The sequence below is a fragment of the Geodermatophilus sp. SYSU D00742 genome (assembly GCF_054049935.1).
On the sequence record NZ_JBJGYJ010000008.1, the window covers coordinates 55,715 to 112,465 of the forward strand.

At 74.9% G+C, this 56,751-nt stretch carries 52 protein-coding genes (2 of these 52 only partly in view); 34 read left to right on the forward strand and 18 right to left on the reverse strand.

Annotation, left to right across the window (positions count from 1 at the left end; translation table 11 throughout):
- The 6 genes from ACI78V_RS07850 to ACI78V_RS07875 form a co-directional block, all read left to right on the forward strand.
- Positions 1 to 1,136, forward strand: the 3' portion of a protein-coding gene (locus ACI78V_RS07850; protein ID WP_456850276.1) for an ROK family protein. The gene continues 31 nt to the left of window position 1, outside the view; 1,136 of the gene's 1,167 nt are visible here — the last part of the coding sequence; the start codon falls outside the window, past its left edge; it ends in the stop codon at positions 1,134 to 1,136.
- A gap of 275 nt (positions 1,137 to 1,411) precedes the next feature.
- Positions 1,412 to 2,968, forward strand: coding sequence for a sugar ABC transporter ATP-binding protein (locus ACI78V_RS07855; protein ID WP_456850277.1), 1,557 nt, complete (start codon positions 1,412 to 1,414; stop codon positions 2,966 to 2,968).
- Entirely contained in the window at positions 2,965 to 4,152 is a 1,188-nt protein-coding gene (locus ACI78V_RS07860) for an ABC transporter permease (protein ID WP_456850278.1), read from the forward strand. Before ACI78V_RS07855 ends, ACI78V_RS07860 begins: the two co-directional genes overlap by 4 nt.
- A 115-nt stretch (positions 4,153 to 4,267) precedes the next feature.
- Complete coding sequence (locus ACI78V_RS07865) at positions 4,268 to 5,320, forward strand: substrate-binding domain-containing protein (RefSeq protein ID WP_456850279.1); 1,053 nt, start codon at positions 4,268 to 4,270, stop codon at positions 5,318 to 5,320.
- Between the two features lie 67 nt (positions 5,321 to 5,387).
- Positions 5,388 to 6,557, forward strand: a complete 1,170-nt coding sequence (locus ACI78V_RS07870) for a Gfo/Idh/MocA family protein (protein ID WP_456850280.1) — start codon at positions 5,388 to 5,390, stop codon at positions 6,555 to 6,557.
- Between the two features lie 25 nt (positions 6,558 to 6,582).
- Positions 6,583 to 7,590 (forward strand): sugar phosphate isomerase/epimerase family protein, encoded by a 1,008-nt coding sequence (locus tag ACI78V_RS07875; protein ID WP_456850281.1) that lies wholly within the window; start codon positions 6,583 to 6,585, stop codon positions 7,588 to 7,590.
- 153 nt (positions 7,591 to 7,743) lie between these two features.
- Here the strand turns inward: ACI78V_RS07875 and ACI78V_RS07880 are convergent, their stop codons facing one another.
- Positions 7,744 to 8,217 carry a cupredoxin domain-containing protein gene (locus tag ACI78V_RS07880; RefSeq protein WP_456850282.1) on the reverse strand — a complete coding sequence of 158 codons (474 nt, stop codon included), beginning with the start codon at positions 8,215 to 8,217 and terminating at the stop codon, positions 7,744 to 7,746.
- A 107-nt stretch (positions 8,218 to 8,324) separates the two neighbouring features.
- Positions 8,325 to 8,951: a hypothetical protein gene (locus ACI78V_RS07885; RefSeq protein WP_456850370.1), complete on the reverse strand. Its 627-nt coding sequence runs from the start codon at positions 8,949 to 8,951 to the stop codon at positions 8,325 to 8,327.
- On the opposite strand from ACI78V_RS07885, the gene ACI78V_RS07890 reads away from it, so the two are divergent.
- Positions 8,860 to 9,405 (forward strand): helix-turn-helix domain-containing protein, encoded by a 546-nt coding sequence (locus tag ACI78V_RS07890; protein ID WP_456850283.1) that lies wholly within the window; start codon positions 8,860 to 8,862, stop codon positions 9,403 to 9,405. The genes ACI78V_RS07885 and ACI78V_RS07890 overlap by 92 nt on opposite strands.
- A gap of 38 nt (positions 9,406 to 9,443) precedes the next feature.
- Here ACI78V_RS07890 and ACI78V_RS07895 read toward each other — a convergent pair whose 3' ends face one another.
- From ACI78V_RS07895 to ACI78V_RS07905, 3 genes are all read right to left on the reverse strand, one after another.
- Positions 9,444 to 9,944, reverse strand: a complete 501-nt coding sequence (locus ACI78V_RS07895) for a hypothetical protein (RefSeq protein WP_456850284.1) — start codon at positions 9,942 to 9,944, stop codon at positions 9,444 to 9,446.
- Positions 9,945 to 10,056: 112 nt separating this feature from the next.
- Positions 10,057 to 11,697: a DEAD/DEAH box helicase gene (locus ACI78V_RS07900; RefSeq protein WP_456850285.1), complete on the reverse strand. Its 1,641-nt coding sequence runs from the start codon at positions 11,695 to 11,697 to the stop codon at positions 10,057 to 10,059.
- 224 nt (positions 11,698 to 11,921) lie between these two features.
- Positions 11,922 to 12,935, reverse strand: coding sequence for a GlxA family transcriptional regulator (locus ACI78V_RS07905; RefSeq protein WP_456850286.1), 1,014 nt, complete (start codon positions 12,933 to 12,935; stop codon positions 11,922 to 11,924).
- Between the two features lie 72 nt (positions 12,936 to 13,007).
- On the opposite strand from ACI78V_RS07905, the gene ACI78V_RS07910 reads away from it, so the two are divergent.
- Complete coding sequence (locus ACI78V_RS07910; protein WP_456850287.1) at positions 13,008 to 14,345, forward strand: MFS transporter; 1,338 nt, start codon at positions 13,008 to 13,010, stop codon at positions 14,343 to 14,345.
- A gap of 109 nt (positions 14,346 to 14,454) precedes the next feature.
- Here the strand turns inward: ACI78V_RS07910 and ACI78V_RS07915 are convergent, their stop codons facing one another.
- From ACI78V_RS07915 to ACI78V_RS07935, 5 genes are all read right to left on the reverse strand, one after another.
- Complete coding sequence (locus ACI78V_RS07915) at positions 14,455 to 15,300, reverse strand: DUF2182 domain-containing protein (protein WP_456850288.1); 846 nt, start codon at positions 15,298 to 15,300, stop codon at positions 14,455 to 14,457.
- A 9-nt stretch (positions 15,301 to 15,309) separates the two neighbouring features.
- Positions 15,310 to 15,951 carry a DUF1326 domain-containing protein gene (locus ACI78V_RS07920; protein ID WP_456850289.1) on the reverse strand — a complete coding sequence of 214 codons (642 nt, stop codon included), beginning with the start codon at positions 15,949 to 15,951 and terminating at the stop codon, positions 15,310 to 15,312.
- Positions 15,952 to 16,123: 172 nt separating this feature from the next.
- On the reverse strand, positions 16,124 to 17,770 hold the full coding sequence (locus ACI78V_RS07925) for a GMC family oxidoreductase (RefSeq protein ID WP_456850290.1): 1,647 nt from the start codon (positions 17,768 to 17,770) through the stop codon (positions 16,124 to 16,126).
- The gene (locus ACI78V_RS07930) at positions 17,767 to 19,278 is read right to left on the reverse strand and encodes an aldehyde dehydrogenase family protein (protein ID WP_456850291.1); all 1,512 of its coding nucleotides are present in this window, start codon (positions 19,276 to 19,278) and stop codon (positions 17,767 to 17,769) included. The genes ACI78V_RS07925 and ACI78V_RS07930 overlap by 4 nt, the downstream gene beginning before the upstream one ends.
- Before the next feature lie 30 nt (positions 19,279 to 19,308).
- On the reverse strand, positions 19,309 to 20,919 hold the full coding sequence (locus ACI78V_RS07935) for an AMP-binding protein (protein ID WP_456850292.1): 1,611 nt from the start codon (positions 20,917 to 20,919) through the stop codon (positions 19,309 to 19,311).
- A gap of 195 nt (positions 20,920 to 21,114) precedes the next feature.
- On the opposite strand from ACI78V_RS07935, the gene ACI78V_RS07940 reads away from it, so the two are divergent.
- The 11 genes from ACI78V_RS07940 to ACI78V_RS07990 all read left to right on the forward strand — a co-directional run bounded on the left by ACI78V_RS07940 (position 21,115) and on the right by ACI78V_RS07990 (position 31,609).
- Positions 21,115 to 22,029, forward strand: a complete 915-nt coding sequence (locus ACI78V_RS07940; protein ID WP_456850293.1) for a PaaX family transcriptional regulator — start codon at positions 21,115 to 21,117, stop codon at positions 22,027 to 22,029.
- Positions 22,030 to 22,184: 155 nt separating this feature from the next.
- On the forward strand, positions 22,185 to 23,096 hold the full coding sequence (locus ACI78V_RS07945) for an SDR family NAD(P)-dependent oxidoreductase (protein ID WP_456850294.1): 912 nt from the start codon (positions 22,185 to 22,187) through the stop codon (positions 23,094 to 23,096).
- A gap of 5 nt (positions 23,097 to 23,101) precedes the next feature.
- Positions 23,102 to 23,989 (forward strand): amidohydrolase family protein, encoded by an 888-nt coding sequence (locus ACI78V_RS07950; RefSeq protein ID WP_456850295.1) that lies wholly within the window; start codon positions 23,102 to 23,104, stop codon positions 23,987 to 23,989.
- A complete protein-coding gene (locus ACI78V_RS07955) occupies positions 23,986 to 25,602 on the forward strand; it encodes an AMP-binding protein (protein WP_456850296.1) in 1,617 nt (538 codons plus the stop codon). The genes ACI78V_RS07950 and ACI78V_RS07955 overlap by 4 nt, the downstream gene beginning before the upstream one ends.
- A 41-nt stretch (positions 25,603 to 25,643) precedes the next feature.
- A complete protein-coding gene (locus ACI78V_RS07960) occupies positions 25,644 to 26,108 on the forward strand; it encodes a MaoC family dehydratase (protein WP_456850297.1) in 465 nt (154 codons plus the stop codon).
- Positions 26,108 to 26,782 carry an RraA family protein gene (locus ACI78V_RS07965; RefSeq protein ID WP_456850298.1) on the forward strand — a complete coding sequence of 225 codons (675 nt, stop codon included), beginning with the start codon at positions 26,108 to 26,110 and terminating at the stop codon, positions 26,780 to 26,782. Before ACI78V_RS07960 ends, ACI78V_RS07965 begins: the two co-directional genes overlap by 1 nt.
- Positions 26,783 to 26,807: 25 nt before the next feature.
- Complete coding sequence (locus tag ACI78V_RS07970; RefSeq protein WP_456850299.1) at positions 26,808 to 27,470, forward strand: RraA family protein; 663 nt, start codon at positions 26,808 to 26,810, stop codon at positions 27,468 to 27,470.
- On the forward strand, positions 27,467 to 28,105 hold the full coding sequence (locus ACI78V_RS07975; RefSeq protein WP_456850300.1) for an RraA family protein: 639 nt from the start codon (positions 27,467 to 27,469) through the stop codon (positions 28,103 to 28,105). Before ACI78V_RS07970 ends, ACI78V_RS07975 begins: the two co-directional genes overlap by 4 nt.
- The gene (locus ACI78V_RS07980; protein WP_456850301.1) at positions 28,102 to 28,494 is read left to right on the forward strand and encodes a RidA family protein; all 393 of its coding nucleotides are present in this window, start codon (positions 28,102 to 28,104) and stop codon (positions 28,492 to 28,494) included. Before ACI78V_RS07975 ends, ACI78V_RS07980 begins: the two co-directional genes overlap by 4 nt.
- The gene (locus tag ACI78V_RS07985; RefSeq protein ID WP_456850302.1) at positions 28,491 to 29,504 is read left to right on the forward strand and encodes an amidohydrolase family protein; all 1,014 of its coding nucleotides are present in this window, start codon (positions 28,491 to 28,493) and stop codon (positions 29,502 to 29,504) included. Before ACI78V_RS07980 ends, ACI78V_RS07985 begins: the two co-directional genes overlap by 4 nt.
- Positions 29,501 to 31,609 carry an acyl-CoA dehydrogenase family protein gene (locus ACI78V_RS07990; protein ID WP_456850303.1) on the forward strand — a complete coding sequence of 703 codons (2,109 nt, stop codon included), beginning with the start codon at positions 29,501 to 29,503 and terminating at the stop codon, positions 31,607 to 31,609. Before ACI78V_RS07985 ends, ACI78V_RS07990 begins: the two co-directional genes overlap by 4 nt.
- Positions 31,610 to 31,884: 275 nt before the next feature.
- Here the strand turns inward: ACI78V_RS07990 and ACI78V_RS07995 are convergent, their stop codons facing one another.
- The 4 genes from ACI78V_RS07995 to ACI78V_RS08010 all read right to left on the reverse strand — a co-directional run bounded on the left by ACI78V_RS07995 (position 31,885) and on the right by ACI78V_RS08010 (position 36,522).
- Positions 31,885 to 33,585 (reverse strand): FAD-dependent monooxygenase, encoded by a 1,701-nt coding sequence (locus ACI78V_RS07995; protein WP_456850369.1) that lies wholly within the window; start codon positions 33,583 to 33,585, stop codon positions 31,885 to 31,887.
- Positions 33,477 to 34,451, reverse strand: coding sequence for an ABC transporter substrate-binding protein (locus ACI78V_RS08000; RefSeq protein ID WP_456850304.1), 975 nt, complete (start codon positions 34,449 to 34,451; stop codon positions 33,477 to 33,479). The genes ACI78V_RS07995 and ACI78V_RS08000 overlap by 109 nt, the downstream gene beginning before the upstream one ends.
- A gap of 173 nt (positions 34,452 to 34,624) precedes the next feature.
- On the reverse strand, positions 34,625 to 35,332 hold the full coding sequence (locus tag ACI78V_RS08005) for an SDR family NAD(P)-dependent oxidoreductase (protein ID WP_456850305.1): 708 nt from the start codon (positions 35,330 to 35,332) through the stop codon (positions 34,625 to 34,627).
- Positions 35,329 to 36,522, reverse strand: coding sequence for a cytochrome P450 (locus ACI78V_RS08010; RefSeq protein ID WP_456850306.1), 1,194 nt, complete (start codon positions 36,520 to 36,522; stop codon positions 35,329 to 35,331). The genes ACI78V_RS08005 and ACI78V_RS08010 overlap by 4 nt, the downstream gene beginning before the upstream one ends.
- A gap of 374 nt (positions 36,523 to 36,896) precedes the next feature.
- Here ACI78V_RS08010 and ACI78V_RS08015 point away from each other — a divergent pair, with 374 nt between their 5' ends.
- From ACI78V_RS08015 to ACI78V_RS08045, 7 genes are all read left to right on the forward strand, one after another.
- The gene (locus ACI78V_RS08015; protein ID WP_456850307.1) at positions 36,897 to 37,574 is read left to right on the forward strand and encodes a nuclear transport factor 2 family protein; all 678 of its coding nucleotides are present in this window, start codon (positions 36,897 to 36,899) and stop codon (positions 37,572 to 37,574) included.
- 102 nt (positions 37,575 to 37,676) lie between these two features.
- Entirely contained in the window at positions 37,677 to 38,663 is a 987-nt protein-coding gene (locus ACI78V_RS08020; RefSeq protein ID WP_456850308.1) for a DODA-type extradiol aromatic ring-opening family dioxygenase, read from the forward strand.
- A 4-nt stretch (positions 38,664 to 38,667) separates the two neighbouring features.
- A complete protein-coding gene (locus ACI78V_RS08025; RefSeq protein ID WP_456850309.1) occupies positions 38,668 to 39,522 on the forward strand; it encodes an ABC transporter ATP-binding protein in 855 nt (284 codons plus the stop codon).
- Positions 39,515 to 40,231 (forward strand): ABC transporter ATP-binding protein, encoded by a 717-nt coding sequence (locus ACI78V_RS08030; RefSeq protein ID WP_456850310.1) that lies wholly within the window; start codon positions 39,515 to 39,517, stop codon positions 40,229 to 40,231. Before ACI78V_RS08025 ends, ACI78V_RS08030 begins: the two co-directional genes overlap by 8 nt.
- Before the next feature lie 12 nt (positions 40,232 to 40,243).
- Complete coding sequence (locus ACI78V_RS08035; protein WP_456850311.1) at positions 40,244 to 41,170, forward strand: branched-chain amino acid ABC transporter permease; 927 nt, start codon at positions 40,244 to 40,246, stop codon at positions 41,168 to 41,170.
- A gap of 73 nt (positions 41,171 to 41,243) precedes the next feature.
- Positions 41,244 to 42,503, forward strand: a complete 1,260-nt coding sequence (locus tag ACI78V_RS08040) for an ABC transporter permease subunit (protein WP_456850312.1) — start codon at positions 41,244 to 41,246, stop codon at positions 42,501 to 42,503.
- A complete protein-coding gene (locus tag ACI78V_RS08045) occupies positions 42,500 to 43,837 on the forward strand; it encodes an ABC transporter substrate-binding protein (RefSeq protein WP_456850313.1) in 1,338 nt (445 codons plus the stop codon). The genes ACI78V_RS08040 and ACI78V_RS08045 overlap by 4 nt, the downstream gene beginning before the upstream one ends.
- Positions 43,838 to 43,902: 65 nt before the next feature.
- Here the strand turns inward: ACI78V_RS08045 and ppk2 are convergent, their stop codons facing one another.
- Positions 43,903 to 44,835: a polyphosphate kinase 2 gene (gene ppk2, locus ACI78V_RS08050; RefSeq protein WP_456850314.1), complete on the reverse strand. Its 933-nt coding sequence runs from the start codon at positions 44,833 to 44,835 to the stop codon at positions 43,903 to 43,905.
- Positions 44,836 to 44,968: 133 nt separating this feature from the next.
- Between ppk2 and ACI78V_RS08055 the strand changes: the two genes are divergently transcribed.
- Positions 44,969 to 48,007, forward strand: coding sequence for a sacsin N-terminal ATP-binding-like domain-containing protein (locus ACI78V_RS08055; protein WP_456850315.1), 3,039 nt, complete (start codon positions 44,969 to 44,971; stop codon positions 48,005 to 48,007).
- Between the two features lie 142 nt (positions 48,008 to 48,149).
- Here the strand turns inward: ACI78V_RS08055 and ACI78V_RS08060 are convergent, their stop codons facing one another.
- Together ACI78V_RS08060 and ACI78V_RS08065 are read right to left on the reverse strand one after the other, a co-directional pair.
- Positions 48,150 to 48,518, reverse strand: a complete 369-nt coding sequence (locus ACI78V_RS08060) for a hypothetical protein (protein ID WP_456850316.1) — start codon at positions 48,516 to 48,518, stop codon at positions 48,150 to 48,152.
- A gap of 211 nt (positions 48,519 to 48,729) precedes the next feature.
- The gene (locus ACI78V_RS08065; RefSeq protein WP_456850317.1) at positions 48,730 to 49,020 is read right to left on the reverse strand and encodes a hypothetical protein; all 291 of its coding nucleotides are present in this window, start codon (positions 49,018 to 49,020) and stop codon (positions 48,730 to 48,732) included.
- A 211-nt stretch (positions 49,021 to 49,231) separates the two neighbouring features.
- Here ACI78V_RS08065 and ACI78V_RS08070 point away from each other — a divergent pair, with 211 nt between their 5' ends.
- The 6 genes from ACI78V_RS08070 to ACI78V_RS08095 all read left to right on the forward strand — a co-directional run bounded on the left by ACI78V_RS08070 (position 49,232) and on the right by ACI78V_RS08095 (position 54,901).
- Positions 49,232 to 49,600 carry an STAS domain-containing protein gene (locus ACI78V_RS08070; RefSeq protein ID WP_456850318.1) on the forward strand — a complete coding sequence of 123 codons (369 nt, stop codon included), beginning with the start codon at positions 49,232 to 49,234 and terminating at the stop codon, positions 49,598 to 49,600.
- Positions 49,601 to 49,890: 290 nt separating this feature from the next.
- Entirely contained in the window at positions 49,891 to 50,679 is a 789-nt protein-coding gene (locus tag ACI78V_RS08075; RefSeq protein ID WP_456850319.1) for an ABC transporter ATP-binding protein, read from the forward strand.
- Positions 50,667 to 51,536, forward strand: a complete 870-nt coding sequence (locus ACI78V_RS08080) for an ABC transporter ATP-binding protein (RefSeq protein ID WP_456850320.1) — start codon at positions 50,667 to 50,669, stop codon at positions 51,534 to 51,536. The genes ACI78V_RS08075 and ACI78V_RS08080 overlap by 13 nt, the downstream gene beginning before the upstream one ends.
- Positions 51,533 to 52,423 carry a branched-chain amino acid ABC transporter permease gene (locus tag ACI78V_RS08085; protein ID WP_456850321.1) on the forward strand — a complete coding sequence of 297 codons (891 nt, stop codon included), beginning with the start codon at positions 51,533 to 51,535 and terminating at the stop codon, positions 52,421 to 52,423. Before ACI78V_RS08080 ends, ACI78V_RS08085 begins: the two co-directional genes overlap by 4 nt.
- A complete protein-coding gene (locus ACI78V_RS08090; RefSeq protein WP_456850322.1) occupies positions 52,416 to 53,663 on the forward strand; it encodes a branched-chain amino acid ABC transporter permease in 1,248 nt (415 codons plus the stop codon). The genes ACI78V_RS08085 and ACI78V_RS08090 overlap by 8 nt, the downstream gene beginning before the upstream one ends.
- A complete protein-coding gene (locus ACI78V_RS08095) occupies positions 53,660 to 54,901 on the forward strand; it encodes an ABC transporter substrate-binding protein (protein ID WP_456850323.1) in 1,242 nt (413 codons plus the stop codon). Before ACI78V_RS08090 ends, ACI78V_RS08095 begins: the two co-directional genes overlap by 4 nt.
- A 72-nt stretch (positions 54,902 to 54,973) precedes the next feature.
- Here the strand turns inward: ACI78V_RS08095 and ACI78V_RS08100 are convergent, their stop codons facing one another.
- Positions 54,974 to 56,128, reverse strand: a complete 1,155-nt coding sequence (locus ACI78V_RS08100; protein WP_456850324.1) for an MFS transporter — start codon at positions 56,126 to 56,128, stop codon at positions 54,974 to 54,976.
- A gap of 199 nt (positions 56,129 to 56,327) precedes the next feature.
- On the opposite strand from ACI78V_RS08100, the gene ACI78V_RS08105 reads away from it, so the two are divergent.
- On the forward strand, positions 56,328 to 56,751 hold the beginning of the coding sequence (locus ACI78V_RS08105; protein WP_456850325.1) for an acetyl-CoA C-acetyltransferase. Its footprint extends 788 nt past the window's final position; only the first 424 of its 1,212 coding nucleotides appear in the window; the start codon lies at positions 56,328 to 56,330; its stop codon lies off the right edge, out of view.

Consider the following 56,751-nt stretch of genomic DNA (forward strand, 5'->3'; position numbering starts at 1 on the left):
TGCTGCGTCACGTGCGGACGGGCCGTGCGCGCAGCCGGGCGGACCTCGTGGCCCTCACCGGCGCGTCGCGCAACACGGTGAGCGCGCGGGTGGACCAGCTGATCGCGGCCAACCTCCTGGCGGAGGGGGGTCCGGGGTGGAGCACCGGCGGGCGGCCCCCCACGCTGCTGCACTTCAACAGCCGGGCGGGGTGCGTGCTGGCCGTGGACCTGGGGGTGACCAGCGTCGACGTCGCGGTCACCGACCTGTCCGCACAGATCCTGGCCACCGCCGGCCACCCGATCGACATCGCCGAGGGGCCGGTCCCCGTGCTGGCCGAGGTCGACCGGCTCAGCCAGAAGGTCCTCGCCGAGGCCGGCCTGACCCCGGCCGACGTGTGCGCCGTGGGCGTCGGGGTGCCCGGGCCCGTCGAGTTCTCCAGTGGGCGCCCGTTCCACCCGCCGATCATGCCGGGCTGGCACGACCACCCGATCCCGGACGCCTTCCGCCGGTACGAGTGCCCGGTCTTCGTCGACAACGACGTCAACGTCATGGCTCTGGGCGAGATGGGCGTCGGCGGGTCGGTCCAGGACGCACTCGTCGTCAAGGTCGGCACGGGCATCGGCTGCGGCGTCATCGTCGACGGGCGCGTGTACCGCGGGGCGCAGGGCAGCGCCGGGGACATCGGGCACATCTACGTCGCCCAGCCCGACGGTCGCACCGTGGTGTGCCGGTGTGGCAACGAGAACTGCCTCGAGGCGATCGCCGGGGGTGGCGCACTGCTCCGCGACGCCCTCGCGGCCGGGCTCCCGGTGCGCAGCACACGCGAGGTCGTCGAACGGGCGGCGCAGGGTGACGGCCCGGCGCTGGAGCTGGTCCGCAACGCCGGCCGGACGATCGGCACGGTGCTCGCCGCGCTGGTCAACTTCTTCAACCCGCACCGGATCGTCATGACCGGTGGTGTCGCGCAGGCCGGCGCCCCGCTGCTGGCCGGGATCCGCGAGGCGGTGTACCGCCGGTCGATGCCGCTGGCCGCGCGGAACCTGGAGATCACGGTCAGCGACGCCCCCGACCTCTCGGGCCGCCTGGGCGCGGCGCTGATGGCGATCGAGGGCTTCCTCGACGAGGACGCCGTCCACCAGGTCCTCGCCCCGTAGGACCGCCGGCACCCCGTCGCGCCGGGGAGCCGCAGGGGGGCCGCGTCGGGGGCGCATGCCCGGCGCCCGGTCGTGCGGCGGTCACCCGATCGGCGCAGCCGTCCGAGCAGACCCGTGTTGCGGTTCGGTAACTCCGCGTCGCGTGCTTGACCGGAGGTGACCCGCCTCATAAGTTCTCGCCTGACCCGACTAATGGTCAATGGTGAGCAAAAGTCCGGAGGTGGCGTGGTGGCCCTCGTGCGCGCCGTGGCCCGTACCGCCGTGGGAGGTCCGTGGTGACCACCCCGCTGCTGGAGATGCACGGCATCGTCAAGACCTTCCCGGGCGTCCGCGCCCTCGACGGCGTCGACCTCGACGTCCGGGCGGGTGAGGTGCACTGCCTGCTCGGCCAGAACGGCGCCGGGAAGTCGACCCTCATCAAGGTCCTCGCCGGCGCCCACCAGCCCGACGCCGGGCACATCACATGGCAGGGCGAGCCGGTCTCCCTGAGCACGCCCCAGGCCGCGATGTCGCTGGGCATCGCGACCATCTACCAGGAGCTGGACCTGGTGGCCGGCCTGACCGTCGCCGACAACATCTTCCTGGGCCGGGAGTTCTCGCGGCTGGGCATCACCCGGCCCGCGGAGGGCAACCGGCGGGCCACCGCGCTGCTCACCCGGCTCGGGCACCCGGAGATCCGGCCCACCGCCGAGGTCGGGTCGCTGTCGGCCGCGTCGCAGCAGATGGTCAGCATGGCCCGGGCGCTGTCCCAGGACGCGAAGCTGATCGTCATGGACGAGCCCTCGGCGGTCCTGGACAACGAGGAGGTCGAGCGGCTGTTCACGGTCATCCGCGACCTCACCGCCCACGACGTCGCGGTCGTCTACATCTCCCACCGGCTGGAGGAGATCCGCGCGATCGGTGACCGGATCACGGTGCTGAAGGACGGCCGCACGGTGGCCACCGGCCTGCCGGCACGGGACACCCCGACCCGCGACGTCATCACGCTCATGACCGGCCGGACCATCGAGTACGTCTTCCCGGAGCGACGCACCCGGCCCCACCTCGACGAGGCCCCCGTCCTCGAGGTGGAGGGGCTGGGTCTCGCCGGCAGCTTCGCCGACGTCTCCTTCGCCGTCCGGCCGGGGGAGGTCGTCGGGCTCGCCGGCCTCGTCGGCTCCGGGCGCTCGGAGATCCTCGAGACCGTCTTCGGCGCCCGGCACGCGACCGCCGGCACCGTCCGCGTCCACGGCCGCCGGCTGCGGCCGGGGGACGTCGGCGGCGCGGTGGCCGCGGGCGTGGGCCTGGCCCCGGAGGAGCGCAAGAGCCAGGCGCTGCTGCTCGGCGAGTCGGTCTACCGGAACATCAGCATCTCGAGCCTGGCCCGCTTCGCCCGGGGCGGTTTCCTCGCCGGCGCCGCGGAGAAGGCGGCCGCGCGGGAGCAGGTCCAGGCGCTGGACGTGCGCCCCGCCGACGTCGACCGCGAGGTCCGCACGCTGTCCGGCGGGAACCAGCAGAAGGTCGTCCTGGCCCGCTGGCTGCTGCGCGACTGCCGGGTGCTGCTGCTCGACGAGCCCACCCGCGGCGTCGACGTCGGGGCCCGGTCGGAGATCTACGCGCTGGTCCGCGAGCTGGCCGACCGCGGGGTCGCCGTCGTGGTGGTGTCCAGCGAGATCCCCGAGGTCCTGGGCCTGGCCGACCGCGTGCTGGTGATCGCCGACGGCGCGGTCGTCACCGAGCAGCCCGCCGACGCACTCGACGAGCACCGGGTGCTCGACCTGATCATGGAGGGCACGGGCCACACCGGCCTGCCCGTGCCCGGTGGAGCACAGTCCGAAGGGGACGTGGCATGAGCGGAAGCACGACTGCGACGACCGGTGGGGTGGACAGCACGGCCCCCGGGCCCGCCGGCGCGGCACCGGGGGGCCCGGCCGGGAAGGGCCCGGGCTTCATGGCCGGACCGGTCGGCCGCAACCTCGGCCTGGTGGTCGCCCTGGCGGTCCTCTGCATCGTCGGGGTGGTCACCGCCGGCGACCGCTTCGCCGACGTCGACAACCTGCTGACCATCCTGCGGCTGGCCGCCGTCATCGGCGTGGTCAGCATCGGGATGACGTTCGTGATCATCGGCGGCGGCATCGACCTGTCGGTCGGCGCGCTGGCGGCGCTGTCCTCGGTCTGGGCCACCACCCTGGCCACCCAGCAGATGGCCGAGGACACCCACTGGATCGTCATGGTGTTCACGGCGATCGTCGTCGGCACCGTCGCCGGGCTGGTCAACGGCGTGGTCATCGCCTACGGCAAGCTCGCCGCCTTCATCGCCACCCTGGCCATGCTGGCCGCGGCCCGCGGCCTGGCCGAGATCATCTCCAACCGGCGGACGCAGATCATCCAGGACCGCGACTTCCTGGCGTTCTTCTCCGGTGACGTCCTCGGCATCCCGACCCTGGTGATCATCTTCGCGCTCGTCGCCGTGGCCGGCTGGGTGCTGCTCAACCGGACGACGTTCGGCCGGCGCACCTTCGCCGTCGGCGGCAACGCCGAGGCAGCCCGGCTGGCCGGCATCCGCGTGCAGCGGCACACCGTCAAGCTCTACGTCCTGTCCGGCATCACCTGCGGCATCGCCGCCGTCATGATCATGGCGCGGACGACGACCGGCAGCTCCACCCACGGCACGCTCTGGGAGCTGGACGCGATCGCCGCCGTCGTCATCGGCGGAACGCTCCTGATCGGGGGCCGCGGCACCATCGTCGGCACCGTCCTCGGCGTCCTGATCTTCACGACGCTGGGCAACGTCTTCACCCTCAACAACCTGTCCAGCTCGGCGCAGGCGGTGGCCCGCGGCGTGATCATCGTCGCCGCCGTCCTGCTCCAGCAGCGCCTGGCCACCGGCGGCTTCAGCTTCCGCCGGCCGACGGCGGGCAGATCGCCGGGCGCACCCGTCGCCGCCGGCTCCCCGGCCGGCGCCGTGTCGGGCGCGACCACCGCGGACGGCGGCCCGGGCGGAGCGCGCCCCGGGGATCCCGGCACGCGCCCGTGAGACCCCCGGCGCGCGCCGCCCACGGCGTCGCGCGCCGGCCCCGCACCACCAGCACCACAGCCCCAGAGACCACCTGGCCGTCCTGAGCCAGGGAGGCGATACCCGAGGAGAGAGCATGTCTGCAGCGAGGCTGCGCCCGTACCGTCGCCTGTCCCACGCCGCCGTCGCCCTGGTCGGCGCCGGTGCCCTGGCGGCCGGCTGCACCAGCAACACCCCGGAGGAGAGCTCCGGCGGCGGGGGCAACAACGTCGCCAGCTCGAACGACGAGACCGGCGACACCGTCACCATCGGCTTCTCCGCACCGGCCGCCGACCACGGCTGGATGGCCGGCATCACCGAGGCCGCCCGCGCGGCGGCCGAGCAGTACGAGGACGTCGAGCTCACCGTCGCCGAGGGCACCAACGACGTCGGCACGCAGATCAGCCAGGTCGAGACGTTCATCAACCAGGGTGTCGACGCCATCGTGCTGCTGCCCTTCGACGGCGCCGCGCTGACCCCGGTCGCGCTGCAGGCGATGGAGGCCGGCATCCCGGTCATCAACGTCGACCGCGAGTTCAACAGCCCGTTCGCCGCCCGCGCCACGATCCTCGGTGACAACTACGGCATGGGCGTCTCGGCCGGCACGTACGTCTGCGAGCAGGTGGGGGACAACCCCAACGCCGTGGTCGCCGAGATCGCCGGCATCGACTCCCTGCCGCTGACCCAGGACCGCAGCCAGGGCTTCGCCGACGCGCTCAGCGAGTGCGGTCTGTCCGTCGCCAACCGCGTCGCGGCCGACTTCACCGTCGAGGGCGGTGAGGAGGCGGCGGCCAACCTGCTCCAGGCCGCCCCGCAGATCGACGCCCTGTGGAACCACGACGACGACCAGGGCGTCGGCGTCCTGGCCGCGATCCAGAACGCCGGCCGCGACGAGTTCGTCATGGTCGGCGGTGCGGGCTCGGCCAACGCCATGCGTGAGATCCAGTCCGGCGAGTCCGTGCTGCAGGCGACCGTCATCTACCCGCACACCCAGGCCGCCGACGGCATCCGTCTGGCCCGGCTGATCGCGCAGGACAAGTCGTTCTCCGACCTGGTCTCCCCGGAGGTCCCGCGCCAGATCGTGCTGAACGCCCCGGTCGTGACGGCGGAGAACGTCGACCAGTACATCGACCGCGCCTTCGAGTCCTGACCGACGTGGGGTCGCCGGGTGGGCACCGTGCCCACCCGGCGACCCCGCTCACCCGAGGAGCCCCCGGATGACCCCCACCCTCGGCGTCGGCCTCATCGGCTACGCCTTCATGGGCGCCGCGCACTCGCAGGCCTGGCGCACCGCCCCCCACTTCTTCGACCTGCCGCTCCACCCGGAGCTGGCCGTGCTGGCCGGCCGGGACCCCGCCCGCGTCGCCGCGGCCGCCGAGCGGCTCGGCTGGGCCGCCACCGAGACCGACTGGCGCCGGGTGCTGGAGCGGGAGGACGTCGACCTCGTCGACGTCTGCACCCCCGGCGACACCCACGCCGAGATCGCGATCGCCGCCCTCGAGGCCGGCAAGCACGTCCTGTGCGAGAAGCCGCTGGCCAACACCGTCGCCGAGGCCGAGGCGATGGCCGAGGCCGCCGCCCGCGCCGCCGAGCGCGGGGTGCGGTCGATGGTCGGCTTCACCTACCGGCGGGTGCCGGCGATCGGGCTGGCCCGGCAGCTGGTGGCCGAGGGCCGGCTCGGGCAGATCCGCCACGTCCGCGCGCAGTACCTGCAGGACTGGATCGCCGACCCCGCCGCGCCGATGTCCTGGCGACTGGAGAAGGACAAGGCCGGCTCGGGAGCGCTGGGCGACATCGGCGCGCACGTCGTCGACCTCACGCAGTACATCACCGGTGAGCGCGTCACCGGCGTGAGCGCCCTGCTGGAGACCTTCGTCAAGGAGCGGCCGCTGCCGGCGGCCGCCGGCTCGCTCTCCGGTGTCGCCGGGGAGGGCATGGGCACGGTCACCGTCGACGACGCGGCGCTGTTCCTCGGCCGGTTCAGCGGCGGGGCGCTGGCCAGCTTCGAGGCCACCCGGTTCGCCCTCGGCCGCAAGAACGCGATCCGGATCGAGGTCAACGGGTCGGCCGGCAGCCTGGCCTTCGACTTCGAGGACATGAACGTCCTGGAGTTCTTCGACGGCACCGAGCCCGCCGAGGTCGCCGGCTTCCGCCGCATCCTCGTCACCGAGCCCGGCCACCCCTACGTCGGCGCCTGGTGGCCTGCCGGGCACGGGCTGGGCTACGAGCACGGCTTCACCCACCAGGTCGTCGACCTGGTCGCCGCCATCGCCAAGGGGGAGGACCCCACCCCCTCGTTCGCCGACGGCCTCCAGGTCCAGCGGGTCCTCGACGCGGTCGAGCGCAGTGCCGCCGCGGGCTCCGCCTGGACCGGGATCCCCCAGTGACCACCGACCCGCGAGGAGAGACCTGATGCCCCGCCCCGTCACCCTGTTCACCGGCCAGTGGGCCGACCTGCCGTTCGAGGAGGTGTGCCGGCTGGCCTCCGAGTGGGGCTACGACGGCCTGGAGATCGCCTGCTGGGGCGACCACCTCGACGTCGAGCGCGCCGCGAACGACGACTCCTACGTCGCCGACCGCAAGGCGCTGCTGGAGAAGTACGGGCTGCAGGTCTTCGCGATCTCCAACCACCTCAACGGTCAGGCGGTCTGCGACGACCCCATCGACGAGCGGCACCGCGGCATGGTGCACCCGCGCGTGTGGGGCGACGGCGACCCCGAGGGGGTCCGCCGGCGGGCCGCGGAGGAGATGAAGGCCACCGCCCGCGCCGCCGCCAAGCTCGGGGTCGAGACGGTCGTCGGCTTCACCGGGTCGAAGATCTGGAAGACCGTGGCGATGTTCCCGCCGGTGCCCGAGTCGATGATCGAGGACGGCTACGCCGACTTCGCCGCCCGCTGGAACCCGATCCTCGACGTCTTCGACGAGGTCGGCGTCCGGTTCGCGCACGAGGTGCACCCGTCGGAGATCGCCTACGACTACTGGACGACGGTCCGCGCCCTGGAGGCGATCGGCCACCGGGAGGCCTTCGGGCTCAACTGGGACCCGAGCCACTTCGTCTGGCAGGACCTCGACCCGGTCGGCTTCATCTGGGACTTCAAGGACCGGATCTACCACGTCGACTGCAAGGACGCGAAGCGCCAGGTGGGCAACGGCCGCAACGGCCGGCTCAGCTCGCACCTGCCCTGGGCCGACCCGCGGCGCGGCTGGGACTTCGTCTCCACCGGGCACGGGGACGTCCCGTGGGAGGCCTGCTTCCGGATGCTCAACACCATCGGCTACGACGGGCCGATCTCGGTGGAGTGGGAGGACGCCGGCATGGACCGGCTGGTCGGCGCCCCGGAGGCGTTGGCGTTCGTGCGCCGGCTGGCCTTCGACCCGCCCGCGGCCGCGTTCGACGCCGCGTTCTCCAGCGGGAACTGAGGAAGGACCTGCTGCCCCCACCGCCGGCAGGCCCGCGGTGGGAACTGCAGGACGGTCCGGGGGCCGGACGGCGAGCGGGGGGTCCCGCCGTCCGCCCCCCGGACCTCACCTCCGGCCCGGCCGACGGGGGGCGGCCGGGCCGGAGGCTGTCTGTCAGGCGGTGACCGTCACCGCCGTCTCCATGCCGTTGGCCCGGTGCTGGCCGACGCTGCAGTAGAAGACGTAGTCGCCCTCCTCGAGGGTCACCTCGAGGGTCGCGGTGCCGCCCGGCTGGAGGACCTCGGTGCCCGCGACGTCCTCGCCGTCCCGCTCGACGATGAAGTCGTGCGGCATGGCGCCGGTGTTGGTCACCTCGAAGGTGTAGGTGCCGGCGGAGTAGGAGTCCTCCGACAGCTCGAAGTCGAGGTCGACCGCGTTCACCGTCACCGTCTCGGAGCCGGACTCGGCCGGCGCCGAGGACCCCGGCGAGCCGGGGGCCGCGGCGGTGGAACTGGTCTCGGCGGCGCTGCTGGTCGTGCTCTCGGCCGCGCTGTCGGTGCCGCCGTCGTCCCCTCCGCAGGCGCTGAGTCCCAGGCCGAGGGCGAGCACGAGGGCGGCGGGGCGGCGGGGGCCGGTGGTGTGGGGCACGGGGAGTCTCCTCGGGGCCGGCGGTGGCCCCCGCTCGGGGGGCGGGAGTCGTCGTGGCGCAGATACTGCAACGTTGTAGGACCCGCGGGAACCCCCTCACTGGGGGTTCACAGATCTCCCGAAGGCGGCCGTGACCCCACGGTGCGACCGCACCAGTCCACGACGGTGCGCAGGACGTCGGCGTCGACCGGGTGGCGCAGCTCCGCCCGGTAGGACCGCAGCGAGGCGGGACCCGGCTGTCGCCGCAGCGTGTGGGTGAGGTCCGGCACGCGGTGCACCTCCACCGGGCCGGGCACCGTCGCCGCCACGACGTCGAGGTCGGCGGCCGGCACCTGGAGGTCCTTCTCCCCGGTGATCGCGAGGACCGGCAGGTGCAGCCGGGCGAGGTCGGCGCGCGGGTCGTGGGCGAGGAACTCCCGGTGCCAGCGCGCGTTGATGCGGGCGCCGCCGAGCCGGGCGACGTCGGTCGTCGTCGCCCGGATGCGCGCGTGGTTGGCGGCGACCCTCGCCTCCAGGTCGGTGCGGAACAGCCGCAGCAGCGCCCGCACCGGAGCCGGCAGCGTCGGGGCGATCTGCCGGGCCTGCCAGCGCAGCAGCTCGTCGCCGGGGGTGGCGCTCCCCGACAGCAGGACCACCCCGGCGATGCCGTGCCCCGCCCGCCCACCGCGAGCGGCCAGCGCGGCGGCGAGCAGGCTGCGCGTCGTCCAGGCCTTCCTCGGCGACCGCACGCTCACCACGACCGACCTGCGGGCGGTGCTGCCCGACGTCCCGCCCGCGACGCTCTACCGGCACGTCGGCGTGCTCGCCGACGCCGGCGTCCTGACGGTGGTGGGGGAGCGGAAGGTGCGCGGTGCGGCCGAGCGCAGCTACCGCCTGGTGACGGAGGCGGCCTCGGTGGACGCCGAGGCGGCCGCGGAGATGGGTCCCGAGGAGCACCGCCGCGCGTTCGCGACCTTCGTGGCGGCGCTGCTGGCCGACTTCGACCGGTACGTCGACGGGGCGGGCAGCGAGCGGCTCGACCTCGCCCGGGACGGCGTCGGCTACCGGCAGGTGGCGCTGTGGCTCAGTGACGAGGAGTTCGCCGGACTGGTCACCGACCTGCGCGCGGTCCTCACCGCGCGGGCGGCGCTGGAGCCCGGTGGCGACCGGCGGCGGCGGATCGTCAGCCAGGTGTTCCTGCCCGGCTGAACGGCGGGGGCGGCCGGTGCCGGCCGCCCCCGCCGGGGTCACTCGGCCCGGCGGGCGGCGCGGGTGGCCTTCCGGTTGGCCCTGGCCAGCGTCTTGGCGGCCTTGCGCACCCGGCGCGGCTCCCGGTCGATGGTGCCGCGGGTGAGCAGGCCGACGCCGATGCCGAGCAGCCAGACGTCCTTGGCGACGGCCAGGCCCTCCTGGGTGGGGGCGAGGCTGCCGGGTTTCCGCATGCCCGGGGTGTTCAGGTACAGCCCCAGTAGCCCGCCGGAGAACGCGGTGAGCGCGGCGCCGGCCACCGCCGTCGGCACGAACGGGGCCAGCAGCAGGCCACCGATCGCCATCTCGCCGTAGGCCAGGGCCTTGGCGAACTGCTGCGGCGGGACGTCCTTGAGGAACGGGTAGGTGCCGGCCGCGAACCCGTGCAGGCCGGCCGCGGTGCCCTCGTCGGCGCCTCGCTTGCCCAAGCCGCTGTTGAGGATGAAGGCGCCGGCCGAGATGCGGGGGCCGATCTCGGACAGGGTGATGGGCAGACGCATGGTGTACCTCGCTGATCAGGGCGGACAGGGTTCGACCACACTCTGGACGACCCCTGCTGTGCCCACCACCGCGGGGGCCAATCGTGCCCGGCCGGCCCCCCCGGGGGTCGGGTCAGCGCCCGCCGCGGCGGGTGCGGCCGCTGAAGCCCGCGGCCGAGTGCGTCCCGGCGCGCGCGGCGAGCTCGGCGCGGGTGCGCGCCGGGCCGGCCGGACGACCGGAGCCGCCGCGGGTCCCGCTGGACCCGGTGCCCGACGCCGCGGTGCGCCCACCGGCGGCCGCGGCGGCGGTGCGCCCACCGGTGGGGGCGCCGGTGGTGCCGCCGCCACCCCGGCGACGCCGGCCGCCGCCCTGCCCCTGGGGCTGCGGCGCCGGCGCGGGGGCCGGCTCGACGTAGGGCGCCGCCGGGCCGGTCAGCGCGGTGATCTCGCGGGCGCCCGGCGTGACCACCGACACCTCGGGGGTGATGCCGGCCTGGCGGGCCAGGGTGCGCACCTCCCCGGCCTGGTCGGGCGTGGCGATGGTGACCACGGTGCCACCCGCCCCGGCGCGCGCCGTGCGGCCGGACCGGTGCAGGTAGGCCTTGTGCTCGGCCGGCGGGTCGACGTGCACGACCAGCGAGACGTCGTCGACGTGGATGCCGCGGGCGGCGATGTCGGTTGCGCACAGCACCCGCGTCGCCCCGCTGCTGAAGGCCTCGAGGTTGCGCTCGCGGGCGTTCTGGCTGAGGTTGCCGTGCAGGTCGACCGCGGGCACGCCCGCGGCGGTCAGCTGCTTGGCCAGCTTCTTGGCCTGGTGCTTGGTGCGGGTGAACAGCACGCTGCGGCCCAGACCGGAGGCCAGCTCCTTGACGACCTGCGCCTTGTCGCCGGCGTCCACCCGGAACACGTGGTGGGTCATGGTGGCCACCGGCGCGACGGCGGGGTCCACCGAGTGCGTCGTCGGGCTCGACAGGTAGCGCTTGACCAGGACGTCGACGCCGTTGTCCAGGGTGGCGGAGAACAGCAGTCGCTGGCCGGCCTTCGGGGTGCGGTCGAGCAGCCGCTTGACGCCGGGGAGGAAGCCGAGGTCGGCCATGTGGTCGGCCTCGTCGAGGATGGTGACCTCCACGGCGCCGAGGTCGGCGTGGCCCTGGCCGATCAGGTCCTCGAGCCGGCCGGGGCAGGCGATGAGCACGTCGATGCCGCCGGCGAGCGCCTGGACCTGCGGGTTCTGGCCGACGCCGCCGAAGACCGTCGTCGTCCTCATGCCCAGGGCGCGGGCGAGCGGCTCGACGACGGCGGCGACCTGGTTGGCCAGCTCGCGGGTCGGCACCAGGACGAGCGCGCGGGGCCGCCTGGGCTGCCGGCGGGTCGTGGAGGCGGCCAGGCGGGCGACCAGCGGGAGGCTGAAGGCGAGGGTCTTGCCGGATCCGGTGCGGCCCCGGCCGAGGACGTCGCGCCCGGCGAGGGTGTCCGGCAGCGTGGCCACCTGGATCGGGAAGGGCGCGGTGATGCCACTGGCGGTGAGCACCTCGACCAGCGGGGCGGGCACGCCGAGGGCGGCGAACGTGGTGTCGGTGGGGACCACGGTGGCGTCGTCCCCGGCGGGGACGACGGCGGCGGGCACCGGGTCCGGCTGCGGGTGGGTCCGCGGGCCGGCGTCCTGGGCGCCGGCCGGCTGCGTGCCGGCGGGGCGGCCGCGACCGCGGCTGCCGCGGCGGCGGGAGCGCGGGGCGCCGTCGGCGGTGGGCGTGGACTGGTCGTGCGAGGTCATTCGGGCTTCCTGACGCTCGGTGTGGCTGCCCGTGCGGCCCGGCGACCGCGAGCACGGGCGCACCTGCGCGGGCAGGGCGGGCTCACGTCGTCAGCGGGACGTCGGACAGCCGGGCGCGCCTGGGTGGCGCAGCCTCGGCCCGACGTCGAGTCCTGCAGCTCCGGATGAGCGGAGGGCGGCGCCGGTACGTCGTACTCAACCAGACGCGGACGGTGTCTGTGCCCTCACCCCTGGGAGTGTCCGGTCACACCGCTGCCGCGGTAGGCCCGCCGGTACGTGCCGGGGGCGACCCCGATGCTGGCCCGCAGGTGCTGGCGCAGCGAGGCGGGGGTGCCGAACCCGGCGTCGACGGCGACGCGGTCGATCGGGGCGTCGGTGGACTCGAGCAGCTGGCGGGCCAGCGCCAGCCGCTGCCCGGCCAGCCAGCGCAGCGGCGAGAGTCCGGTCTCCTCGCGGAACCGGCGGGTGAACGTGCGCACGCTCATCCGGGCGTGCCCGGCGAGGTCGGCCAGGGTGAGCGGGGTGGCCAGCCGGTCGGCGGCCCAGGCGCGGGTCGCGGCGGTGCCGCTCTCGCCGGTCTCGGGCAGGGGGCGCTCGACGAACTGCGACTGGCCGCCCTCCCGCCACGGGGCGACGACGTTGCGCCGGGCCGCCCGGTTGGCCACCTCGCTGCCGTGGTCGCGGCGGACCAGGTGCAGCAGCAGGTCGATGCCGGCCGCGTTGCCGGCCGAGGTGAGCACGTCGCCGTCGTCGACGAAGAGCACCCCGGGGTCCAGGTGCACCGCGGGGAACAGCCGCCGGAAGGCCGCGGCGTGCATCCAGTGCGTGGTGGCCGGCCGGTCGTCGAGCAGGCCGGCGGCGGCCAGCACGAAGGCGCCGGTGCAGATCGACACCAGCCGGGCGTGCCCGGCGGCCGCCTGCAGCGCCTCCGCGAGCTCCGGCGGGAGCGTGCCGTCGCGCATCGCCGGCCCGCCGTACACCCCGGGGACGACGACGGTGGCGGCCTCGGCCAGCAGGGAGACGTCGTGCTGCGGCAGCACGTCGAACCCGGCCGAGGTGCGCACGGGGCCGCCGTCGAGGGTGGCCACGCGCACGCGGTAGAGCCGCCGGTCGTCGGCGTCGACGGCGGACTCCAGCAGCCGGTGGGGGAGGCCGAGCTCGAACGCGATGGTGTTCGGCAGGGCGAGGACGGCGACCTCGTGCCGCGGGGCGTGGGCCGGACCGGGACCCTGCGTCATGGCCGGATCGTTGCACATGTTGGCCTCCGGGCCACTGTCGGGCGCCGGCGGCCGTCGGTCATGCTCCTCGTCGTGACGACGACCGACCGTCCCCGTGCCGTGACCGGCCGCCGCATCCACCCCGCGTGGTGGGTCGCCGCCGTCACCTTCCTGGCGCTCGTCGGCGCCGCCGCGTTCCGGGCGGTGCCCGGGGTGCTGATCGACCCGCTGCGGGCGGAGTTCGGCTGGTCGGTGTCGACCATCTCGGCCGCCGTGGCGGTGAACATGGCGCTGTACGGGCTCACCGCGCCGTTCGCCGCGGCGCTGATGGAGCGGTTCGGGATCCGCCGGGTCGTCGTCGCCGCCCTGCTGCTGACGGCCACCGGCAGCGGCCTGACCGTGTTCATGACGGCGAGCTGGCAGCTGGTCCTGCTGTGGGGCTTCCTCGTGGGGCTGGGCACCGGGTCGATGGCGCTGTCCCTGGTCGCCACGGTGACCGGCCGCTGGTTCGTCGCCCGCCGCGGGCTGGTCTCGGGCATCCTCACCGCCGGCGGCGCGACGGGGCAGCTGGTGTTCCTCCCCCTGGTGGCGTGGGCGGACCAGAACTGGGGCTGGCGCTCGGCCTCCCTGGGCACGACGGCCGCCGCGCTCGCCGTCGTCCCCCTGGTGCTGTGGCTGCTGCGTAACCGGCCGCGCGACCTCGGCGTCGTCCCCTACGGCGGGACGGCGGCCGACGAGGTGCCGGCGGTGCGCACCGGCGCCGCGCGGACGGCGGTGCGCGGTCTGCTCGACGCCGTCCGCAGCCGGCCGTTCTGGCTGCTCGCCGGCGGCTTCTTCATCTGCGGGCTGTCGACCAACGGGCTGGTGCAGCCGCACTTCATCCCGGCGGCCCACGACCACGGCATGCCGGTGACCACCGCGGCCGGGCTGCTCGCCGTCGTCGGGGTCTTCGACATCGCCGGCACGGTGTTCTCCGGCTGGCTGACCGACCGTGTCGACCCGCGGGTGCTGCTGCTGGCCTACTACGGGCTGCGCGGCTTCTCGCTGTTCCTGCTGCCGCCCCTGTTCGGGCCGGAGCTGCACGTCAGCATGATCGCGTTCATCGTCTTCTACGGCCTGGACTGGGTGGCGACGGTGCCCCCGACGCTGGCCCTGTGCCGCGAGCACTTCGGCGCGCGGGCCCCGGTGGTGTTCGGCTGGGTCTTCGCCTCCCACCAGGTCGGGGCGGCGGTCGCGGCCTACGGCGGTGGCGTCATCCGCGACGTCACCGGCTCCTACGACCTCGCCTGGTTCGGCGCCGGGGCGCTGTGCCTGCTGGCCGCGGTCATGTCCCTCTCGATCCGCCGCCGGCCGGCGCCGGGCCCGTCCGGTGACGAGGTCGGGCTGCCGCCGTCCCCGGCCCAGGCCGCGGCCGGCCAGGCGCACGGCTGAGGACGGGGTCCTCGGCCGGGTGCTCGAGGGTGGGCCGCACGGTCGGCACGCGGACGAGGTCGCCCTGGGAGACGGAGGTGTCGACGCCCTCGGCCCGGGCCTGATCGCGTCAGCGGGCGGGGTGCCCGAGCATGCTCCCGACCGGCGGTGCTGCACAGACCCCGTGGTGGCACGGCGCCGCGGCGGGGGAGAACAGCGCCGAGGAGCAGACCGCGACGCCGCAGAGCAGGAGGGCGAACCCGACCGGCCGGACCAGCCGCGCCCCCCAGCGCGCGGTCTTCTCCGCCACCATCACGGCGGTGAGGACGAGCATCCACGCGAGGCTGGCGGCGCCGGTGGCGAACAGCACCAGCATCAGCGCCCAACAGCAGCCCAGGCACCACAGCCCGGCCCGGACGCCGAGGCGGGCGGCGCCGCCGAACCCGCGTCGGTAGGACTGCCACAGGAAGGACGCCGGTGACCGGCACGTGGTCAGGCAGGCGTCCTTGAACCTGCTGTACTGGTAGGCCCCGGCCAGGAGGAGCGCCCCGCCGAGGACCAGCCCGTCGCGCGCGGCGAGCGCCGGCCAGGCCGCGACCAGCCGGTCCAGCCCCCAGGCGGCGGCCAGCGCGACCGGTGCGACGGCGGTCCAGGTGGCCAGGTAGCCGACGTAGAGGCCGGCCCGGGCGGTGCGGGGACGCGGCCCGCGCGCGCTGACCGCCGCGAACAGGCGGGCCAGCGGCACGAGGGTCGGCAGCATCATCGCGCCGAGCATCACCGTCCAGGCGGCCAGGAACACGGCCGCCTGCACCGCCCACGGCGAGCCGCCGTCGACCGGCGCGTGGTCGTGCCCGGCCACCCCGGTGAGCACGAGTGCGGAGGTGGCCGCCCAGCACGCGCCCGCGACGCCCCACAGGAACGGCGCGGGGTCGTGCAGGCGGCGCGTGGCCGGCGCCGCCCGCGACACCGTCGTCACGCCGCCTGCTCAGCCGGTGAACCGGAAGTGGCCCTGGAGGGCGTTCTTGCCCGAGATGTCGATGTCCGGGCGGCCGAGCATGCGCCCGGCCTGCCGGTAGACCGTGGCCTTGCCGGGCCAGGCGGGGGAGCCGGGGATCGTGCTGAACACCGTCTCGGTCAGCGTGGTCGTGCGGCCCGTGGCGCCCTGGAAGGGGGACAGCTGGGCCTCCACGACGTCCCCGACCCGGAGCGTCCCCGCGCCCTCCTCGACGGTGAACGTCAGGGGCGCCCGCTGCACGGAGACCACCTCGCCGATCAGCGCGGCGAGGTCGGCGATCGGACCGCCGAGCTGCCCGGTGAACACGTCGAGGAGGGCCTTCTCCTGCTCCTCGGTGCAGCGGTCGTCCACGTAGAGGGCGACGCGCCAGTTCCCGGCCAGGACGTTGCCGGGGATGTGGGTGACCGACGCCAGCGCGCGGTCGGAGACGTCGACCCCGCGCACGGTGCCCGAGTCGACGTACCAGGCCAGCGCGGAGTCGCAGACGCCCCCGTCGGGGTCCTCGCCGACCCAGCAGGGGCAGATGGCGTCACACGTGCAGACCTCCAGGAGGCGTCCCTCGAGGGTGTAGGTCGTGCCCTCGGCGGTCGGGGTGGGGGCGGTGGCGGTCATGGCAGTCCTCCCTCGTCGCGAGCCGTCGCCCGGCAGCGTGCGGGGGAGGCCGCCGAGGTGAGCGCCTCCGCCGAGCGCGCCGTTCTCCGGGCACGGCCATCGCAGCACCGCGGGCCCGGCCGGGGCAGGGTCGGCGGTCCCTGCCGCGGCGGGGACCGACCTCTCCGAGGGGTCAGGCGGTCCCGGCGAGGGCCGGGTCGACGGTGCGGCCGGCGACCAGGTCGGCCGCCCGCTCGGCGATCATGATCGTCGGGGCGTTGGTGGTGCCCCGCACCAGCGTCGGCATGACCGAGGCGTCGACCACGCGCAGCCCGTCGAGGCCGTGGACCCGCAGTCGCGGGTCGACCACCGCGTCGTCGTCGGTGCCCATCCGGCAGGAGGAGACCGGGTGGGACAACGACTCGAGGGTGCCGCGCACCGCGCGGCGCAGCCCGTCCGGGTCGTGCACCGGGGCCCCGGGCGACCACTCCTCGGCGAGGACGGCGGACAGGGGGCCGGTCGCGGCGATCTCCCGGGCCCGCTCCACGCCGCACACCAGGGCGTCGAGGTCGCGGGAGTCGGTGAGGTGGCCCGGGTCCACCGCCGGCGCCCACGTCGGGTCGGCCGAGCGCAGCCGCACCGTGCCGCGGGAGTGCACCCGCACCAGCACCGTGGCGACGGTGAACGCGTCGACGTGGGGGTCGACCTCCGCCTGCGGCCAGAACTCGACCGGCAGGAAGTGGTACTGCAGGTCCGGGGCGTCCAGGCCCGGTCGCGAGCGGGCGAACAGCCCCGCCTCGGCGAGGTTGGACGACAGCGGGCCCCGGCGGGCGGCGAACCAGCGCGCGTAGCCCGACGGTGACCCGTCGCCCCGCAGCGACCGGCCTGAGCGGGTGCGCCAGACGCCCGGCACCAGCGGGTGGTCCTGCAGTCCGCCGCCGACCCCGGGCAGGTCGTGGACGACGTCGACGCCGACCTCGCGCAGGTGCGCGGCCGGGCCGATGCCCGACAGCATCAGCAGCTGCGGGGAGTTGACCGCCCCGCCGGCGAGGACCACCTCGGCGGCGGAGGCGGTGTGCGCGCGGCCGCCGCGCCGGTACTCGACGCCGGTGGCCCGCCCGCCGGAGACCAGCACCCGGGTGGTGAGGGCGCCGGTCCGGACGGTCAGGTTCGGCCGGCCCGTGGCCGGGTGCAGGTAGGCGTCGGCGGCCGACCAGCGCCGGCCCCGCCGCTGGGTCAGCTGGTAGAGGCCGGCGCCGTCCTGCGTGGCGCCGTTGAAGTCGTCGTTGCGCGGGTACCCGGCGGCGACCGCGGCCTGGACGGCGGCCCGCGACCACGGGTGCGGGGAGCGGGGGTCCTCCACCCGCAGGGGACCGCCCGTGCCGTGGAACCGGTCGGCGCCGCGGGCGTTGTCCTCCGACCGCCGGAACAGCGGGAGCACGTGCTCGTACGACCACGACGCGTCGCCGGTGAGCGCGGCCCACTCGTCGTAGTCGGCCGGGCCCCCGCGCACGTAGATCATCGCGTTGATCGACGACGAGCCGCCGAGCAGCTTGCCGCGCGGCCAGGACAGCCGACGTCCGCCGAGGCCCGGCTGAGGCTCGGTGGTGTAGCCCCAGTCACGCCGGGTGCGCCAGTTCCGGTACAGCGCCGCGGGGACCCGCACCTCGAGGACGTCGTCGGAGCCCCCCGCCTCGAGCAGCAGCACCCGCAGCGACGGGTCCTCGGTGAGCCGCCCGGCCAGCGTGCAGCCGGCCGAGCCGGCCCCCACGACGACGACGTCGAAGGCCCCGCCGTCCTCCTCCGTCGAGGGGGCGGTGTGGCTGACCCGGCCCCTCACCGGTGGCGTCCGTGCACCAGCCCCATGACCCGGGCCAGCGCGTCGGCGGCCGCGGCCGGCCGCCCGAAGCTCATCAGGTCCACCGGCAACGGCACGCGCTGGCGGGTGATCGCCTTGGCCCGGGTGAACTCCTTGAGCCCGTCCTCACCGTGGATCCGCCCGAAGCCGCTCTCGCCCACGCCACCGAAGGGCAGGGCCGGCACCGAGGCGAAGGTGAGCACCGAGTTCACCGAGGTCATGCCGGTGCGCATCCGGCGGGCGAGGTCCATCGCGCGCGCCCGCGACCGGGAGAACACCGCGCCGGCCAGGCCGTGGGCGTTGGCGTTGGCGCGTTCCAGCGCCTCCTCGGCGTCGCGCACGCGGGTGATGGTCATGGTCGGGCCGAAGGTCTCCTCGCACACCGCCATCGACGTCTCGGGGACGTCGACCAGGACCGTCGGCGCGACGTACCGGCCGTCGACCGTCCCGCCGGCGAGCACCCGCCCTCCGGCGGCGACGGCGTCGGCCACGTGCCGGCGGACGACGTCGGCCTGGGTCGGCATCGTCATCGGCCCGTACGCGGCGGCGTCGTCCGACCCCGGGCGCAGGGCGCGCACCGTGGCGTCGACCTCGGCGACGAAGGCGTCGTACACCCGCTCGGTGGCGTAGACCCGCTCGATGCCGATGCACGTCTGCCCGGCGTTGCTCATCGCGCCCCAGACGGCGGCGTCGGCGGCGGCGGCCACGTCGGCGTCGTCGTCGACGATCATCGCGTCCTTGCCGCCGAGCTCCATGAGCACCGGGGTGAGGGTCTCGGCGCAGGCGGCCATCACCTTCCGGCCGGTCGGGGCCGAGCCGGTGAAGGCGAGCTTGCCGACCCCGGCCCGGCACAGCGCCGCGCCGGTCTCCCCGAGGCCGGTGACGACCTGCAGGACGTCGGCGGCGTCCGGGACGGCGGCCCGCCACGCGGCGGCCAGCCACGCGCCGACGGCGGGGGTGTGCTCCGAGGGCTTGAAGACCACGGCGTTGCCCGCGGCCAGCGCGTAGGCGATCGAGCCCATCGGCGTGAACACGGGGTAGTTCCACGGCCCGATCACGCCGACCACGCCGAGCGGCTGGTACTCGACGGTGGCGGCGTGGTTGACCGCGAGCAGCCCCGGGTTGACCCGGCGGGGACCGAGCACCTTCCGCGCGTGCCCGCCGGCCCACGCCAGGTGGTCGACGGCGAGGGCGATCTCGAGGATCGCGTCGGCGTGCGGCTTGCCGTTCTCCCGGTGCACCAGGTCGGCCAGCTCGTGCACCCGCCGGGCGAGGTGGCCGCGGTAGGCGGCCAGCCGCCGCCGGCGGCCGTCGAAACCGAGGCCGGCCCACTGCGCCGCGGCGGGGCGGGCCCGCTCGACCGCGGCGCGGACCGTGGCCGCGTCGTGCACGGGGAAGACGCCGACGACCGCACCCGAGGCCGGGTCGGTCGACTCGAACGTCGGGACGTCGGACGCGGTGTCGGCGTCCGGCGGCTGCGCGAGCGACATGGCCACGGAGGTTACCCGCGGGTAGCGCGCTCACTCCTCGCCGCGCGCCACCCGCCCGGCCCAGCGCAGGTCCGCCTTCCCGGCGGGGGAGCGGCGCACCTCCGACACGAAGACGACCTCGCGCGGCCGCTTGTAGTCGGCCAGCTCCGCACCGACGGCGGCCCGCAGCTCCTCGGCGGTCGGCTCGGCGCCCTCCTCCAGCGCCACCACGGCGGTGATCCGCTGGCCGAAGCGCGCGTCGGGGACGCCGACCACGATCGCGTCACGGACGGCGGGGTGGCGCACGAGCACCTGCTCCACCTCCTCGGGCTGGACCTTCTCGCCGCCGGTGTTGACCACCCGGCTGCCGCGGCCCTGGAAGACCAGGGAGCCGTCGGCCTCCAGCCGCGCGAGGTCGCCCGGCACGGAGTACCGCACGCCGTCGACGACCCGGAACGTGCCGCTGCTGGCCGCGGCGTCTCCGGCGTAGTGCACCTCCGGTGGCGCGGGGGCGGCCAGCACGCCCACCCGGCCCGAGCCCGGGACGACGTCCCGGCCGTCGTCGTCGAGGAGCCGGGCGCCGGGTGCGAGGACGAACCGCGACGTGGGGCTCACCTCGCCGCGGCGGGTGAGGGACAGGGCGTACGGCCCGCCCTCGGAGGCCACGACGACGTCGGTGATGTCCACGTCGGCGTGCCGCAGCAGGGCCTCCTTGTTCTCCGCGCTGAACACGGCGCCGACCGAGACCACCCGGCGCAGGCTGGACAGGTCGTACGGGCGCCCGGCCTCGGCCGCGGCTTCGAGGGCGGTGACCAGCGGCCCGGCGAAGACGTCACCCACGATGACGACGTCGGTGACCCGGTGCCGGGCCACGGCGCCGGCCAGCTCGTCGGGGTCGAAGGAGCGCGAGGCCGGGAAGACGATGCGGCCGCCGGCGACCAGCGTGCCGAGGGTCGTGTAGATGCCGGTGCCGTGCATGAGCGGCGTCGGCGTGCAGGTGACCAGCCGGTCGGGCTCGGCGCGCGACTCGCGGGCGCGCCGGGCGAGCTCCTCGAGGGTCCGGGGCGCCGGGATGCCGAACTTCGCGAACCCGTTGGGCACGCAGCTGACCGAGAAGACCGTCGACTGTCGGGTGAGGACGCCCTTGGGCAGGCCGGTGGTCCCGCCGGTGTAGAGCAGCCAGTCACCGTCGGGCCGGGAGGTGCGGGGGAGCGCGGCGGTGCCGGCGAGGAGCTGCTCGAGGTCCTCGCCCACGGCGCCGGCGTCCTCGGCGGCCGGGCCGACGCGCACCAGGGCCGGCAGCCCGGGCGCGACCTCGGCGACCACGGCGGCGGTCGACCCGTCGAAGACCAGCGCCGCCGCGTCGGCGTCGGCCAGCACGTGGCGGAGTTCCGTGGCGCGGTAGCGGTAGTTGACGTTGAAGGGCACCGCGCCGACCTTGCAGGCGGCGAGGACCGCCTCGACGTACTCGGGGCTGCTCCACAGGCCGATGCCGACCCGGTCGCCGGCGGTCACGCCGCGGGCGGCGAGGGCGGCGGCGAGCCGGGCGGCGCGGTCGTCCAGCTCGGCCCAGGTGCGGACCCGGTCGCCGTGCACGACGGCCACCGCGTCGCCCAGCTGGTCGGCCACCGTCTCGAGGACCGTGGCCAGATTCTCCTCCATGAGAGGCACACTACTGGCGGCCGTCACGATCCTGCGTATCTTGTTCTCCACCGTCGCGGAGGTTGGGACGGGCGTGCCGCCCCGCGGGAGGCGGGGTCGACCGGCGCGGCCGCCATCCTCCGCGCACACCGTCCCGCAACGGCAGGAGTGCACGATGAGGAGCGCGTCCGCACCGGCGTCGGGGAGCCCGGCGCCGTGACCACCGTGGCGCAGACGCCGCCCGGTGACGACGACCTCGCGTCCGACGTCCACGAGGCGCTCCCCGGCCTGGGCGGGACCGACCCCCTCGCGCCGGCCCCCGTGCGCCCGCAGACGCACGTGCTCATGTTCTGCGGCGTCCACCTGACCGAGCCCGGTCTCGCCGTCCCGACCCTCGGTCTCATCGACGCCCTCGCCCGCGTCGGCGTCGGCGAGCACGCCGCGCGGTCCACCGTGAGCCGCATGCTGCGCCGCGGCACCCTCGAGCGGCACCGCCGCGGCAAGCGCATCTTCCTGTCGCCGACGCCGCGGGCCCGTGCCGAGCTGGCCGAGGGCGGCGAGCGCGCCTGGCGCTCGCCGGTGAACCGGACCTGGGACGGGCAGTGGACGCTGCTCGGCTTCTCCCTCCCCGAGAGCCGCCGGGCCGACCGGCACCTGCTGCGGTCCCGCCTGCAGTGGGCCGGCTTCGGCATGCTGCAGAACGGCCTGTGGGTGGCCCCCCGCCAGGTCGACGTCGAGGCCCTGGTGCGCAAGCTCGACGTCCTGGACCACCTCAAGGTCTTCCGCGCCTCCGTCGCCGCGCCCACCCAGGTGCCCGACCTCATCGACGACGCCTGGGACGTCGCCACCATCGCCCGGGGCTACGAGCAGTTCCTCGCCCGGTGGGACCGGCCCGACCCCCTGCCCGACGCGCCCGACGACCTCGCCCGCCAGTTGTGGCTGCTCGGTGAGTGGACGCTGCTGGGCCGCCACGACCCCGGCCTGCCGGTGGAGTACCTGCCCGCCGACTGGCCGGCCGTCCGCGCCGAGCACGTCGCCCTGCGGCTGCGGACCCGCTACGAGCACGGCGCGGCCGCCATCGCCGCCGGCCTCGTGGAGCGTCTCGGCGGCGCCGACGCCGACCGCGGCTGAGCGCTCCGCGGGCCGGTCCGGCGCGCCTTCCGCTTTCTGCGACCGCGCGTTGACGTCCGCCACGAAAGTGAATAACTTGCCGGAGGCGGCAGGTGCCCGGCGCGTGCCGCCCGGTCACCCGTGCGCCACCGTGCCACGCTCTCGAGAGGACTCCCATGCAGCTGAACGGCAAGGTCGCCGTCGTCACCGGGGCCGGTCGCGGCCTCGGCCAGGCCTACGCCAAGGCGCTCGCCGCGGCCGGTGCCGCCGTCGTGGTCAACGACCTCGACGTCGAGCTCGCCGAGGAGACCGTCAAGGCCATCCAGGACGCGGGTGGCTCCGCCGTCGCCGAGGGCTCGGCCATCGGCTCCACCGAGGCGGCCGACGCCCTCGTGGCCAAGGCGGTCGAGGAGTTCGGCCGGCTGGACGTCATGGTCACCAACGCCGGCGTCCTCCGGGACCGCACGCTGCTGAAGATGGCCGACGAGGACTTCGACCTCGTGGTCGAGACCCACCTGCGCGGCACCTTCACCTGTGGCCGGGCCGCGGCCAGGCAGTTCAAGGAGCAGGGCGGCAACGGCCGGCTCATCCTCATCGGCTCCCCGGCCGGTCAGCGCGCCAGCTTCGGCCAGACCGGCTACACCGCCTCCAAGGCCGGCATCGTCGGCCTGGTCCGCACCTGGGCCGCCGAGCTGGAGCGCAGCGGCACCACGGTCAACGCCGTCATCCCCGTCGCCCTGACCCGCATGGTCGCCACCATCCCGGGCATGGCCGAGCTGGTGGAGATGGCCGACCGCGGCGAGCAGTTGCCGGCCGACGTCCGCGCCAGCGGCCTGGGCACCCCCGACGACGTCGCCGGGCTCGTGGTCTTCCTCGCCTCCGACGAGGCCGCCGGCGTCACCGGCCAGGCCATCGGCGCCGGCGGTGACCGGATCGCGATCTGGTCGCACCCGACCGAGGTCGCCGTCGAGGTCCGCGAGGGCGGCTGGAGCGCCGACGCGCTGGCCGAGGCCTTCCCGACGACCTTCGCCCCGCGCCTGCAGCCCTTCAAGCCGGACACCGTCCCCGGCCAGCCCGAGGGGAAGTGACCGGCATGGGGATCGACCTGGACGGCATCGTCGCCATCGACGTGCACACCCACGTGCACAAGTCGGTGAAGGGCGCCGCGTACACCGCGGACGCCGAGGACATGGGCGAGTACTTCGGCATCGGCAAGATGCCGCAGTACTCGGTCCCGGAGGTGGCCGACTACTACCGCGAGCGCAAGATGGCCGCGGTCGTGTTCGGCGTCGACAGCGTGTCGCAGACCGGCGAGGACCCGGTGCCCACCAACGAGGAGGTCGCCGAGCTCGCCGCCGAGCACGGCGACGTGTTGATCCCGTTCGGCAGCATCGACCCCGCCCGCGGCGCGGCCGGGGTGCGCGCGGCCCGCCGGCTGGTCACCGAGTACGGGGTGAAGGGCTTCAAGTTCCACCCCAACACCCAGGCGTTCTTCCCGAACGACCGGATGGCCTACCCGCTCTACGAGGTCATCGCCGAGCACAACCTGGTGGCGCTGTTCCACACCGGCCAGACCGGTGTGGGCGCCGGCCAGCGCGCCGGCGGTGGCATCCGGTTGAAGTACTCCAACCCGATGCACGTCGACGACGTCGCCGTCGACTTCCCCGACATGAAGATCATCCTGGCCCACCCCTCCTTCCCGTGGCAGGACGAGGCGCTGTCGGTGGCCACGCACAAGCCGCAGGTCTACATCGACCTGTCCGGCTGGTCGCCGAAGTACTTCCCGCCGCAGCTGGTGCAGTACGCCAACTCGCTGCTGAAGAACAAGGTGCTCTTCGGCTCCGACTTCCCGGTCATCACGCCCGAGCGGTGGATGAAGGACTTCGACTCGATCGCGATCAAGGACGAGGTGCGACCGAAGATCATGAAGGAGAACGCGGCCCGGCTGCTCGGCCTCGACGGTTCCGGGAACGGGGCGTGAAGGAGAGCCTGGCGACCGTCCTGGAGACGGTCGGGGACCTGCGGCGCGACCGGCTGGCGGTCAGCCACGGCGAGCGCACCCGCACCTGGGCCGAGCTCGACGAGCGGGCCGCCCGGCTGGCCGGCCACCTGGCCGCGCAGGGCATCGGCCCGGAGTCGCGGGTGGCGGTCGCCCTCTACAACGGCATCGAGTACCTCGAGAGCGTCTACGCGATCCTGAAGCTGCGCGCGGTGCCGCTGAACGTCAACTACCGGTACCGGCGGGACGAGATCGTCGGCCTGCTGGAGGACGCGCAGGCCGAGGCGGTCGTCTTCGACGCCGCCCTGGCCGAGCGCTTCGGCGAGGCGCGGCCGTCCCTCCCGCGGCTGCGCGCACTGGTCCAGGTCGGCGGTCCGGACGACGTGCCGGAGTGGGCCGCCGACTACGAGCAGGCGGTGGCCGCGGCCGAGCCGGCGCCGCGCACCCAGCGCGGCAACGACCACTGGCTGATGTACACCGGCGGCACCACGGGGCGGCCCAAGGGCGTGCTCTCCCGGCACTCCGGCCTGTTCGCCACGGTGTGCGCCAACGGCCTGCTGCTGCTCGGCGAGCCGGTCCCGCAGTCGCTCGACGAGCTGCGGGCCGCGCTGGAGCGGCTCGGTCTCGACCGGGACGCGATGGTGTGCCTGCCGGCGCCGCCGCTCATGCACGCGACCGGCATGTACACCACGCTGGGCGCCCTGCTGGCCGGCGGTCGGGTGGTCTACCTGGCGTCGCGGTCCTACGACCCCGACGAGCTGGCGGCCACCGTGCAGCGGGAGGGGGTCGACACCGTCTCGATCGTCGGCGACGTCTTCGCCCGGCCGCTGGCCGACGCGCTGGACGCCGCCGAGGCGGCCGGCCGTCCCCACGACCTGTCCGGCCTGAAGCTGATGATCAGCGTGGGGGTGACCTGGAGCGCGGACGTCAAGGAGCGGCTGCTGCGGCACGCCCCCGACATGGTCTGCCGCGACCTGGTCGCCTCCTCGGAGGGCGGGCCCTACGCCGTCCAGGAGACCCGCCGCGGCGACCCCACCGAGACCGCGCGCTTCCGGCTCTTCCCGGGCGCGCAGGTCATCGACGACGCGGGCCGGCCCGTGGCGCCGGGCTCCGGCGAGATCGGGCTGATGGCCGCGCCGGTCGACGAGCACATCCGCTACCAGGGCGACGACGAGGCGACGGCGAAGACCTTCCGCGAGATCGGCGGGCGGCGCTGGGTCGTCCCCGGCGACATGGCCAGCCTCGAGGCCGACGGCACCGTGGTCTTCCACGGCCGCGGGAGCCGGGTGATCAACACCGGCGGCGAGAAGGTCTTCGCCGAGGAGGTCGAGCAGGTGTTGCTCACCCACCCGGCCGTCCGGGACGCCATGGTCGTCGGCGCCCCCGACCCCCGGTGGGGCTCGCGGATCGTCGCCGTCGTCGCGCTGCGCCCCGGTGCGCAGCTCACCGACGCCGAGGCCCGCGACCACGTCGGCGAGCGGCTGGCCGACCACAAGCGGCCCCGCGAACTGGTCGTCGTCGACGAGCTCAAGCGCAGCCCGTCCGGCAAGGCCGACCTGTCCTGGGCTCGGCGCATGGCCGAGTCCGCCCAGTAGCAGTCCCCTCACAGCAGCCCCCACCGAGCGAGGAGAACCCCATGACCACCCCCATCACCGCTGACGGCATCGAGGGCGTCAAGAGCCTGGTCGGCCAGGAGGTCGGCCCCACCGACTGGGTCGAGATCACCCAGGAGATGGTCAACCTCTTCGCCGACGCCACCGGTGACCACCAGTGGATCCACGTCGACGTGGAGCGCGCCAAGAAGGAGAGCCCCTTCGGCGGCCCGATCGCGCACGGCTTCCTGACCCTGTCGCTGATCCCGCGCTTCCTGCCGCAGCTGTACGCGTTCACCGGCTTCACCATGGGCGTGAACTACGGCCTCGAGAAGGTGCGCTTCCCCTCCCCGGTGCCGGTGGGCGCCAAGCTGCGCGCCAAGGCCGTCATCGACGAGGTGACCGACATCAAGGGCGGCATCCAGGTGCTGACCACGGTGACCTTCGAGGTCGAGGGCTCGCCGAAGCCGGCGTGCGTCGCGGCCAGCGTCGTCCGTCAGCTGGTCTGATGAGCGGCTCGCCGGCCGGGCCGGCCTCGCTGCCGGCCCGGCTGGCGGCCCTCGACACCTGCGCGCTGTCCGACGCCCTCGACGGCTACGGGCGCGCGGGGGTCCTCTCCGGGGTGCGGCCGTTGTGGCCGGTGCCCCGGGTGGTCGTCGGCCGCGTCCGGACCCTGCGGGTCGGGCCCCGGGAGCCCGGGTCCGGGCCCACGGTCCACCTCGGCACCCAGCTGATCGAGACCGCCGAGCGCGGGGACGTCGTCCTCGTCGACGCCGGCGGCCGCACCGACGTCTCCTCCTGGGGCGGCATCCTGAGCACCGCCGCCACCCAGGTCGGGATCGCCGGGATCGTCATCGACGGCGCCTGCCGCGACATCGGGGAGAGCGAGCAGCTCGGTCTGCCGGTGTTCGGGAAGGCCGTCGTCCCCACCAGTGCCCGCGGCCGCATCGTGCAGCTCGGCATGGACGAGGAGATCACCGTCTGCGGCGTCCCCGCACGGACCGGCGACCTGCTCGTCGCCGACGTCTGCGGCGCCGTGGTCGTCCCCGCCGACCTCGCCGAGCAGGTGGTCGAGCTCGCCGAGCGGATCGCCGCCCGCGAGCGGGACATGGTCGCCGCGGTGCGCTCCGGGCGCTCCGTCGTCGACGTCATGCACGACTCGCAGTTCCCCAGCCCCCAGTGACCTGCCCCCAGGAGCGCCCCACCCCATGAGCGAGCTGCTGCCCGCCACCGAGTTCGCCGGGCTGCCCACCGCCGCGCTGTCCGACGCCATGGACCGCCTGGCCCTGCCCACCGCCTGCCAGGGCGTCAAGCCCCTGGCCCCCGGGCAGCGACTGCTCGGCCGCGCCTTCACGGTCCGGTACGTGGCCACCGGCCGACCGCCGGGCACCGTCGGCGACTTCATCGACGACGTCCCGCCGGGGGACGTCGTGGTGATCGACAACGGCGGCCGCGAGGACTGCACCGTGTGGGGGGACATCCTCACCGCGGTCGCCTCCTCCCGCGGCGTGGCCGGCACGGTCATCGACGGCGTCTGCCGCGACGTGCACCGCGCCCGCGACATCGGCTACCCCGTCTACAGCCGGGGCTGGTTCATGCGCACCGGCAAGGACCGCGTGACCGTCTCCGACGTCGGGACCCCGGTCAGCGTCGCGGGCATCCGCGTCCGCGCCGGAGACCTGCTGGTCGGCGACGACGACGGCGTGGTCGTGATCCCGGTCGAGTACGAGCAGGAGGTGCTCGCCGTCGCCCGGGAGATCGAGGAGCGCGAGGGCGCCATCCTCGCCGCCGCGCTCGCCGGCAGCAGCCTGCGCGACGCCCGGGCCGCGCAGGGGTACCACGAGCTGCAGCGCGCGAGCGGGGACCGGTGAGCGCCTGGAGCGCGGACCTGGTCCCGCGGGCGGCGCACCTGGGCGCCTCCACCGTGCACGAGGCCGCCGGCCGCGTCGGCGCGCTGCCGTCGTCGATCAGCGCCCTGTACCGGGAGCAGCCGCCGGTCGCCGGCCCCGCCGCGACCGTGCTCTGCCCCGACGGCGACAACCTGTGGCTGCACCGTGCCCTCTACAGCGCCGCCCCGGGCGAGGTGCTGGTCGTCGAGGTCGGGACGGGGGAGGACTTCGGCTACTGGGGCGAGGTCATGGCCACCGCCGCCCAGGCGCGCGGCCTCGCCGGCCTGGTCATCAGCGGCTGCGTGCGCGACGCGGTGCAGATGCAGCGGCTCGGCTTCCCGGTGTTCAGCACCGGCACCTGCATCCGCGGCACGCTCAAGGACCCGCTGCGGCCCGGCGCGATCGGCGGCCGGCTGCGGCTGGGCGACGTCCTGGTCTCGCCCGGTGACCTCGTCGTCGGTGACGCCGACGGGGTGGTCGTCGTCCCGGCGGACGCCGCCGAGGCGGCCGTCGCCGCCGGGGAGGCGCGGGAGCGCAAGGAGGCCGACGCGATGGACCAGCTGCGCGCCGGTGCGACCACGCTGGAGCTGTTCGGCCTGCCGGGAGGCGCGCGGTGAGACGGTCGGTCGAGGTCGAGGGCCTGCACCACGGCGGCGTCCCCATCCCGATGGCGAGCCGGGTGGGGCCGCTGCTGGTCTCCAGCAGCATCCTCGGCCAGGACCCCGCCACCGGCGAGCTCCCCGACGACGTCGCCGCCCAGGTGGCGCTGGTCTTCGCCAACCTGCGGCGGGTGCTCGCGGCCGGCGGTGCGACCACCGACCACGTCGCCAAGCTGACCTTCCACGTGCGCGACCGCTCGGCGCGCGCCGCCATCGACGAGCACTGGCTCGCGATGTTCCCCGACCCCGCCGCCCGCCCCGCGCGGCACACCGTCCCCGGTGACCTGCCGCCGGCCTTCCACGTCCAGTGCGAGGTCATCGCCTACGTGACCGAGGAGAGCTCGTGATCATCGACGCCCACGCCCACGTCGTCGCGCCCGAGGTGTTCTACGCCTACCGGGCCCAGCTGCTCGGCAGCGGGGGTTACCACCAGGACCCGCCGAAGACCACCGACGAGTCCCTCGCCCAGGCGGCGGCGGGCAACGTGGCGATCATGGACGGCGTCGGCACCGACGTGCAGTTCATCTCGCCGCGGCCGTTCCAGCAAATGCACTCGGCCAAGCCGGCCGAGATCGTGCACCGCTGGATCCGCGCCAACAACGACGTCATCGCCCGCTCCGTGGCGCTGCACCCCGACCGGCTGGCCGGGGTGGCCGGGCTCCCCCTGTGCGCCGGGGCGCCGGTGGAGTCCTGCTTCGACGAGCTGACCCGCGCCGTGGAGGACCTCGGCTTCATCGGCGTGAGCCTCAACCCCGACCCGTACGAGGGCACCGGCGGGGACACCCCAACCCTCGGCGACGAGTTCTGGTACCCGCTGTGGGAGAAGCTGGTCGAGTTCGACGTCCCGGCGCTGATCCACTCCGCGGGCTGCTACAACGGCCGCGAGGTCTACAGCGACCACTTCATCACCGAGGAGTCGATCGCCGTCCTCTCGCTGATGCGCTCCCGGACGCTGCTCGACTTCCCCGACCTCAAGATCATCGTCGGGCACGGCGGCGGGTCGATCCCGTACCAGATCGGCCGCTGGAAGGCCGCCCGCCAGGCGCCCGGCCTGGGCAGGGACGTCCTGGAGGAGCGGTTCGAGGTCTCCCTGCGGCGGCTGTGGTTCGACACGGTCCTGTACGACCAGGCGTCGCTGGCCTACCTGTTCGCCACCGTCGGCCCCGACCGCTGCCTGTTCGGCACCGAGCGGCCGGGCAGTGGCTCGGTGACCGACCCGGACACCGGGCGGCCCTTCGACGACCTCAAGCCGGTCATCGAGGGGATCGACACGCTGACCGACGCCGACCGCGCGGCCGTCTTCGAGCACAACGCGCGCACGGTGTTCAGCCGCTGGAAGGGACCGCAGGGGGCATGACGGCGCTCGCCGTCGAGGAGCTCGCGGACCTGCGGGCCACCGTCGCCGGCGCGCTGCAGCGAGCCTGGGACGCCCCGCAGGCCGCGGGGCGCCCGGACGCCGGGGACGCCGCGCTGCGGGCCGCCTGGGACGTCGCCGTCCGGCAGGGCTGGACCGAGCTCGGCGGCGAGGGGGCCCTCGACGCGCTGCTCGCGCTCACCGGTGAGCTGGGCCGGCTGGCCTGCCCGTTGCCGCTGGCCGACGTCTACGTCGCCACCCGACTCCTCGGGGCCGACCTGGCCGCCGACGTCGCCGAGGGGCGGGTCCGCCCGGTGGTCGCGGCCGCGGAGTCGGCGACGGGCACCGTGCGGTTCGTCGAGGCCGCGACGGCCGCGACGCACGTCCTGCTGGTCCCGGCAGCCGACGGCGAGGCCCGGCTGGTGCCGATCGCCGCCGTCCGCCCCACCGAGGGGACGCCGGCGCCGGCGTGGTCCGACGTCGACCTGGCCCCCGGCGGGGTGGCCGTGCCGGTGACCGCCGCCGAGGCGGAGGCGGCCCGGACGGTGCTGCGGCTGGCGCTGGCCGCCCGCGCGTACGGCGCGGCCGGGCGCTCGGCGGAGCTGGCGCTCGCGCACGCCGGCCTCCGGCACCAGTTCGGCAGGCCGATCGGTGCCTTCCAGGCGGTCTCGCACCGGTGCGTGGACGGCGCCATCGACGCAGCCGCCTTCGCGGCGCTGGCCGAGGAGGCGGTGCGCCTGGGCCTGGCCGGGGACCCGACCTGGGTGCTGGCCGCCGAGCTCGCCGTCGCGCACGCCACGGCCACCGCGGCCCGCGTGCAGTTCGGCGCGCACCACACCCTCGCCGCGGTCGGCTACTTCGAGGAGCACGAGGCGCCCTGGCTGTTCCGCCGCGTGCACGCCGACGTCGCCCGGCTCGCCGCCCTGCCGGCCGTCGGCGGGGAGCCGGCCGACGTGCTGCTGGCCTCCGGTGCCGGGCTGCCGCCGCTGGACCTGGGGGAGCAGGCCGAGGCCGCCCGCGCCGAGGTGCGTGCGTTCATCGCCGAGCGGGTGCCGGACGGGCTGACGGGGGAGGACCCCGCGCTGCTGGACCTGCTGGGGGACGCCGGCTACCTGGCACCCGGCCTGCCCCGGGAGTTCGGCGGCCGGGCGGCGGGCCCGGCCGAGCAGGTCGCGATCGGGGAGGAGCTCACCTACGCCGGCCTGGCGCGGGGCGCGCGGGTGGCCGCGGCGATGCTCGGCCCGTCGATCGCCGCGCACGGGACGCCGGAGCAGAAGCAGCGGTTCCTGCCCCTGATCAGCCGGGGCCGGATGCCGTTCTACCTGGGCTACTCCGAACCCGAGACCGGCTCGGACCTCGCCCACCTGCGCACCACCGCGCGCCGGGACGGCGGGGACTGGGTGGTCGACGGTCAGAAGATGTGGGGCACCGGCGCCCACCGGGCCGAGTGGGTCTGGCTGGCCGCGCGCACCGATCCCGAGGCCCGGGCGCACGCGGGCATCACGGTGTTCTGCTTCCCGGTCGGGCTGCCCGGCTGGAGCATCCAGGAGCACCGTTCCCTGGGCGGGGAGATCTCCTGCACCACGTTCCTCGACGAGGTCCGGGTGCCGGACTCCGCCCGGGTCGGCGAGCCGGGCGCGGGCTGGCGGGTGCTCACCGAGGCGCTGGCGCACGAGCGCATCCACATCGCGTCGGGGACGGCCCGCCTGCTGCGGCTGTTCGACGACCTGCTCGGCGTCCTGCGGGCCGACCCCGCGGTGGCCGGCGAGCGCGGCTCCGCGGCGCGGGCCACCCTCACCGGGCTCGCGGTCCGGCTGCAGGCGGCCCGGGCCCTGGTGGCGTCCAGCACGCGGCGTGCACTGGGGGCCGGCAGCGACCCGGCGGCCGCCGCGATGGCCAAGATCATCGGCAGTGAGCTCGAGGAGGACTTCGGCGAGGCCGTGCTCGGCCTGCTGGGCCCCGCCGCGGCGCTGGCCGACGGTCCCAACGCGGGGGCGCCGCAGACGTTCGAGGAGTCCCTGCGGCTGTCGATCATGATGGTGGTCTCGGGCGGGACCAACGACATCCAGCGCAACCTGGTCGCCCGCGCGCTCGGCCTGCCCCGCTGACCCCGCTCCGCTCGGCCCGCCCGGTCGGGGGCCCCGAGGGGCGGCGGTCGTGGCACCCCAGGGGGGGGGGGGGGGGGGGGGGGGCGCCGCGGGGGGGGGGGGGGGGGGGGGGGGGGGGGGGGGGGGGGGGGGGGGGGGGGGGGGGGCCCGCCGGGCGGCCGGGGGGGGCGGGGCCGCGGCCCGCAGCCCCCCCCCCCCCCCCCCCCCCCCCCCCCCCCCCCCCCCCCCCCCCCCCCCCCCCCCCCCCCCCCCCCCCCCCCCCCCGGGGGTGCCGGTCAGCGCCTGGCGCGACCGGTCACGGTGGCGACCACGCCGTCGGGGTCGTCGCACCGGTCCCCGGCCCAGGCGACGTACTGGTCGGGCCGGACCAGCACGAGGTCGGCGCCGTAGGCGTCGCGGACCGCCCGGTCGACGTCCACGACCCGCAGCGGGACCGCGGCGCGCTCCGCGGCGGCGACGAGCCCGTCCTGCTCCGGTGCGCCGCGGAGGAGCACGAAGGAGCCGTCGGTCAGCCGGTCGAACAGGTCGGTGCCCGTCCCCTCCGGCTGGGCCGCCAGGTGGTGCCCGGGACGGGCGCGGGTCTGGTGGCCGCCCTGGGCGCTGGGACTGCCGGTGCCGTCCCCGGCGACGACGGGGGAGCCCTCGTAGTGGGGCTCGTACGCGTCGACCTCCGCGGGCGCGCCCGTCGCGCGTGCCTCCCACGCCGCCTCGAAGCCGGGCCGGTCGGTGGCGGGATCGTGGGAGGCGAGGAACTCCCGGTCGACCTCGATGGACCGGGCGATGAAGTCGTCCCGCGTCGACGCGAAGACCGGCCGCCGCTCGGCGTCGTAGGAGTCGAGCAGGCCGGGACCCGCCCAGCCCTCGAGCGTGGCCCCGAGCTTCCAGGCGAGGTTGGCGGCGTCCTCGAAGCCGGTGTTGATGCCGTAGCCGCCGTAGGGCGGGTGGCTGTGCGCGGCGTCGCCGGCGATGAACACCCGGCCCGCGCGGTACCGGTCGGCGAGCGCGAACCGCATGTCCCAGAACCCGACGTGCTGCACCTCGACGTCGAACTCCGTACCGACGGTCCGCCAGACCAGCGGCCGGAAGTCGGTGGTGGGGTCGGCGACCGCGCGGTCGACCGGCGCGTGGAAGAACCACGTCTCCCGCGCGTCGACGCGGCCCAGGAACTGCCAGTAGCCCTCGAGCTCCGGGTTCAGGACGTTGAAGTAGGAGGTGCCCGGGAACCGCTCGAGCAGCCCGTCGAGCTGCGCGGACCGGAAGACGAGCAGGACCATCATCTGCTCGTGGTCGGTCCCGGTCTGGGTGATCCCGGCGGCCTCCCGGACCGTCGACCGGCTGCCGTCGCAGCCGACCACGTGCTCGGCGGCGACCTCCAGCACCTCGCCCGACGCCCCGCGGGCACGGACGACGACGCCCGCGTCGTCCTGCGTCACGTCCTCCGCGCGCCAGTCGTAGTGCACCGACACGGTGGGCAGCTCCGCGACGCGGGCCCGCAGCGCCCGCTCGGTGGCGTACTGCGGGAGGCGCTCGTTGTCGGCCGCGTAGAACCGGCGGACGGCGGCGCGCCGGTGCCACTCGTAGGAGTACTCGCCGAGCAGCGACCCGTAGGCGGTGATGCCGCCGATCGCCTGGCCCGCGGGGATGAGGCGGCCGGCCCGGACGCGGTCCTCGACCCCCCACGCCCGCATGTGCTCCATCGTCCGCTGGGTGAGGTTCTGGCCCTTCGGCACCGGCTGCGGCTCGGCGCGACGCTCGAGGACGGCGCACCGGATGCCGCGCTGGCCCAGCGCGATCGCCAGGCCCATCCCGACCGGCCCGCCGCCGACGACGGCGACCTGGGTCTCGATCCGACGCGTGCTCACCCCGGTCACCCGACCACGATCTCGTCGAGGTCGACCGGCGCCTCGATGAGGCCGTACTCGACCATGAGGCCCTGGATCAGCTCCAGGGACTCCGTGTCGGTGGCCCCCTGCCAGAGGTTGATCCGCACCTTCTCGGCCAGCTCCGGCGGGGTGTCGCTGATCTCGGTGAGGGCCGCGCGGAAGGCCTCCGGGTCCTCGCGGATGTCGTCGGCGGTGGCCTGCACGCCCGCGAGGAAGGCCTCGGCCACCTCCGGGCGCTCCTGGACCGCCTGGGCGCTCATCACGTAGGTGCCGATCTGGAGCCCCGGCCGCAGGTCGGAGTACGGGCGCCCGACGATCTGCAGGCCCTGCTGCTCGGCCGCGGTCACGAAGGGCTCGATGACCATCGCGGCCGCCACGTCGCCGTTCAGCACGGCCGCGGCCATGTCCGGGAAGGGCAGCTCGACGAACTCGACGCTGTCGTAGGCCAGCCCGGCCTCCTCGAGCATCGAGCCCAGGACGATGTCGTTGATGTTGCGCAGGGTGTTGACCGCGATGCGCTGACCCTCGAGGTCGCCGATCCCGGTGACCGGGCTGCCGGCGGGCACCATGAGCGCCGAGAAGTCCTGCTCGGGGTCCTCCGACGTGCTGGTGCCGCCGGCGACCATGCGCAGCGGCAGACCCTGCTCGGCCGCGACGAGGACCGACACCACGTTGGAGCCGGCGACGTCCAGGTCGCCCTGGACCAGCTGCGGGATGACGGTGGCGCCGCCGGTGGAGGCGCTGATGTCCAGCTCGAGGCCGGCGTCCTCGAAGTGGCCCTGCTGCTGCCCGTAGGTCAGGAAGTTCAGCGGGGCGCCGGCGGTGTCGGCGACCGTGATCGTGGTGAGGCCGCCCTCCCCGGTGGCCTGGGGCGTGTCGCCGTCGTCCCCGCCCCCGCAGGACGTGACGAGCAGGACGGCGCCGGTCAGGACGGCGGTGGTGCGGAGCCGGTGCGGCATCGGACGGGGTCTCCTCTCGGCGGACGGCGACCCACGACGCTGTGACGGGGCGCACCGTCCGGACCGAACGCTAACCGACGTCCCGCAGCGCGATCCAATGATCGCCGATCATTCCGTCATGTCGAACGGCTGCGCCGACAGGAGCCCGAGGGGGCGGGGATGGCCGCCCCCGCTCAGTGCAGGTAGCCGCCGCCGTCGCAGACGATCGTCTGGCCGGTGACCATGCGGGCGTCGGGCCCGCACAGGAACGACACGAGACCGGCGAGGTCCTCGGGCCGGACCCGCCGCCGGATGGCCTGCTGGGCCATCGTGCGGTCGAAGTCCTCCTCGGAGTTGTACTGCTCGGTCCCCGGGGTGGCGACCTGCCCCGGCATGACCGCGTTGACGGTGACGCCGTGCGGCCCCAGCTCCTTGGCCAGCACCCGCGTCATGCCCAGGACGGCGCCCTTGCTCGCCACGTAGGCCAGCTGTCCCGGGCTGCCGGTGAAGAACGTCCGCGAGGCCACGTTGACCACGCAGCCGCGGTCGCTGGCCACCAGGTGCGGGTGGGCGGCCTGGGTGGCGAGCGCGTACCCGACGGCGTTGACCGTCAGGTACCGCAGCAGCTCCTCCTTGCCCGACTCCAGGTACGGCCGGCGCGGGGAGATGAGCCCGGCGTTGTTCACCAGGACGTCGATGCCCCCGGCCCGGCCGGCCACGGTCGACATCGCCGCCTGCAACTGGTCGGGCTCGGTGACGTCGCAGCGGATCCAGTCGGTCGCCGCGTCGTCGTCGGGCTCGACCACGTCCAGGACGGTGACCCGGTGACCGTCGGCGTGCAGCCGCTCGGCCAGGGCCCGGCCGATGCCGCGGGCCCCGCCGGTGATGACTGCGGTGCTCACCAGGTCAGCCGCAGCGGCAGCGAGTGCGGCCCGCGGTTGACGAAGCTCGGCAGGTAGTCGATCGCGTCGGCGCCGACCGCCAGCTCGATCCGGCTGGTGCTGCCCAGCAGCGTCTCCAGCGCCACCCGGCTCTCCAGCCGGGCCAGGATGTTGCCCAGGCACGAGTGCACGCCCTTGCCGAAGGCCAGGTGGGCCGAGGGGGCCCGGCGGGCGAGGTCGAGCTCGTCGGGGCGCTCCACCAGTGCCGCGTCGCGGTTGCCCGAGCCGTACATCACCTGCACCCGCGAGCCGGCCGGGATGGGCACCCCGCCGACCTCGGTGTCCCGCGTGGTGATGCGGAACAGCCCCTGGATGGGCGACTCGAGCCGCAGCGACTCCTCGATGAAGTACGACAGCCGCGACGGGTCGGTGCGCAGCCGGTCGGCGAGCTCGGGGTCGCGGGCCAGCAGCACCATGCTGTTGCCGATGTGGTCGGTCGTGGTCACGTTGCCGGCGATCAGCAGCTCCATGACGAACCGGGTGGAGTCGTGCCGGGGCAGGCCCGCGGTGCGCTCGGCGGCGGCGATGGTGGACAGGATCGTGTCCTCCTCCTCGGCGGCCGCGGCGGCCTCGAGCGAGGGGGCGAGCAGTGTCGCGAACTCCTCGGCGATCCGCACGATGTCGGCGGGGTCGGCGGCGTGGTTGCCGACGGTGGCGGCCAGCTCCTCCGACAGCCGGCGGAAGGAGCCGGTCTCCTCACCGGGGACGCCGAGCACGGTGGTGATGACCGCGATCGGCAGCGGGACGGCGAACTCCGCCATGAACTCGACCTCGGTGCGCCCGCGCATCTGCTCCACGAGGTCGGTGCACAGCTCCCGGATGCGCGGCTCGAACCTCGCCAGCCGGCTCGGGGTGAAGGCACGCTGCACGAGCCTGCGGCGCTCGGAGTGCTCCGGCTCGTCGGACAGCAGCAGGAAGGGCACCCGCTTGGCCATCTCGCTGTCCGGCGGGATCGGCGGGGCGCCGATCGCGTTGCGCGAGCTGAAGGCCGAGTGGTCGCGCAGCACGGCGTCGATGTCCTCGGCCCGGGTGACCAGGTAGGCGTTGGCCGCCTCGACGAAGGTGACCCCCCGCTCGCGCAGCTCCGCGTAGGCGGGGAAGGGGCACCGCAGTGCCCCCGGCTCCAGCTTCGCGGCGGCGTCGATGAGCATGCGCGTTCCCCTTCCTCGGCCGGGCCCCGGTGCCCGTCGCCCGGGTTCGAGCCCGGTGCCGGCCCGCGGGCGCGCCGACGGCGCCGGCCGGCGGGCGGACCGGATGGGAGGCTGGCACCACGGATGCCTCCCGTCAAGGAAGCGCATCAAGTCGGCGTCGTCGCCCGATCGGGCGACACCGCGCGACCGGCACGTCGCTGACCTGCGATGTCGTGCTGATTCGGCGGTCGACGACGGCTCCGGGGGTGGTCCGTGGTCTTGCGCCTGGCGGAAACGTTTGTCGAATCGTTGACGGTGACCAGCATCACGCATACGTTGCCGCTTGCCCCCTCCGCGACCTGCGGCAGTGGCGGCGGACGACGCGGAGGAGCGAGATGACTGACCAGGTGGCCGCCCTCGAGGCGCGGATCGCGGATCTGGAGAACCGGCTCACCCGGGCCGAGGACATCGAGGCGATCCGGCGGCTGCAGTACACGTACGGCTACTACCTCGACAAGACCTACTACGAGGAGGTCGTCGAGCTCTTCGCCGACGAGGGCGCCGAGGTCCGCTTCCTGCACGGCGTCTTCCGCGGCAAGGAGGGCGTCAGGCGTCTCTACACCGGCCGCTTCATGACCAAGTTCGCCGACGGCCACAACGGTCCGCGCTACGGCCGCCTGCTCGACCACCCGCAGATGCAGGGCATCATCACGCTCTCCGAGGACGGCCGGTCGGCCAAGGCCCGGTTCCGCTCGGTCATGCAGGCCGGCACGCACGAGACCGTGCCCGGCTTCCGCCAGTGGTTCGAGGGCGGCATCTACGAGAACGAGTACGTCAAGCAGGACGGCGAGTGGCGGATCCGGCTGCTCAACATGCGGTCGTTCTGGCAGGGCGACTTCGACAAGGGCTGGTCACGCTGCCCGGTCGAGTACCAGGGCTACCTGACCGAGACCTACCCGACCGACCCGCACGGCCCCGACGAGATCGTCGCCGACTGGGCGATGTTCCCCAACACCGAGACGATGCCGTTCCACTACGTGCACCCGGTGACCGGCAAGCAGGTCGCCGACTGACCTCCGCCGCCCGGCCGGCCGCCGCACCGGCGGCCGGCCGCGGCGTGCCCGGTACCCCAACGCCCGGCGACGCCGGGCACCTCGACCCACCAAGGAGCGTTGATGGCCACCATCGTCGGGGCGATCGGCACCTCGCACAGCCCGATGCTGCTCACGAACCCGCGCCTGTGGCGGGAGCGGGCGGCGCAGGACCGCACCAACAAGGAGCTCCACGACAACGCCGGCCGGCACGTCACCTTCGACGAGCTGTCGGCCGCGGTGGGGGAGCGCTACGCCGCCGAGCTCACCGACGAGGTGTGGGAGCAGCGCTACACCGCCTGCCTGCAGGGCATGGACCGGCTGGCCGCCGACCTCGCGGAGCTGCGGCCCGACGTGCTCGTGGTCGTCGGTGACGACCAGGAGGAGGTCTTCGACGCGACCAACCAGCCCTCCATGGCGATCTTCTGGGGCGACACGTGGGAGACCGGCACGATGGAGGGCGCCCCGCCCGGGGAGTTCTTCGAGGCGGTGAAGACCGGCTACGCCATGGACGCCGTCCACAAGTTCGACGGACACCCGCAGCTGGCCCTCGACGCCATCACGGGTCTGGTCGCGCGCGAGTTCGACGTCGCCAGCGTCGCCAGCACCCCGCCCGGCCACGGCTTCGGCCACGCCTACGGCTTCATCATCCAGCGGCTGCTCGGTGAGCGGACCGACGTCCCCGTCGTGCCGGTCATGCTGAACACCTACTACCCGCCCAACCAGCCCTCGGCCAAGCGCTGCCACGACTTCGGCAGGGCGCTGGGCGCGGCCATCGAGGCCTCCCCGGTCCAGGCGCGGGTCGTCCTCGTCGCCTCCGGCGGGCTGTCGCACTTCGTCGTCGACGAGGAGCTGGACCGCCGCGTCCTCGACGGCATCGCCGCCCGGGACGCCGAGTCGCTGCGCAGCATCCCCGACGAGCTGCTGCACGCCGGCTCCTCGGAGATCCGCAACTGGGTGGCCGTCGCCGGCGCCATGCACGACCGCGAGGTCGCGTGGTCGGAGTACGCCCCGTGCTACCGCACGGCGGCGGGCACCGGCTGCGGCATGGGCTTCCTCCGCTGGCGGTGACGCGATGACCGGTGCGACCGCCGCCACGGCGGCTGCGCGGCGCGGCGAGGAGGACCTCCCGCTGCTCCGGGTCGAGGACGTCAGCGTCCGCTTCGGCGGCGTGGTCGCCCTCGACGGGCTGTCCTTCGACGTGCCCCGCGGCAGCATCTGCGGCCTGATCGGCCCCAACGGCGCGGGCAAGACGACGATGTTCAACGTCGTCAGCCGGGTCTACGAGGCCAGCTCCGGCCGGGTGCTGCTCGACGGCACCGACCTGCTCCGGCTGCCCCCCCACCGCATCGCCGAGGTCGGGGTGGCGCGCACGTTCCAGAACATCGCGCTGTTCCCGACCATGACGGTGCTGGACAACATCGCCGTCGGCGCGCACTCGCGCGGGCGGGGCGGCTGGATCCGGTCCGCGCTGCGGCTGGGCACCCGGCGCAACGACTCCGCGGCCCGCGCCGAGGCGATGGCGTTGCTGGAGCGGCTCGACCTCGCCCACCTCGCGCTGCGGCCGGTGGCCGGGCTGCCCTTCGGCACGATGAAGCGGATCGAGCTGGCCCGTGCCATGGCCGCCCGGCCCAAACTGCTGCTGCTCGACGAGCCCGCCAACGGCCTGACCCACTCCGAGGTCGACGAGCTCGCCGCGGTCATCCGCGGGCTGCGCGACGACTTCGGGCTGTCGGTGCTGCTGGTCGAGCACCACATGAAGATGGTCATGGGCATCAGCGACCGGGTCACCGTCCTGAACTTCGGACGGCGGATCGCCGACGGCACCCCCGCCCAGGTGCAGCGCGACCCCGCGGTCGTCGAGGCCTACCTGGGCAGCGACACCTCCGCCGGGGAGGGCGCCGGGGTGGGTGGGCAGCGACATGGCTGAGCCGCTGCTGCAGCTGTCCGGCGTCCACGCGTCCTACGGCCAGGTGGAGGTCCTCCGCGGCATCGACCTGACCGTCGGCGAGGGCGAGGTCGTCGTCCTGCTCGGCGCCAACGGTGCGGGCAAGACGACCACGCTGCGCTCGATCTGCGGCATGGTCGGCACCCGCGGCTCGGTCCGTCTCGGCGGCACCGAGCTCACCGGGAAGCCCACCGAGTGGATCGTGCGGCAGGGGATCTCGCACGTGCCCCAGGGCCGCGGCGTCTTCGGCGTCCTCTCGGTGGAGGAGAACCTCCGCGTCGGTGCCTGGAACCGCAAGGACACCAAGGGCATCGAGGCCGACATCGACCGCTGGTACGACGTCTTCCCCCGCCTGGCCGAGCGGCGCAGCCAGCTGGCCGGCGGGATGAGCGGCGGTGAGCAGCAGATGCTCGCCATCGCCCGGGGGCTGATGGCCCGCCCGCGGCTGCTGCTGCTCGACGAGCCCTCCCTGGGCCTGGCCCAGATCATCACCCGCGGGCTGTTCGCCCAGCTCGAGGCGATCAACCGCGAGGAGTCGGTGGCGATGCTCATCGTCGAGCAGAACGCCGAGCTCGCGCTCTCCTTCGCCACCCGCGGCCACGTGCTCGAGTCCGGGTCGATCGTGCTGTCCGGCAGCGCCGACGAGGTCCGCGGCAACGAGGACATGCGCCGCGCCTACCTGGGCTACTGAGGGGGTCCCGACGTGTCACCCAACATCGACAACCCCGCCTACCTGCTCACACTGCTCACCGGCGGGCTGACCAACGGCGCGCTCTACGCGCTGGTGGCCCTGGCGATCGTGCTGGTCTACAAGACGACCAGCCACATCAACCTGGCCCAGGGCGAGATGGCCACCCTCGGCGCCTTCGCCGTGTTCGAGCTCACCCGGCACGGCGTGAACGTGTGGCTGGCCATCGGCCTCGCGCTGGTGCTCTCGTTCGCCGTCGGCGCGGGCCTGGAGCGCGGGCTGATCCGGCCGCTGGAGCGGCGGGGCATCTTCCCCGTCATCCTGGCGACGCTGGCGCTGTTCCTCGTCATCAACGCCGGCGTCGCCATCATCTGGGGCACCTCCCCGGTGGCGCCGCCGCGACCGTTCCCCGGCGGCATCGAGGACAAGGTCGACGTCATCGACGGTGCTCCGCCGTTCTTCGTCACCCACGTGTCGATCGGCGTCCTCGCCGTCCTTGTCGTGCTGCTGCTGGGCCTGTGGCTGCTGCTGGAGAAGACCAAGCTGGGCCTGGGCTACCGGGCGGTCGCGGCCAACCGCGAGGCCGCGGAGGTCATGGGCATCCCGGTCGGCCGGATGTACATGTTCGGCTGGGGCATCGCCGCGGCCCTCGGCACCCTCGCGGCCGCGCTGGTCGCCGAGACCGCCGGCGCCCTGGACTTCAACTCGATGGGCGCGATCCTCATCTTCGGCCTGGCCGCGGCCACCCTCGGTGGGTTCGACAGCGTGCCGGGCGCCGCCGTCGGCGGGCTCGTGCTCGGCCTGGTCATGGCGTTCGTGCCCGGCCTGTTCACCGTCATCGAGGGCGACCTGAGCCTGGTCATCGCCCTGCTGGTGGTCCTCGTCGTCCTCCTCGTCCGGCCGCAGGGGCTGTTCGGGACCAAGACCCTGGAGCGGGTATGAGCGAGCTCGCGAGCTCATCGATCGGCAGAGCAGCCCTGCGCACGCCGGTGCCGAGCGCCGGCGAGGTGACGGTGTGAGCGCGAAGGTCGTCCTCGAGGGCTCACGGGCGCACCGGCTCTGGCAGGGCACCGGCCTGCTGCTGGCCGCGCTGGTGGTCCTGGCCCTGCCGCTGCTGGTCGGCGACTTCCGGATCGGCCAGTTCAGCCTGGTCATCGCCTACGCGGTGGCGGTGCTGGGGCTGAACCTGGTCACCGGCTTCACCGGCCAGGTCTCCCTCGGCCACGGTGCCTTCTTCGGCATCGGCGCCTACGCCACGGCCATCCTGGTCACCGACCACGGCTGGGCCTGGGCCGCGACCGTGCCGGTGGCCGCGCTGCTCGGCCTGGCGCTGGGGTTCGTCGTCGGCGTGCCGGCGCTGCGGCTGCACGGGCTGTACCTCGCGGTCATCACCCTCGCCGTCGGCGTCGCCTTCCCGGTCGTGGTCAGCCAGCCGGTCGGGATCGCCCTGGGCACCGGTGGCGTCGCCGGCAAGACGGTGCAGATCGCCTGGGACAAGCCGGCCTGGTTCGGCCTCGACGTCTCCGACCGCGGCTGGATGTTCCTCGTCATGGCCGCCGTCGCCGGGGTGCTGTTCTGGCTGGCGACCGGCCTGGTGCGCAGCCGGGTCGGCCGGGCGATGGTGGCGCTGCGGGACAACGGCACCGCCGCGGCGATCTCCGGTGTCTGGCCGGCGGAGGTCAAGACGGTGGCGTTCGCCGTCAGCGCGCTCTACGGCGCGGTCGGCGGCTCGCTCTACCTGCTGACCACGCCGATCGTCGGCCCCACGACGGTCGGGTTCACCATCACGCTGCTGTTCATCACCGCGATGGTGCTCGGCGGCGCGGCGACGGTCTCCGGGGCGTGGCTCGGCGGTCTGGCGATGGTGTTCCTGCCGTACTACACCGCCGAGTGGGCCGGGCAGATCCCGCTGCTGCGCAGCCTCACCGACCAGCCGGGGCTGTTCGCCAACGTGATCTACGGCGTCGTCCTCATCGTCTTCATCTACTTCGTCCCGTCGGGGCTGGTGCCGCTGCTGACGCGGCTGCGCACCCGCTACCTCGTCATCGTCCCGCCGGAGGCGGCCGCCGTCGCGCTGCCGCCGGCGACCGGAGCGCGCCAGCCCGGCAGCGACACCACGCCGGGTGCGCCCGACGGAGGACTGGCCGGCCCCACCCCGGCCATCGGCGGGCACCCGTCGCCCGCCGCCGAGCACGACCCGTCCGACGACCCCGGGCAGCCCGCCCGGGGCCTGACCCACGCCCGTGGCGCCAGCCAGGAGGAGAGAACTCGATGACGAGAAGGTCCCGTTCGATGGCGGTGGCCAGTGCCGGCCTGCTGCTGCTGGGGGTGGCCGCCTGTGGCGACAGCCGCAGCGAGGGCAACGCCGGGGGTGGCGGCGGGGGACAGACCAACGCCGAGGGCCAGTTCGTCGTGGACACCTCCGCCTGCCCGGAGGAGGCGACGACCGGGCTCGCCGACGGCGAGCCGATCCGGATCGGCACCAGCCAGCCGCTCAGCGGTCCGCTCGCCTCCGGCGGCGCGGCGAACGTCGCCGGCATCACCGCCTACTTCGAGAAGGTCAACGCCGCCGGTGGCATCGACGGCCACCAGCTGGAGCTCGTGGCCAAGGACGACGCCTACGACGCCGCCCGCGCGGTGACCAACGCGCAGGCCTTCGTCGGCGAGGACCAGGTGTTCGCCAACCTGGCCCAGGTCGGCACCCCGCAGATCAGCGCGACCCAGCCGATCTACGAGCAGGCTTGCGTGCCGCAGCTGTGGACCATCACCACCGGCCCGGCGTTCACCAACCCCACCGAGCACGAGTGGACGGTCAACGGCATCCCGCCGGCGCCGGTCGAGGCCAAGGCGATCGTCGACTACATCGCCGAGCAGGTGCCCGGCGGCTCGCTCGCCGAGATCAAGGGCTCCGACGCGCTGAGCGAGGACTTCCACGCGGCGCTGCCGGGCCTCGCCGAGGAGGCCGGGCTGACCGTGCAGCCGGACCAGACCATCCCGGCCGGCGCGACCAACATCGACGCGCAGATCTCCGCCGCCGTCGCCGGTCAGCCCGACGCGATCGTGCTCGAGGCCCTGCCCAACTACGCGCCCGGGTTCATCACCGGCCTGGCGCGGGCCGGCTACGAGGGCCTGGTCGTGCTCAACTCGTCGGCGAACGGCGCCGCGCAGTGGATCACGCCGTCCGACCCGGCCGGCGAGGGCGTCGTCGCCCCGCTGTTCCGCAAGGACCCGTCGGACACGCGCTGGGACTCGGACCCCGCCATGCAGGAGTACCTGGCCGACATGGAGGCCGCCGGTGAGGCCGACCTCGCCCGGTTCGGCAACGCCCTCGACGGCTACGGCTGGGCCCAGCTGATCGTCGCCAACCTCGAGGACGCCGCGGGGATGGAGGGCGGGCTGACCCGTGCCAACCTGATGTCCGCGGCCTGGAACACCGACCTCGAGCGGCCGCTGATGCTCAACCCGCAGGCCAGCACCAGCGGCCCCGACGACCCGTTCATCGCCGAGTCCGGCGAGATGGCCGCCTACTCGACGGCCACCAAGGGCTGGGAGTCGCGGATGGAGTGGGACTACTCCGGGGAGAGCGGGGACATCGTCGGTCAGCCCTGACCGACCACCCCTGACGGGGCCGTCGCCGGACTCCTCCCCGGCGGCGGCCCCGTCGTCGTCCGTGCTCAGCGCGCGGGCACGAGGTCCTCGCGCTCCAGGGCCTCCCGGTCGGACTCCAGGACGTCGGCGGCGGCGACGACGATGTTGGGGTCCGGCTGACCCACGACGGCCTCCTCCTTGCCCGCGTAGGGGAGCGAGCAGAGCACGTAGCGCAGCGCCTCGAGCCGCGCCCGCTTCTTGTCGTTGCTCTTGATGACCGTCCACGGGGCGTGCTCGGTGTCGGTGACGGCGAACATCGCCTCCTTGGCGGCGGTGTAGTCGTCCCACCGGTCCAGGGAGGCCAGGTCGGTGGGGGAGAGCTTCCACTGCCGCACGGGGTCGATCCGCCGCACGATGAACCGGGTCCGCTGTTCGCGCCGGGACACCGAGAACCAGAACTTGACCAGGTGGATGCCGCTGTCGACCAGCATCCGCTCGAACTCCGGCGTCTGGCGCATGAACCGCTGGTACTGCTCGTCGGTGCAGTAGCCCATCACCCGCTCGACGCCGGCGCGGTTGTACCAGGAGCGGTCGAACAGCACGATCTCGCCGGCGGCCGGCAGGTGCTGCACGTAGCGCTGGAAGTACCACTGCGTCTGCTCGCGCTCCGAGGGCTTGTCCAGCGCGACGACGGTGGCCCCGCGGGGGTTGAGGTGCTCGGTGAAGCGCTTGATCGTGCCGCCCTTGCCGGCCGCGTCGCGCCCCTCGAACAGGATCACCAGCTGCTGCCCGGTGTCCTTCACCCAGCCCTGCAGGCGCAGCAGCTGGATCTGCAGCCGGCGCTTCTCTCGCTCGTACTCCCGCCGCGGCAGCCGTTCGGTGTACGGGTAGCCCTCGCGCCAGGTCTCGACGCGGTTGCCGTCCGGGCCGAACAGCTCGCCGTCGTCGTCCCAGTCCTCGTCGGTGTCGTCGTCGGGGAGGGCCTGCAGCCGGTACCGGGAGACGTCGATCTCGCTCACGCATGCTCCTCGCTGACGCTCGTCGCCGCGTTCGCGGCGCTGCTGTGTCATCGCGTGAGCTCGCACGCTCGCTCACGCACGTGCGGTACCCGCTGGAGGGCCGGTCCCATGCCCCGCTGCCATGCTGACCGGCGTGTCCGACCCCTTCGCCACCGCCGGGCTCCGGCGGCGGGTGCTCGCCGCCTGGACCGACGCCCCGGCCCGCTTCCGCGAGGACGCCAACGCCGAGGAGGACCTCGTCCGCGGCGGCTACCGGGACCGCCTGCTGGTCGAGCTGGCCCAGAACGCGGCCGACGCCGCGCTGCGGGCCGGGTTCCCCGGCCGGCTGCGGCTGGAGCTCTCCGACGACGGTGCGGGCGGCGGGGTGCTGCGGGCGGCCAACACCGGGGCCCCGCTGGACGCCGTCGGGGTCGAGGGCCTGGCCTCGCTGCGCGCCTCGGCGAAGCGGGACGGGACGGGGACCACCGTCGGCCGGTCCGGGGTCGCGGGGAGGCCGACGTCCTGGACCACCGGCCGCTTCGGGGTGGGCTTCGCCGCCGTGCTGACGGTGTGCGACGAGCCGGAGCTGCACTCGACGACCGGGGGCGTCGCGTTCAGCGCCGCCCGCACGCGCGCGGAGGTGGCCCGCGTCCCGGCTCTGGCCGAGGAGGCGGCCCGGCGCGAGGGCGGGGTGCCGGTGCTGCGGCTGCCGTGGCCGGCGACCGGCTCCCCGCCGGAGGGGTTCGCGACCGAGGTGGTGCTGCCGCTGCGCGCCGGCTCCCGGGACGCCGTCCGCGCGGCCCTGGCGGAGCTGGACCCGGAGCTGCTGCTGGCCCTGCCCGGACTCGCCGCCGTCGACGTCGTCGTCGACGGGGCGACCCGCACCCTCGCGGTCCGGGACCGCGGCACGGAGGCCGACCTCACCGACGGCTCCCGGACGACGACGTGGCGGCTGATGCGGCGCACCGGCGAGCTCCCGGCGCCGCTGTTCGCCGACCGGCCGGTCGAGGAGCGCGCCCGCCGCGGTTACACGGTCACCTGGGCGGTCCCCCTGGACGACGAGGGGCGACCCCTGACGCTGCCCCTGCCGCAGCGGGTGCACGCACCCACCCCCAGCGACGAGCCGCTCACCCTCCCCGCCCGGCTGATCGCCCCCTTCCCGCTGGGGCCCGACCGGCGGCACGTGCTGCCCGGTCCGGTCACCGACGCCCTCGTCGACGTCGCCGCCGACGCCTACGCCGAGCTGCTGGCCGCGCTGCCGCCCGACGCGTCGGTGCTCGCCCTCGTGCCCCGGGTCGGACTGGCCGGCGCGGAGCTGGACGCGGCCCTGGGCACCGCGGTCCTGGACCGGCTGCGGACGGTCCCGTGGCTGCCGGTGGCCGGCCGCCGGGACGACCGGCAGCCGCCCGACCGCGCCGCGGTGCTGGCCGAGGCGACCGGCGCCCGGGTGGCCGCGCTGGCCGACGTCGTCCCGGGTCTGCTGCCCGCGGACTGGTCCCGCCGCACGGATGCCCCGGCGCTGGCGGCTCTGGGCGTGCGGCGGGTGGGGACGGCGGAGGCGGTGGAGGCGGTCCGCGGCGTGGACCGGCCGGCCCCGTGGTGGGCGCAGCTGTACGTGGCCCTCGACGGCGCCGAGCGGGAGGAGCTGGCCGCCCTGCCCGTGCCGCTCGCCGACGGCCGCACCGCGCACGGCCCCGCCGGGGTGCTCCTGCCCCACGCCGGCCTGCCGGTGCGGCAGCTGGGCCCGCTGGGGCTGCGGGTGGCCGACCCCCTCGCGGTGGAGCCGGCACCGGCCCGCCGGCTCCTGGAACGGCTGGGCGCCCGGCCCGCGACCGCCGCGGCGGTGCTCGCCGACCCGGGGGTGCGGGCCGCGGTCGAGGCGTCCGTCGACGCGGTGGAGGAGGGCTGGGACGCCGACGCCGACCCGGCCGCCTTCGCCACCGCCGTCCTCGCGCTGGTCGCGGCGGCCGGCACCGCTCCGGGGGAGCTGCCGTGGCTGGCCGAGCTGGCGCTGCCCGACGCCGACGGGGGCTGGGCGCCGGCGGGTGAGCTGGTGGTGTCCGGCTCGCCGTTCGCCGCCGTCCTCGCCGACGGGGCGCTGGGCACGCTGGACCCGGCCGTCGAGGCGGATCCCGCCGTGCTGCGGGCGGTCGGAGTGCTGGACGGCTTCGCGCTCGTTGCCGCCGAGGACCCCGACGACCTCGACGTCGACGGCGCCCAGGACTGGGTCGAGGCCGTCCTCGACCGGTTGCCGCCAGGGGCGCCGCCGCCGTCCTGGCCGGCGGTCACCGCCGTCCGCGACCTGGAGCTGGTCGCCGACTGGCCGCGGGCCCTGCCCCTGTCGGCGGCGCTGCCGGCCGGGGCCTGGGCCGACGTGCTGCTCGACGGCGTCGCGGTGCCCGGCTACCTGCGGTGGTGGCTGTCCACCCACCCGGTGCTCGACGGACGCCGTCCCGACCGCGTGCGGCACCCCGACAGCACGGAGCTACAGGGACTGTACGAACCGGCGTGGGTCGATGCGGCCCTGCTGGACCTGCTGCGGCCGCCGTCGACGCTGGCCGACGTGCTCGCCGACGTCGACGGGGCGCTGGACCTCCTCGACCGCCTGGGACACCCGCGGTGGACGGTGCCCGCGGCGGTCCTGCGGAGCGTGTACGCCCGCCTCGCCCAAGCCCTGGACGGGGTGGACGTCGACCCGCCGGACCGCGTGCGGGTGGCTCCGGACCGGGTGGTGCCGGCGGAGGACGCCGTGGTGCTGGACGTGCCGTGGCTACAGCCACTGGTCGACCGGCCGCTGGTGCCGGCCGGCGGTGCCCCGGGGCCGGTGGCCGACCTGCTGGACCTGCCGCTGGCCGGCGAGGTGGTACGCGCGGCGGTGCAGAGCCGCCCGGTGCGACGGGTGGCCTGGGCGGACGTGCCGGGGGCAGCGGTGGCCGCCGGTCGACTCGGCCGCGCCGGGCTGGACGCGGTCGGCAGCGAGGTGGCCGTCCACGACCCGCTGCGCGCCGGCGGCCGGGTGGTGTCGTGGTGGCCCGGAGCCGACGTCGACCACGTCGACGGGACGCCGGCCGCCCTCGGCCGGGCGCTGGCCTGGCGGGCCGGTGCCTGGCCGCTGCGGCAGGCGCTGGCCGAGGCGTTCGCCGACCCGGACCGCGCCGAGGTGCTCGCCGCCGAGGACGGTGTCGCGCCCTGACCGCCCCCGCGGGCTGCCGTGCCGGGCCGCGCCGAGCACGCCGCCGGCCCGGTTGCCGGACCGGCGGCGCGTCCCTCGGTAGCGGGTCCGTGGTCCCGTCCCGGGCCCCGGCCCGGGCCGGCGAAGGGAGGACGGGGCCGACCTACTGTCCCCAGCGCGGGACCGCCATCGCCCCGGGCGCGTGACCGTGGGCGGACGGCCGGCCCCCACCCCGTCCGGCCGGCACACCGGCGGTCGGCGCGTGCCGGGTGCCGGCCCAGCAGCGGTACAGGGACAGCCACTGCTCGGCGGTGAGGGCGCCGGCCCTCGCCGTCGGGGGCAGGCCCTCCTGGCGCAGCCAGCGGATGCCGGCCGTGCCGGGCAGCTGGGCGCGGAGCGTGGCCCCGAGCGCGGCACCGGGCAGGGCGAGGACGGCGGAGGCGAGGCGGTCGAAGCCGGCGGCCTCGGTCCCCGGGAGCTGGGCGCGGGCGGTGGCGGCCGCGCCGTCGAGGGGTCGGTGTGGGCGTGACAAGGCAGACCTCCGGAGGAGGGCAGGGCCGCGCCGGGTGGGCGCAGCCGTGTGCGAGGGGTGGGGTGCGCCCGCGGACGGCCGGCGCGACGGCGGGGAGCCCGGGGCTCGACCCGCGGTGCGTGTCGCTCAGGGCGAGATCAGGACCGCATGGGCGCAACGGTAGGGGAGGGTCGTCGGACCGTCGACCGGTTTTCCGGGCCGAGGGTCGGGCTCAGCGAGGGGAGCGGCCGGCCTTGCGCTGCTGGTGGGCCTCCCACCGGGCGCGATCGCGGGCGCGGGCGTCGGCGTTCTTCTCCCAGTGGGCCGCCCGCCGGCGGGCCCGGGCGAGCTCGCGCTGCTCGAAGGTGGCGTGGTGCTCCCAGTCCGAGGCCAGCAGCGCGACCACCCAGCCGCACAGACCGAGGATGGCGATGAAGGCGGCGAGCACGGGGTCGAGGAGGAGGAAGGCCGCCACCGAGACGACTGCCCAGACCCCGCCCCACACCATCAACCGCGTCGACACGACCCCCAGTATCCCCGTCGCCGCGCCCTCGCCGGTGGGGCGGTGCGGCCGCGTAGCCGCACCCGGCCCTTGATTCTCGGCGCGCGGATCCCTACGGTCGGTACAGCGGTTCAACAGTCAGCCGTGGCCCAGTGCCGGACTCCGCACCGTGCCCCGGCTGTTCGACCCCGGGGCTCTCCGTACGGGTTCGCTCTCCACCGAGAGGCGTACCGTGACCGCTACCTCCATCCCGCCCGGCGAGGAACTCGTCTCCATCGACGTCGCCGGCTCCGCCTCCTCCGTCCGCCTCACCGTGGCCGGTGAGGTCGACTCCTCGACCGCCCCCGCGCTCCGGGAGGCCGTCGACGACGCCTTCGCCAGCGGCGCCCGCGAGCTGGTCGTCGACCTCGACGCGGTGACGTTCCTCGACTCCGCCGGCCTGTGCGTGCTGGCCGCGGCGCACCGCCGGGCCGACGAGGAGGGCTCACGCCTGCGCGTGCTCGCCTCCAACCGGGCCGTCATCCGCCCGCTGCAGATCACCGGCCTGTGGGAGCTGCTGGCCGTCGAGCAGGTCGAGCCAGGGGCCGGCAGCGCCGCCTGATCCCGGGGACGGTCCGCCCCACCCACCCGCTCGACCCCACGGTCCCGCCCGGCGACGGGTCCGTCGTCCTGCCCACGGAACCGGCTGGAACCGTATCCGTGCAGGTCCGTGCGCCACCGGGGCGTCAGGTCACCTACTGGTCACGATGCGCGCGGGCGCTGGACGCATGGGCGCGTGGCGCCCTTACAGTCTCCGACCATGTGTTCTGGATCACATGTGGACACCGCTCTGCGGCACCGTGCCCGACGGACGTCGGCCGCTGCGCCGGGGGCGGCCGGGGTGCGTCCCGCATGCTGAGCATCGACTCCCTGCGGGTCACCTACGGCGGCGCCGTCGAAGCGGTGCGCGGCGTGACCATGGAGGTGCCCGACGGGGCGGTCGTCGCCGTCCTGGGCAGCAACGGCGCCGGCAAGAGCACACTGCTGCGGACCATCTCCGGCACGCTGCGGCTGCACCGCGGGCGGGTCGACGAGGGCAGCGTGCGCTTCGACGGCGACGTCCTCACCGGGCGGGACGCCGGGCAGATCGTCCGCCGAGGCGTCGTCCAGGTCCCGGAGGGACGGCGGATCTTCGGCCGGCTCACCGTCGAGGAGAACCTGCGGGCCGGGGGCATGGGCAACCGGGACCGCGCCGCGAAGGCCGCCGCACACGCCCGGGTCCACGACCTGTTCCCCGTGCTGGCCGAGCGCAGCGGCCAGCGGGCGGGGCTGCTCTCCGGGGGTGAGCAGCAGATGCTGGCCATCGGGCGGGCGCTCATGGCCAGCCCCAAGCTGCTCCTCCTCGACGAGCCCTCGTTGGGGCTGGCCCCGCGGGTCATCGGCCAGATCGGCGAGGTGGTGGCCGAGATCAACCGGCAGGGCACCTCCGTGCTGCTGGTCGAGCAGAACGCCACGATGGCGCTCGGGGTCGCCGACCTGGCCTACGTCCTCGACGTCGGCCGCGTCTCCCTGTCGGGACCGGCTGCCGACCTCGCGCGCACCGACGAGGTGCAGCGGCTCTACCTGGGCCACGGCGACCCCGTGGCCGCCGGGCAGGCCACCCGCGGCCCGCGCCGCACGCTCTCCCGGTGGACCGCGTGACCGCGGCCGGCGACGTGCAGACCCGGTCCGACGTCCCGCCGGTGGAGGTCGAGCACGTCAGCGTGCGCTTCGGGGCCATCCGGGCCCTCAACGACGTGTCCTTCACCGTCGCGCCGGGGGCCATCCACGCGGTCATCGGCCCCAACGGCGCCGGCAAGTCGACCATGTTCAACGTCCTGTCGGGGGTGTACCGGGCCGCGGAGGGCGAGGTCCGCTTCGGCGACGCGCGGCTGGACCAGATGCGGCCGTTCCAGATCGCCGGGGTCGGCGTGGCCCGGGCGTTCCAGAACATCGCCCTCTCCGGCACGCAGTCGGTCGCCGAGAACCTCATGCTCGGCCGCCACCACCTCACGAAGGCGGGCTTCCTCTCCTCCGGGCTCCGGCTGCCCCGCGCCACCCGCGAGGGCAGGGTGCACGGCGAGCGGATCCGGGAGATCGCGGAGTTCCTCGACCTGGGCGACAAGCTGCACACCCCGGTCGGAGTCCTCTCCTACGGCGACCAGAAGCGCGTGGAGGTGGCCCGCGCACTGTGCACCGAGCCACGGCTGCTGCTCCTCGACGAGCCGGTGGCCGGCATGAACGCCGAGGAGACCGGCCGGATGGCCGAGGCGATCCGCGAGATCCGCTCGGCACTCGGCATCTCGATCGTCCTGGTCGAGCACGACATGGGGATGGTCATGTCCCTGGCCGACCGGGTCACCGTCCTGGACTTCGGACGCCGGATCGCCGACGGCACGCCCGCCGAGGTGCAGACCGACCCCGAGGTCATCCGCGCCTACCTGGGCTCGGGCGACGACGAGACGCCCGCCGAGGCCGCCGCACACCACCCCTCCGACACGCCGAGGACGACCTCGTGACCCAGTTCCTCTCGCTCCTGCTCAACGGGTTGTCGCTCGGCGCCATCTACGCGCTGATCGCGCTCGGCTTCGTGATCATCTTCAAGGCCAGCGAGGTCGTGAGCTTCACCCACGGCTCGCTGCTGCTGCTGGGCGCCTACGCGATCGCGCGGCTGTCCGAACCGCTGGGCTTCCTGCTCGCCGTGCTCGTGGGCCTGGTGGTGACCGCACTGGCCGCGTTCCTCGTGGAGCGGTTCATCATCAACCGCCTCCGCGGGGCCCCGGTCATCAGCCTGGCGATCGTCACCATCGGCGTCGACATCATCCTGCTGACCGAGCTGATCCGCCGGATCGGGCCGGACATCCTCAACGTGCCGCACCCGTGGGGTGGGGAGTCGGTCCGCATCGGCGGCATCGGGATCACCCAGAACCGGCTGATCGCCATGGTCGTCGCCGGGCTGCTCATCGCCGCCTTCTTCGTCGCGTTCAAGTACTCCAGCTGGGGCGTGGCCATGCGCGCGTCGGCGGAGGACGGCGAGACCGCGGCGCTGATGGGCATCCGGCAGGGCCGGGTCTCCGCGCTGGCCTGGGTCGTCGCCGGCGTCCTCGCCGGGGTGGCCGCCCTGTTCCTGGTCGGCAGCCCGACGCCCGGGGTGAGCTCGGCCGTGTACGCCACGGCGCTGCGGGCCTTCCCGGCGGCCATCCTGGGCGGGCTGGACTCCACCGGGGGAGCACTGGTCGGCGGCCTGCTCATCGGGGTGGCCGAGTCCCTGGCCGCCGGGTACCAGGAGCAGCTGCTCTTCCTGGGCCGCGGCTTCGGCGAGGTCGTGCCGTACGTCGTGATGATCGCCGTCCTGCTGGTCCGACCGTCGGGGCTCTTCGGCACGAGGGAGCTGACCCGTGTCTGAGCGGACCGTCTCCCGGCCGGCGGGTGCGACCGGCACGGGGTCCACCCCGTCCCGGCCGGCACGGACCCGCAGCCGCGGCGCGGTGGTCAAGTGGGTCCTGGTCGCCGCGCTGCTGGTGTTCCTGCTGGTGTTCCCGCTGTACTTCGACGAGTTCTGGCTGCGCACCGGGTTCGCGGTGTTCGGCGCCGCCATCGGCGCCATCGGCCTGAACCTGCTCGTGGGCACGACGGGTCAGCTGTCACTGGCGCACGCGTTCTTCCTCGCCGTCGGGGCGGTGAGCTACACCTACATCTCCGGTGAGTCCGGCGGGCTCGGTACCCGCGCCGGCCTGCAGGGGCTGGGGCTGCCGCCCGTCGTCGGGATGATCGTCGGCGTCCTGCTCGCCGGACTCGCCGGGCTCCTCTTCAGCCCGATCGCGGCGCGGCTGCGGGGCATCTACCTCGGCGTCGCCTCGCTCGGCCTGGTGTTCATCGGCGTCCACGTGATCAACACCTGGACGCCGGTGACCGGGGGCTTCAACGGCCGCTCGGCGCCCGAGTTCTCCCTGTTCGGCTTCTCGTTCGGCAACAGCGACCCGCAGCTGTTCGTCCTCGGCATCCCGTTCCGGGAGGCCGAGCGGCTGTGGTACCTCGGCCTGGTCCTGGCGCTGGCCGCCTACGTCTTCGCCCGGAACCTGCTGCGCAGCCGGCCCGGCCGGGCACTGCAGACCCTGCGGGACAGCGAGGTCGCGGCGTCGGTCATGGGCGTCAACGTGCAGGCCTACAAGGCCCGGGTGTTCCTGGTCAGCTCGATGTACGCCGGCCTGTCCGGGGTCCTCTACGCGCTGTCGATCGGCAGCATCGCCCCGGAGTCCTTCACGCTGGTCGTCTCCATCCAGTACCTGGCGATGATCGTGCTGGGCGGGCTCGGGTCGGTCGGCGGTGCGGCGCTCGGCGCGCTGTTCGTCACCGCGCTCCCGCTGCTGTTCCAGCAGTACGCCGACGTGCTGCCGCTGGTCAGCGCACCGGGGCAGGGCGGCATCTCCGCCGGCTTCGCGGCCCGGTTCCTCTACGGGGCCGCGATCATCCTCGTCGTCCTGTTCGAGCCCGCCGGGCTGGCCGGCATCGCACAGCGCCTCACCGCACGCTTCCGCCGGGGCCGTGCCCCCGCCCGTGGCGGAGTGACCACCCCACCCCCGGAGCAACCCGGCTCCGCACCGACCCCCTCCGACCGACCAGCACAAGGGAGCGACACCAGATGAGAACAGGCAAGGCTCTGCGCACGACCACCGCGGTCGCCGCGGCCGTCGTCGTGGCGACCGCCGGCTGCAGCACCCGGGCTCCCGAGGCCGGCGGCGGAGGGGGAGAGGGAGGCTCGGGCGCCGACGTCCAGACCGACGTCGGCGTCGAGGGGACGACCATCCGGTTGGGCGTCCTCACCGACCTGACCGGTGTGTTCGCCGCGCTCGGCCAGGACATCACGAACGCCAACCAGCTGTTCTGGCAGGACAACCAGGTCTGCGACACCTACGACGTGGAGCTCGACATCCAGGACACCGGCTACGTCCCCCAGACGGGCGTGCAGCTGTACAGCGGGATGGAGCCGAACATCCTGGCGATGCAGCAGACCATCGGGTCGCCGATCAACACCGCCCTGGCCCCGGAGTACGAGGCCGACCAGATCGTGAACTTCCCGTCGGCCTGGGCGCGCACCCTGACCGAGATCCCCGGCACCGGGGTCGTGGGCGCCACCTACGACGTCGAGATCGCCAACGGGTACGCCTACATGTTCGACCAGGGGCTGCTGTCCGAGGGCGACACCGTCGGGCACATCTACTTCGAGGGCGAGTACGGCGAGAACGGCCTGGCCGGCAGCGAGGCGGTGGCCGAGGAGCGGGACCTGACCATCATCCCGGCGCAGATCAAGGCGACCGACCAGGACATGACCGCGCAGATCACCCAGTTCGCCGCGGCCGGTGTCGACGCCATCGCCCTGACGGTGGCGCCGACGCAGACCGCGTCCGCGGCCGGCGTGGCGGCGGCCCAGGGGCTGAACGTGCCGATCATCGGCAGCAACCCGGTCTTCGCGCCGGGTCTGCTGCAGGGGCCGGCCGCCCAGGCGCTCAAGGACAACCTCTACGTGGCCAGCCCGGTCTCGGCCTTCGACGCCCAGCCCGAGCTGCTGGCGCAGTACCAGGAGGCCTACCCCAACGTGCAGCCGAGCCTCGGCGTGCTGGTCGGGTACGGCATGAGCGCGCTCATGAAGCAGGTCCTCGACGCGGCCTGCGAGAACGGCGACCTGACCCGGGAGGGCGTGGTGGCCGCGTTCAACGAACTCCAGGACATCGACACCGGCGGCCTCGTCGTGCCGATCGACGGCTTCGAGACCGGTCGCTCGCCGAGCACGCAGAGCTTCATCCTGCGGCCGGCCGACGTCCCGGGCGGCGCCACCGTCGTCCAGGACGCGTTCGAGGGGGAGTTCGCGCAGGCTCTCCGCTGATCCCTGGCTGATCTGCGGCGGCGCTCCCTCCTCCCGGAGGGGGCGCCGTCCGTCGTCCGGAGCGCGACCGGCTCACATCCGGCCGCGGCGGGCCACCGGGACCAGCCGGAGGGCGAGGAGTGCGGTCAGCACCGCGGCGACCTGCAGCGGCACCCAGGCCGGTGCCGACCGGGCCGCGGCCGCCATGAGGAACGGGACGGCGAAGCCGAGGTAGGCGCACGCCAGGAACACCGACGTCAACTCGCCCCGGCGCGTCGGCGCGGCGAGCCGGCCGGTGACGGTGAGACCGGCCGCCAGGCACAGGCCGCCGCCGGACCCGAGCAGGGGCGCCGCGGCCAGCAGCCAGGGCCAGGCGCCGCTGGCCACGAAGAGCGCCGCGGTGGCGAAACCGGCCGCGCCGAGGGCGGCCCCGGTGACGGCGGTCCAGGGACCCAGCCGACGCTGCAGGCCGGCCACGAGGGTTCCTGCGCCGAGCGTCACCCCGGCGAGGACGCCGGTGACCGCGACCCCACCCGCCGGCAGTTCGCCCAGCAGCGGCACGGCGGAGATGACCGACGAGGGGAACGCGTAGACGCAGACCGCGACGGGGGCGAGGACGGTCGCAGCCAGCCCCAGGCTGCCCGACGGCAGCAGTGGGACCTCGGGGGTGTCGGCGGCCGGTCGTCCCGCGGCGTGTCGGACGACCGTCTCCGGCAGTCGCACGGCCAGGGCGAGGCCCGCACCCACCAGCAGGGTGTGCAGGAGGTAGGGCAGGACCGTGGGCGCCGGCGCGAACTGACCCAGCAGCCCGCTGGTCAGCGGCCCCAGGGAGAAGCCCGCGGTCATGGCGACCGCAGCCCGCCGTCCGCCCGCGCCCTCCCCGGAGGTGACGGACAGCTCGGCCACCCAAGCACTGCCGACGCTGAACACGACGCCGCTGACCACGCCCTGCAGGAACCGGGCCGCGAACAGCAGCGCCAGCGACCCGCCGGCCGCGGCGAAGGCCAGCGACGCGAGCCCGGCGAGGACCACGCCCGGGAGCGCGACGCGGCGCCGGCCCAGCCGGTCCGACAGCGGTCCGGCTAGGAACAGGGCGGGCACGAGGCCGGCGGCGTAGCACCCGAACAGCGCGGTCAGGACCTCGGGGGAGAGGTCGAGCCGTTCCTGGTAGACCAGCAGCAGGGGAGTCGGGACGTTCGTGCCGGCCGCGACCGCGAACAACGTGAACACCGCTCGCCTCCAGGCCACCGCGGCACCCTACGGAGGCCGCGCCGACTCCGCGCGCGACGTGCGCGGGGCCCCTGCCCGGCGGGAGCGGCGGAGGAGGAGACTCAGCGGCGCTGACGTGGACTGCGACAGCCCCGGGAGCATCGCAGCGAGGACCGTGCGAGGAGCTGACCGGGGCGCGGAGCAGGCCCCGCGAACACGGACTGACGAGGAGGACCCCGTGCGTGATGCGGTCATCTGCGAGCCCCTGCGGACCCCGGTGGGCGGCTTCGGCGGCTCACTCCGCGACGTACCCGTCCAGGACCTGGCCGCCACGGTGATCCGTGCGGTGATGGAGCGCACCGGGCTGCCGCCGGAGTCGGTGGACGACGTCCTGCTGGGTCACTGCTACCCGACGATGGAGGCCCCGGCGCTGGGCCGCGTCGCCGCGCTGGACGCCGGCCTGCCGGTCACCGCGTCGGGTCTGCAGATCGACCGGCGCTGCGGCTCGGGGCTGCAGGCGGTCGTCTACGCCGCGATGCAGGTGCAGTCCGGCGCCGCCGACGTCGTCCTGGCCGGGGGCGCGGAGTCCATGAGCAACGCGCCGTTCTACTCGACCGCGATGCGCTGGGGCGTCAAGGCCGGTCCCGGCGTGCTCCTCAACG

Excerpts from the sequence above, each read along its gene's own strand:
- ACI78V_RS07860 (WP_456850278.1), top strand. The coding sequence starts at position 2,965 with ATGAGCGGAAGCACGACTGCGACGACCGGTGGGGTGGACAGCACGGCC.
- ACI78V_RS07865 (WP_456850279.1), top strand. The coding sequence starts at position 4,268 with ATGTCTGCAGCGAGGCTGCGCCCGTACCGTCGCCTGTCCCACGCCGCC.
- ACI78V_RS07870 (WP_456850280.1), top strand. The coding sequence starts at position 5,388 with ATGACCCCCACCCTCGGCGTCGGCCTCATCGGCTACGCCTTCATGGGC.
- ACI78V_RS07875 (WP_456850281.1), top strand. The coding sequence starts at position 6,583 with ATGCCCCGCCCCGTCACCCTGTTCACCGGCCAGTGGGCCGACCTGCCG.
- ACI78V_RS07890 (WP_456850283.1), top strand. The coding sequence starts at position 8,860 with ATGCCGTGCCCCGCCCGCCCACCGCGAGCGGCCAGCGCGGCGGCGAGC.
- ACI78V_RS07895 (WP_456850284.1), bottom strand. The coding sequence starts at position 9,944 with ATGCGTCTGCCCATCACCCTGTCCGAGATCGGCCCCCGCATCTCGGCC.
- ACI78V_RS07900 (WP_456850285.1), bottom strand. The coding sequence starts at position 11,697 with ATGACCTCGCACGACCAGTCCACGCCCACCGCCGACGGCGCCCCGCGC.
- ACI78V_RS07905 (WP_456850286.1), bottom strand. The coding sequence starts at position 12,935 with ATGACGCAGGGTCCCGGTCCGGCCCACGCCCCGCGGCACGAGGTCGCC.
- ACI78V_RS07920 (WP_456850289.1), bottom strand. The coding sequence starts at position 15,951 with ATGACCGCCACCGCCCCCACCCCGACCGCCGAGGGCACGACCTACACC.
- ACI78V_RS07930 (WP_456850291.1), bottom strand. The coding sequence starts at position 19,278 with ATGTCGCTCGCGCAGCCGCCGGACGCCGACACCGCGTCCGACGTCCCG.
- ACI78V_RS07935 (WP_456850292.1), bottom strand. The coding sequence starts at position 20,919 with ATGGAGGAGAATCTGGCCACGGTCCTCGAGACGGTGGCCGACCAGCTG.
- ACI78V_RS07945 (WP_456850294.1), top strand. The coding sequence starts at position 22,185 with ATGCAGCTGAACGGCAAGGTCGCCGTCGTCACCGGGGCCGGTCGCGGC.
- ACI78V_RS07950 (WP_456850295.1), top strand. The coding sequence starts at position 23,102 with ATGGGGATCGACCTGGACGGCATCGTCGCCATCGACGTGCACACCCAC.
- ACI78V_RS07960 (WP_456850297.1), top strand. The coding sequence starts at position 25,644 with ATGACCACCCCCATCACCGCTGACGGCATCGAGGGCGTCAAGAGCCTG.
- ACI78V_RS07965 (WP_456850298.1), top strand. The coding sequence starts at position 26,108 with ATGAGCGGCTCGCCGGCCGGGCCGGCCTCGCTGCCGGCCCGGCTGGCG.
- ACI78V_RS07970 (WP_456850299.1), top strand. The coding sequence starts at position 26,808 with ATGAGCGAGCTGCTGCCCGCCACCGAGTTCGCCGGGCTGCCCACCGCC.
- ACI78V_RS07990 (WP_456850303.1), top strand. The coding sequence starts at position 29,501 with ATGACGGCGCTCGCCGTCGAGGAGCTCGCGGACCTGCGGGCCACCGTC.
- ACI78V_RS08000 (WP_456850304.1), bottom strand. The coding sequence starts at position 34,451 with ATGCCGCACCGGCTCCGCACCACCGCCGTCCTGACCGGCGCCGTCCTG.
- ACI78V_RS08010 (WP_456850306.1), bottom strand. The coding sequence starts at position 36,522 with ATGCTCATCGACGCCGCCGCGAAGCTGGAGCCGGGGGCACTGCGGTGC.
- ACI78V_RS08015 (WP_456850307.1), top strand. The coding sequence starts at position 36,897 with ATGACTGACCAGGTGGCCGCCCTCGAGGCGCGGATCGCGGATCTGGAG.
- ACI78V_RS08020 (WP_456850308.1), top strand. The coding sequence starts at position 37,677 with ATGGCCACCATCGTCGGGGCGATCGGCACCTCGCACAGCCCGATGCTG.
- ACI78V_RS08025 (WP_456850309.1), top strand. The coding sequence starts at position 38,668 with ATGACCGGTGCGACCGCCGCCACGGCGGCTGCGCGGCGCGGCGAGGAG.
- ACI78V_RS08030 (WP_456850310.1), top strand. The coding sequence starts at position 39,515 with ATGGCTGAGCCGCTGCTGCAGCTGTCCGGCGTCCACGCGTCCTACGGC.
- ACI78V_RS08045 (WP_456850313.1), top strand. The coding sequence starts at position 42,500 with ATGACGAGAAGGTCCCGTTCGATGGCGGTGGCCAGTGCCGGCCTGCTG.
- ACI78V_RS08075 (WP_456850319.1), top strand. The coding sequence starts at position 49,891 with ATGCTGAGCATCGACTCCCTGCGGGTCACCTACGGCGGCGCCGTCGAA.
- ACI78V_RS08095 (WP_456850323.1), top strand. The coding sequence starts at position 53,660 with ATGAGAACAGGCAAGGCTCTGCGCACGACCACCGCGGTCGCCGCGGCC.